The organism is Idiomarina sp. (assembly GCF_048260185.1).
In the GTDB taxonomy this organism is placed as follows: Bacteria; Pseudomonadota; Gammaproteobacteria; order Enterobacterales; family Alteromonadaceae; genus Idiomarina.
In genome coordinates, this window is sequence record NZ_JBLXHB010000005.1 from 172443 (window position 1) to 230113 (window position 57671).

The 57671-nt window shown below is 45.4% G+C and carries 48 protein-coding genes and 1 pseudogene (2 of these 49 cut by a window edge); 46 read left to right on the plus strand and 3 right to left on the minus strand.

What is annotated here, in order from left to right; all coding sequences use genetic code 11:
* The 7 genes and pseudogenes from ACN0RF_RS11960 to ung all read left to right on the plus strand — a co-directional run.
* Positions 1 to 749: the 3' end of a DUF1302 domain-containing protein gene (locus ACN0RF_RS11960; protein WP_417439180.1), read on the plus strand. The gene continues 1096 nt to the left of window position 1, outside the view; 749 of the gene's 1845 nt are visible here — the last part of the coding sequence; its start codon lies off the left edge, out of view; the stop codon is at positions 747 to 749.
* Positions 750 to 824: 75 nt separating this feature from the next.
* The gene (locus tag ACN0RF_RS11965; protein WP_417439181.1) at positions 825 to 2840 is read left to right on the plus strand and encodes a prolyl oligopeptidase family serine peptidase; all 2016 of its coding nucleotides are present in this window, start codon (positions 825 to 827) and stop codon (positions 2838 to 2840) included.
* A gap of 73 nt (positions 2841 to 2913) precedes the next feature.
* A complete protein-coding gene (locus ACN0RF_RS11970) occupies positions 2914 to 3603 on the plus strand; it encodes a cytidylyltransferase domain-containing protein (RefSeq protein WP_417439182.1) in 690 nt (229 codons plus the stop codon).
* On the plus strand, positions 3596 to 4654 hold the full coding sequence (gene neuB / locus ACN0RF_RS11975) for an N-acetylneuraminate synthase (RefSeq protein ID WP_417439183.1): 1059 nt from the start codon (positions 3596 to 3598) through the stop codon (positions 4652 to 4654). The genes ACN0RF_RS11970 and neuB overlap by 8 nt, the downstream gene beginning before the upstream one ends.
* Positions 4654 to 5793 carry a UDP-N-acetylglucosamine 2-epimerase gene (gene neuC / locus ACN0RF_RS11980; RefSeq protein ID WP_287796808.1) on the plus strand — a complete coding sequence of 380 codons (1140 nt, stop codon included), beginning with the start codon at positions 4654 to 4656 and terminating at the stop codon, positions 5791 to 5793. Before neuB ends, neuC begins: the two co-directional genes overlap by 1 nt.
* Complete coding sequence (locus ACN0RF_RS11985; protein ID WP_417439184.1) at positions 5780 to 6841, plus strand: polysialyltransferase family glycosyltransferase; 1062 nt, start codon at positions 5780 to 5782, stop codon at positions 6839 to 6841. The genes neuC and ACN0RF_RS11985 overlap by 14 nt, the downstream gene beginning before the upstream one ends.
* A 176-nt stretch (positions 6842 to 7017) precedes the next feature.
* Positions 7018 to 7671, plus strand: a pseudogene (ung, locus tag ACN0RF_RS11990) (uracil-DNA glycosylase); the annotation flags it as partial.
* Between the two features lie 11 nt (positions 7672 to 7682).
* On the opposite strand, the gene ACN0RF_RS11995 reads toward ung, so the two are convergent.
* The gene (locus ACN0RF_RS11995) at positions 7683 to 8549 is read right to left on the minus strand and encodes a LysR family transcriptional regulator (RefSeq protein WP_417439185.1); all 867 of its coding nucleotides are present in this window, start codon (positions 8547 to 8549) and stop codon (positions 7683 to 7685) included.
* A gap of 112 nt (positions 8550 to 8661) precedes the next feature.
* On the opposite strand from ACN0RF_RS11995, the gene ACN0RF_RS12000 reads away from it, so the two are divergent.
* The 7 genes from ACN0RF_RS12000 to ACN0RF_RS12030 all read left to right on the plus strand — a co-directional run bounded on the left by ACN0RF_RS12000 (position 8662) and on the right by ACN0RF_RS12030 (position 15285).
* Positions 8662 to 9987: an NADH-quinone oxidoreductase subunit L gene (locus ACN0RF_RS12000; RefSeq protein WP_417439186.1), complete on the plus strand. Its 1326-nt coding sequence runs from the start codon at positions 8662 to 8664 to the stop codon at positions 9985 to 9987.
* The gene (locus tag ACN0RF_RS12005) at positions 9984 to 12257 is read left to right on the plus strand and encodes a putative inorganic carbon transporter subunit DabA (protein WP_417439187.1); all 2274 of its coding nucleotides are present in this window, start codon (positions 9984 to 9986) and stop codon (positions 12255 to 12257) included. The genes ACN0RF_RS12000 and ACN0RF_RS12005 overlap by 4 nt, the downstream gene beginning before the upstream one ends.
* Entirely contained in the window at positions 12224 to 12451 is a 228-nt protein-coding gene (locus ACN0RF_RS12010; protein ID WP_417439189.1) for a hypothetical protein, read from the plus strand. The genes ACN0RF_RS12005 and ACN0RF_RS12010 overlap by 34 nt, the downstream gene beginning before the upstream one ends.
* A gap of 308 nt (positions 12452 to 12759) precedes the next feature.
* On the plus strand, positions 12760 to 13020 hold the full coding sequence (locus ACN0RF_RS12015) for a transcriptional regulator (RefSeq protein WP_417439190.1): 261 nt from the start codon (positions 12760 to 12762) through the stop codon (positions 13018 to 13020).
* Complete coding sequence (locus tag ACN0RF_RS12020; protein ID WP_417439191.1) at positions 13013 to 14293, plus strand: HipA domain-containing protein; 1281 nt, start codon at positions 13013 to 13015, stop codon at positions 14291 to 14293. The genes ACN0RF_RS12015 and ACN0RF_RS12020 overlap by 8 nt, the downstream gene beginning before the upstream one ends.
* Before the next feature lie 162 nt (positions 14294 to 14455).
* Positions 14456 to 14827: a hypothetical protein gene (locus ACN0RF_RS12025; protein ID WP_417439192.1), complete on the plus strand. Its 372-nt coding sequence runs from the start codon at positions 14456 to 14458 to the stop codon at positions 14825 to 14827.
* 5 nt (positions 14828 to 14832) lie between these two features.
* Positions 14833 to 15285 carry a helix-turn-helix domain-containing protein gene (locus ACN0RF_RS12030; protein WP_417439193.1) on the plus strand — a complete coding sequence of 151 codons (453 nt, stop codon included), beginning with the start codon at positions 14833 to 14835 and terminating at the stop codon, positions 15283 to 15285.
* Between the two features lie 80 nt (positions 15286 to 15365).
* Here ACN0RF_RS12030 and ACN0RF_RS12035 read toward each other — a convergent pair whose 3' ends face one another.
* The gene (locus ACN0RF_RS12035) at positions 15366 to 16757 is read right to left on the minus strand and encodes an MBL fold metallo-hydrolase (protein WP_417439194.1); all 1392 of its coding nucleotides are present in this window, start codon (positions 16755 to 16757) and stop codon (positions 15366 to 15368) included.
* A gap of 313 nt (positions 16758 to 17070) precedes the next feature.
* Between ACN0RF_RS12035 and ACN0RF_RS12040 the strand changes: the two genes are divergently transcribed.
* The 32 genes from ACN0RF_RS12040 to cysQ all read left to right on the plus strand — a co-directional run bounded on the left by ACN0RF_RS12040 (position 17071) and on the right by cysQ (position 57276).
* Positions 17071 to 18585, plus strand: a complete 1515-nt coding sequence (locus ACN0RF_RS12040) for a Fic family protein (protein ID WP_417439195.1) — start codon at positions 17071 to 17073, stop codon at positions 18583 to 18585.
* Positions 18586 to 18809: 224 nt separating this feature from the next.
* Entirely contained in the window at positions 18810 to 19976 is a 1167-nt protein-coding gene (locus tag ACN0RF_RS12045; RefSeq protein ID WP_417439196.1) for a nucleotide sugar dehydrogenase, read from the plus strand.
* Between the two features lie 47 nt (positions 19977 to 20023).
* The gene (locus ACN0RF_RS12050; RefSeq protein WP_417439197.1) at positions 20024 to 21034 is read left to right on the plus strand and encodes a Wzz/FepE/Etk N-terminal domain-containing protein; all 1011 of its coding nucleotides are present in this window, start codon (positions 20024 to 20026) and stop codon (positions 21032 to 21034) included.
* A gap of 64 nt (positions 21035 to 21098) precedes the next feature.
* The gene (locus tag ACN0RF_RS12055) at positions 21099 to 22895 is read left to right on the plus strand and encodes an ABC transporter ATP-binding protein (protein ID WP_417439198.1); all 1797 of its coding nucleotides are present in this window, start codon (positions 21099 to 21101) and stop codon (positions 22893 to 22895) included.
* Between the two features lie 14 nt (positions 22896 to 22909).
* Positions 22910 to 24040 carry a glycosyltransferase gene (locus tag ACN0RF_RS12060; protein ID WP_417439199.1) on the plus strand — a complete coding sequence of 377 codons (1131 nt, stop codon included), beginning with the start codon at positions 22910 to 22912 and terminating at the stop codon, positions 24038 to 24040.
* Positions 24041 to 24049: 9 nt separating this feature from the next.
* Positions 24050 to 24967: a phytanoyl-CoA dioxygenase family protein gene (locus ACN0RF_RS12065; protein ID WP_417439200.1), complete on the plus strand. Its 918-nt coding sequence runs from the start codon at positions 24050 to 24052 to the stop codon at positions 24965 to 24967.
* A 22-nt stretch (positions 24968 to 24989) separates the two neighbouring features.
* Positions 24990 to 25988, plus strand: coding sequence for a UDP-N-acetylglucosamine 4,6-dehydratase (inverting) (gene pseB, locus ACN0RF_RS12070; RefSeq protein WP_417439201.1), 999 nt, complete (start codon positions 24990 to 24992; stop codon positions 25986 to 25988).
* On the plus strand, positions 25988 to 27145 hold the full coding sequence (gene pseC, locus ACN0RF_RS12075) for a UDP-4-amino-4,6-dideoxy-N-acetyl-beta-L-altrosamine transaminase (RefSeq protein ID WP_417439202.1): 1158 nt from the start codon (positions 25988 to 25990) through the stop codon (positions 27143 to 27145). The genes pseB and pseC overlap by 1 nt, the downstream gene beginning before the upstream one ends.
* Positions 27142 to 28767: an aldo/keto reductase gene (locus ACN0RF_RS12080; protein WP_417439203.1), complete on the plus strand. Its 1626-nt coding sequence runs from the start codon at positions 27142 to 27144 to the stop codon at positions 28765 to 28767. The genes pseC and ACN0RF_RS12080 overlap by 4 nt, the downstream gene beginning before the upstream one ends.
* Positions 28767 to 29567 carry an SDR family NAD(P)-dependent oxidoreductase gene (locus tag ACN0RF_RS12085; protein ID WP_417439204.1) on the plus strand — a complete coding sequence of 267 codons (801 nt, stop codon included), beginning with the start codon at positions 28767 to 28769 and terminating at the stop codon, positions 29565 to 29567. Before ACN0RF_RS12080 ends, ACN0RF_RS12085 begins: the two co-directional genes overlap by 1 nt.
* Positions 29558 to 30661 carry a UDP-2,4-diacetamido-2,4,6-trideoxy-beta-L-altropyranose hydrolase gene (gene pseG, locus ACN0RF_RS12090; RefSeq protein WP_417439205.1) on the plus strand — a complete coding sequence of 368 codons (1104 nt, stop codon included), beginning with the start codon at positions 29558 to 29560 and terminating at the stop codon, positions 30659 to 30661. The genes ACN0RF_RS12085 and pseG overlap by 10 nt, the downstream gene beginning before the upstream one ends.
* Before the next feature lie 6 nt (positions 30662 to 30667).
* Positions 30668 to 31174 (plus strand): UDP-4-amino-4,6-dideoxy-N-acetyl-beta-L-altrosamine N-acetyltransferase, encoded by a 507-nt coding sequence (pseH, locus tag ACN0RF_RS12095; protein WP_417439206.1) that lies wholly within the window; start codon positions 30668 to 30670, stop codon positions 31172 to 31174.
* Positions 31175 to 31177: 3 nt separating this feature from the next.
* Positions 31178 to 32230, plus strand: coding sequence for a pseudaminic acid synthase (gene pseI, locus ACN0RF_RS12100; RefSeq protein WP_417439207.1), 1053 nt, complete (start codon positions 31178 to 31180; stop codon positions 32228 to 32230).
* A complete protein-coding gene (locus ACN0RF_RS12105; protein ID WP_417439208.1) occupies positions 32230 to 33603 on the plus strand; it encodes a hypothetical protein in 1374 nt (457 codons plus the stop codon). The genes pseI and ACN0RF_RS12105 overlap by 1 nt, the downstream gene beginning before the upstream one ends.
* A gap of 39 nt (positions 33604 to 33642) precedes the next feature.
* Positions 33643 to 34905, plus strand: a complete 1263-nt coding sequence (locus ACN0RF_RS12110; protein ID WP_417439209.1) for a nucleotide sugar dehydrogenase — start codon at positions 33643 to 33645, stop codon at positions 34903 to 34905.
* A gap of 34 nt (positions 34906 to 34939) precedes the next feature.
* Positions 34940 to 36037: a glycosyltransferase gene (locus ACN0RF_RS12115; RefSeq protein ID WP_417439210.1), complete on the plus strand. Its 1098-nt coding sequence runs from the start codon at positions 34940 to 34942 to the stop codon at positions 36035 to 36037.
* Between the two features lie 74 nt (positions 36038 to 36111).
* Positions 36112 to 37251, plus strand: coding sequence for a glycosyltransferase (locus tag ACN0RF_RS12120; RefSeq protein ID WP_417439211.1), 1140 nt, complete (start codon positions 36112 to 36114; stop codon positions 37249 to 37251).
* Positions 37248 to 38279 carry an EpsG family protein gene (locus tag ACN0RF_RS12125; protein WP_417439212.1) on the plus strand — a complete coding sequence of 344 codons (1032 nt, stop codon included), beginning with the start codon at positions 37248 to 37250 and terminating at the stop codon, positions 38277 to 38279. Before ACN0RF_RS12120 ends, ACN0RF_RS12125 begins: the two co-directional genes overlap by 4 nt.
* Before the next feature lie 122 nt (positions 38280 to 38401).
* Positions 38402 to 40285 (plus strand): asparagine synthase (glutamine-hydrolyzing), encoded by a 1884-nt coding sequence (gene asnB / locus ACN0RF_RS12130; protein ID WP_417439213.1) that lies wholly within the window; start codon positions 38402 to 38404, stop codon positions 40283 to 40285.
* 60 nt (positions 40286 to 40345) lie between these two features.
* On the plus strand, positions 40346 to 41479 hold the full coding sequence (locus ACN0RF_RS12135; protein WP_417439214.1) for a glycosyltransferase family 4 protein: 1134 nt from the start codon (positions 40346 to 40348) through the stop codon (positions 41477 to 41479).
* On the plus strand, positions 41472 to 42434 hold the full coding sequence (locus tag ACN0RF_RS12140; protein ID WP_417439215.1) for an NAD-dependent epimerase/dehydratase family protein: 963 nt from the start codon (positions 41472 to 41474) through the stop codon (positions 42432 to 42434). Before ACN0RF_RS12135 ends, ACN0RF_RS12140 begins: the two co-directional genes overlap by 8 nt.
* 14 nt (positions 42435 to 42448) lie before the next feature.
* Positions 42449 to 42997, plus strand: a complete 549-nt coding sequence (locus tag ACN0RF_RS12145) for a sugar transferase (protein ID WP_417439216.1) — start codon at positions 42449 to 42451, stop codon at positions 42995 to 42997.
* Positions 42994 to 44049, plus strand: a complete 1056-nt coding sequence (locus ACN0RF_RS12150) for an NAD-dependent epimerase (RefSeq protein WP_417439217.1) — start codon at positions 42994 to 42996, stop codon at positions 44047 to 44049. The genes ACN0RF_RS12145 and ACN0RF_RS12150 overlap by 4 nt, the downstream gene beginning before the upstream one ends.
* Before the next feature lie 122 nt (positions 44050 to 44171).
* Complete coding sequence (locus ACN0RF_RS12155; RefSeq protein WP_417439281.1) at positions 44172 to 46937, plus strand: SLBB domain-containing protein; 2766 nt, start codon at positions 44172 to 44174, stop codon at positions 46935 to 46937.
* Between the two features lie 164 nt (positions 46938 to 47101).
* On the plus strand, positions 47102 to 47398 hold the full coding sequence (locus tag ACN0RF_RS12160; protein ID WP_417439218.1) for a hypothetical protein: 297 nt from the start codon (positions 47102 to 47104) through the stop codon (positions 47396 to 47398).
* Between the two features lie 136 nt (positions 47399 to 47534).
* Entirely contained in the window at positions 47535 to 48254 is a 720-nt protein-coding gene (locus ACN0RF_RS12165; protein ID WP_417439219.1) for a YjbF family lipoprotein, read from the plus strand.
* 8 nt (positions 48255 to 48262) lie between these two features.
* Entirely contained in the window at positions 48263 to 51130 is a 2868-nt protein-coding gene (locus tag ACN0RF_RS12170; RefSeq protein WP_417439220.1) for a YjbH domain-containing protein, read from the plus strand.
* A gap of 43 nt (positions 51131 to 51173) precedes the next feature.
* Positions 51174 to 53078, plus strand: a complete 1905-nt coding sequence (locus tag ACN0RF_RS12175; RefSeq protein ID WP_417439221.1) for a polysaccharide biosynthesis protein — start codon at positions 51174 to 51176, stop codon at positions 53076 to 53078.
* A 161-nt stretch (positions 53079 to 53239) separates the two neighbouring features.
* On the plus strand, positions 53240 to 54709 hold the full coding sequence (gene pgi, locus ACN0RF_RS12180) for a glucose-6-phosphate isomerase (RefSeq protein ID WP_417439222.1): 1470 nt from the start codon (positions 53240 to 53242) through the stop codon (positions 54707 to 54709).
* Positions 54710 to 54959: 250 nt separating this feature from the next.
* On the plus strand, positions 54960 to 55583 hold the full coding sequence (locus tag ACN0RF_RS12185; protein ID WP_417439223.1) for a SatD family protein: 624 nt from the start codon (positions 54960 to 54962) through the stop codon (positions 55581 to 55583).
* 1 nt (position 55584) lies between these two features.
* Positions 55585 to 56388 carry a DUF3307 domain-containing protein gene (locus tag ACN0RF_RS12190; protein ID WP_417439224.1) on the plus strand — a complete coding sequence of 268 codons (804 nt, stop codon included), beginning with the start codon at positions 55585 to 55587 and terminating at the stop codon, positions 56386 to 56388.
* A gap of 153 nt (positions 56389 to 56541) precedes the next feature.
* Positions 56542 to 57276: a 3'(2'),5'-bisphosphate nucleotidase CysQ gene (gene cysQ / locus ACN0RF_RS12195; protein WP_417439225.1), complete on the plus strand. Its 735-nt coding sequence runs from the start codon at positions 56542 to 56544 to the stop codon at positions 57274 to 57276.
* A 150-nt stretch (positions 57277 to 57426) separates the two neighbouring features.
* Here cysQ and ACN0RF_RS12200 read toward each other — a convergent pair whose 3' ends face one another.
* On the minus strand, positions 57427 to 57671 hold the 3' portion of the coding sequence (locus ACN0RF_RS12200) for a DUF5666 domain-containing protein (protein WP_417439226.1). It continues 1486 nt past the right edge of the window; the window shows 245 of its 1731 coding nt (coding positions 1487-1731); the start codon falls outside the window, past its right edge; it ends in the stop codon at positions 57427 to 57429.

A 57671-nucleotide genomic window follows, 5' to 3' on the forward strand; every position in this document is an offset into this window, starting at 1 on the left:
CCGGCTACCCTGTTGATGGGCCTCGTTTAGTACTCGAATACCCTGAAGACACCGAAGTGTATGGTCTTAGCTTCAGCACCAACCTAGGTTTGTGGTCTGTTTCGGGTGAGTACAGCTATCGCGATGGTGTGCCAGTACAAATTAACACAACCGAAATTTTGACTGCAGGTTTGCGTCCAAACGTGCCGAGTACCTTTGCTGACCGAGTAGCTAATACTGAACTAGGTGGTCTGGCAAACGGTTATGACCGTTTAGATGTCAGCCAGACGCAAGTCAGTTTTGTGCGTTTCGTTGACCGTTTATGGGGTTCTGACCGCATGACCTTTGTTGGTGAAGTGGCAATGAACAATGTCCACGATATGCCGGGCCTAAACGAACAGCGTTATGGCCGCTTGCCACTATATGGTAAGTGTCTGACCGCAGAAGATACGGGCGCTGCTGCAGATTCCAACTGCGAAGGTTTTGCAACATCTACCTCATGGGGTTACCGCACGCGCTTCCAGTTTGAATACTCGAACGTTTGGCAGGGTTGGGGTTTAAACCCAACTATTCAGTTTAACCATGACGTAAACGGCTATTCAACCAACAGCAACTTTATTGAAGGCCGTAAATCACTGGGTCTGAACCTGGTAGCTGACTATCTGTCAGCTTATAAAGTCAGCTTAGGTTACACCATGTATTCTGATGAAGAACTCGATCCGCTGGCAGACCGCGATTATGCGTCAGTTAGCTTCTCATACGCGTTCTAATACATTGAATTAATGTGTTAATCACGATAAAACCGTCTCTACTGAGGCGGTTTTTTTATTTCCGGGAGAACAACAATGAAAAAATGGATAATAACAGCGGCGGCGCTGGTGCTTTCGGGCACAGCAGTAGCCCAGGAAAAACTCCAGTTGGAAGACATCTTTACGCTGGAATACGCATCGTCACCGACTATTCACCCCAGCGGCGAATGGACAGTATTTGTCCGTCAGTCTATGGACATAAACAACGACAGTAAAGTGGGGCGGTTATGGGCCAGCCTGCCAGATGGCGACATTCGCCCGTTAACCGGCAGTCAGGGCAGTGAAAGCCAGCCGGTATGGTCACCAAGTGGCGACCGCTTAGCTTACGTGTCCACCGAAACCGGCTCACCACAAGTGCATATTTATTGGGTCGACTCCGGTGACAGCGCGGCGGTTACCCAGTTAACGCAAGCACCGTCAGGCTTAAGCTGGTCACCCGACGGCAGCCAAATTGCGTTTTCCATGTTTACGCCGAAATCGCAGCCGGCACCGGTCAGCTTACCGGGTAAACCCGAAGGCGCGAACTGGACAGCTGCGCCTAAGTATATCGACAAAGGCAACTATCGTTATGACGGTGGTGGTTATGCCAAAGACGGACACCAGCAAATTTATGTTATGCCGGCAACCGGAGGCTCTCCGCGTCAGCTAACCGACGAAGAGTTTAATCACGGTGGACAACTCTCGTGGTCACCGGACAGCAAGCATATTTTCTTTTCGGCAAACCGTCGTGACGACGCTTTTCGCCAGCCGGTTAACAGCGAAATTTATCGTTTAACACTGAATAGTAAAGAAATCACTGCTATTACTGACCGCGACGGCCCAGATGGTTCGCCAAAAGTGTCCCCCGACGGTGAGAAGATTGCTTTTAGCGGTTATGACGACACCAAAATGAGCTTTCAGGCAGCTAATTTGTACGTAATGGACTTAGACGGTTCAGACGTAGAACTGCTGACTGAAGACTTAGACCGTGGCGTTACAGGCTTTGAATGGGACAGCGACAGCCAGGGCGTTTACTTTACTTACGACGACAATGGTATTGGCCAACTGGCGCGCACCTCGCTAAGCGGCGACCATACGCAATTGACCGACCGCGTGGGAGGGCTTTCTTACGCCCGTCCATACGGTGGTGGTGACTTCAGCGTAGCCAAAGGTGATCGTTTAGCGTTTACCATCTCTAATCCAATGCGTCCGGCGGAGCTGGCACTTTGGGACGACGGTGACGTGCAGCAGCTAACTCGTTTAAACGAAGACGCACTGGCGCATAAACAATTAGCCAAAGTAGAAGAAATTCGCTACAAATCGAGCGTTGACGGCATCGACCTGCAGGGCTGGATAGCCTACCCACCGGGTTTCGATAAAGACAAAGACTACCCGCTAATGCTGGAAATTCACGGTGGTCCGCACACTAACTATGGCCCTCGCTTTGCGGCTGAAATTCAGTTGTTTGCAGCAGCTGGCTACGTGGTGCTGTACACCAACCCACGCGGCAGTACCAGCTACGGTTCGGACTTTGCCAATGAAATTCACCATAACTACCCTAGCCACGACTACAACGACTTAATGGACGGTGTAGACGCGGTTATCGACAAAGGCTTTATCGACAAAGACGAGCTGTACGTTACCGGTGGTAGTGGCGGCGGCGTGTTAACCGCCTGGATAGTCGGACACACTGACCGTTTTAAAGCGGCGGTTGTGGCTAAGCCGGTTATCAACTGGTACAGCTTTGTGCTTACTGCCGATATGTACAACTTTTTCTATCAGTACTGGTTCCCGGGTCTGCCTTGGGATAACATGGAACATTACATGAAGTATTCGCCTATCAGCTATGTCGGCAATGTGACTACGCCAACCATGCTGTTAACTGGTGAAAACGACTACCGTACGCCAATGTCAGAAACTGAGCAGTACTATCAGGCACTGAAACTGAAAGGTGTGGACACTGCTATGGTGCGCATTCAGGACTCAGGCCATGGTATTTACGCGCGGCCCAGTAACCTGATGAATAAAGTGGCTTACATTCTGCATTGGTTTGAAAAATACCGGGACGAATAACTCAGGTAGACTAAGTCACGGTAGAACGTGGTAAACTACGCGATATTTTTAAGTCGTCAGGTCAACAAAACGAATGAATGTTGCATTGATAACCGCCCGCGGTGGCTCGAAAGGGCTGCCCGGGAAAAATATCGCGTTACTTAACGGCAAGCCGCTTATTGTCTGGACCATATTGGCGGCACAAAAGGCCGCGTCGGTTGACGCTGTTTACGTGTCGACAGAAGATGCGGCCATTGCTGAGGTCAGCAAGGAGGCGGGAGCCGAGGTTATTCCTCGCCCGGCAGAGCTGGCACAGGACGACACCAGCAGCGAACCGGTTATTGCACACGCCATTAATTACCTAAAAAAGCAGTCACTTAACCTTAACAGCGTAACATTGCTGCAACCGACATCCCCTTTAAGAACTGCACAGCATATTGACGAAGCTTACCGAATTTATGCGGACAGCGACGCCAGCTGTGTTTTAAGTGTCATTGAACCGGCGCACTCCGCTGCAAAAGCTTACCAATTGAATTCAGACGGATCACTATCCGGTCTTTTGAGCCTGGATGCGCCTTATATGCGCCGTCAGGATCTTCCCCGTACCGTTCATCCCAACGGTGCCATTTATATATTTAGTACAGCAGCCTTCGAAGCCGGCGGCGGTATTCCGCGCCAAAATGTCTACCCTTACATTATGAGCGAAGAGGCGTCTGTCGACATTGACAGAGCAAGTGACCTGCAACTTGCCGAACAGATTATGGAGAAAACACAACATGGCTAACACCCCGGAAAAACACCCAGTAATGAAAATTGGCTCGCGCGAAATTGGTTACGACCACGACCCGGTTGTGGTCGCTGAAATAGGCATTAACCACGAAGGCAGCCTGGAAACCGCCTATGAAATGGTCGACGCTGCAGTCTCTGCGGGCGCTGAAATTATTAAGCATCAGACTCACGTAGTTGAAGACGAAATGAGCGCCGACGCGAAGAAAGTCATTCCGGGTAACGCCGATGTGTCTATCTACGAAATTATGGAGCGTTGCGCGCTGAACGAAGAAGACGAAACCAAGCTGAAAGAATACGTCGAAAGCAAAGGCGCTATATTCATCAGTACGCCATTTTCACGCGCAGCCGCTGAGCGTTTAGAGCGTATGGGTGTTGAAGCCTATAAAATTGGCTCTGGCGAATGTAATAACTATCCGTTGCTGGAGCTTGTGGCGTCGTACAAAAAGCCCATTATTCTCAGCACCGGCATGAACGACATTCCGTCTATTGCTAAAGCCGTTGATATTTTCCGTAAGCACGGCGTGCAGTATGCGCTGTTGCATTGCACCAACGTGTACCCAACGCCGGATAACTTAATCCGTTTAGGTGCCATGAACCAGTTGCAGGACGCCTTTGACGACGCAGTTGTCGGTTTGTCTGACCACAGTATTGATAATCTAGCCTGTCTGGGCGCCGTAGCTGTTGGTGCTTCTATTCTGGAGCGTCACTTTACCGACCACAAACAGCGTACCGGCCCGGACATTAACTGCTCTATGGACACCGAAGAATGTCGTTCGTTAATTCAGGAGTCCAAGCGCATGAAAGCCATGCGTGGCGGCCAGAAAGGCGCGGTAGCCGAAGAGCAGGTGACCATCGACTTCGCTTACGCCAGCGTCGTGACTATTAAACCCATTAAAGAAGGCGAAACCTTTAGCCAGGAAAATTTATGGGTTAAGCGTCCGGGAACCGGTCAGTTCCTTGCAGACGACTACGAAAACTTAATGGGTAAAACCGCGGCTCAAGACATTGAAAACGATGTTCAGCTGCGCTCAGAGGATGTTCAGTAATGAAAAAGAAGGTGCTTTTCGTAACCGGTACCCGTGCCGACTTTGGCAAACTGAAAAGTTTAATTGAAGTCACCGATAAAGCGGATGAATTTGAAGTTCAGCTGTTTATTACCGGCATGCACATGATGTCCCGCTACGGCATGACTTCGATAGAAGTCGAGCGCCTGAAAATAGCCTCCAGCTATAAGTACATTAATCAGACTAAAAACGACACCATGGACGTGGTTCTGGCGAAAACCATTACCGGTTTGTCAGACTACATTCACGAGAATAACCCGGACGTTATTGTAGTTCATGGCGACCGGGTAGAAGCCATGGCCGGTGCCATTGTGGGCAGTCTGAACAACATTCTGGTGGCTCATATTGAAGGCGGCGAGGTGTCGGGTACCATTGACGAGCTTATCCGTCATTCCATATCCAAAATGGCGCACACGCACTTCGTCTCCAACAGCGAAGCGCAGGAGCGGCTGGTGCAGCTGGGTGAGGCAAAGTCGTCTATTTTTACCATCGGCTCGCCGGACCTCGACGTGATGAATTCACCGAATTTACCGTCGCTGGACACGGTAAAAGAAAAGTACGACATTGCGTTTAAAGACTACTCGGTGTTTATGTACCATCCGGTGACCACCGAGCTTGAGTCGCTGGAGTCGAATATTAAGTCGACGGTTGATGCCATGCTGGAAAGTGATGAAAATTTTGTGGTGGTGTACCCCAATAACGACCACGGCACCGACACCATTCTGGCGGAATTAAAGCGCTGCGAGAACCATCCGCGTTTTCGCATTTACCCCAGTATTCGGTTCGAGTACTTTCTGGTGCTGCTGAAAAACGCCAATATGATCATTGGTAATTCAAGCGCGGGCGTTCGCGAAGCGCCGTTTTACGGCATACCCACCATTAACCTGGGCAGCAGACAGCAAAGCCGGGCTACAGCTGAATCTATCTTAAATGTAGAAGAACAGACACCGGCCATTTTAGAGGCCATAAAAACCTTTAAAACCAAACGCTTTGAGCCTTCGTCGGAATTTGGTGACGGCAATAGCGCCGAGGGCTTTATCAGTACCCTGCGCTCGGAAGCGTTCTGGGCAATATCCAAGCAAAAAGTTTTTGTAGACTGGGACAAACGTGAAAAAAGTTAATTACTATTTTATTTCATCGCCGCTGCACCTGCTGTTCAGTGTCACCACAGCCCTGAGTCATAAAGACGACATTAACGTTGCGGTTATCGATTACTACCTTGAAAGCAATCGTCTGTTATTTACTCAGGCGCTGGAAAACAGCTCTATTTTTGAAACCGTTATTAGCTTTAGCGATGCGCACGTAAAAAGTAAGCTCAGTAAGCGTAAAGCACGACTAAAAAGGTTGGCCGATCTGGTTGCAGAACTGCCGCCGTCGCGGGTTTATACCGGCTCTGACCGAAGCGTTGAGTTTCAGTACACTATGCACCTGGCGAACCGCGGGAAAAACAGTGCCGAAGGCCATTATCTGGATGAAGGAACCCAAACCTATTTGGGGCACCGGCACATGCACAGCTTCGTGCACAACTACGTCGACCCTTTATTGAAGAAGCTGGCTTATGGCATGTGGTGGAGCAGCCCGCAAATGATAGGTGCGTCTAAGTGGATATCGACCATTCACGCAACTTTCCCAGAGTTGATACACCCTGTTTTGCAGAATAAAAAGGTTGAGCCTATTTCAAAAGCGGCGTTTAAACTGCCCGAGTTCGATGAGTTTAATAAGAACCTGCTGGCGCTTGCGGATATTGACATAGAGCCGTTAAAGAATGTCGATTACGTTATTATATTAACGGGTGATTCTTTCTATAAAGACGTGAATGAACACCTCGACAGAATGGTGGATATTTTCAGTCGCAAAACTGAGAAAAACCGTATTGCGCTAAAAGCTCATCCGCGGTCAAATTACATTGAACATTTTAAAAAGAAACATCCGGAATTGGTGCATATCGACAACCGGGTTGGGTTTGAGTTGCTGCTGCCGCAGTTTCCTGAGTCCTGTACTTATGTTGGGGATGTCAGCTCAACCTTGTTTACCATCCGCTGGTTGAGCAACAAACAGAATGTTATGGCCGTGAAGCTGGAGCAGAAAACACCCGAGCACTTTTCAGCACCTCTGGCCAAATTATTAAGCGAAGTCGACGTAAAACAGTTGAGTTATCAGGAATTGTAGCCTGACAAACAGCATGTAGCCTGACGTTTACGTCAGGAACGATGTTGAATACACCACATGACCTAATTATTTCTGCGGTGTTTTAATCGGGAATATCTCACCTGACATAAATGTCAGGCTACGCCCGTTAGCAACAACGTACGTCGAACCCGGCACGACAAAAACAAAGGAATAAGACTATGCCCTGGAGCACTCTTTTAGCCGAAGAAAAGCAGAAGCCTTATTTTCAGCAGCTGTGGCAGCGGGTAGAGCAGGCGCGGCAGGAAACCGTGGTGTATCCGCCCAAAGAAGACGTCTTCAACGCGCTTAAGCTGACCGACCCGGAAAACATTAAAGTGGTTATTCTGGGGCAGGACCCATACCACGGCCCCGGTCAGGCGCATGGTTTAAGTTTTTCAGTACCCGAAGGCGTTAAGTTTCCGCCGTCTCTGCGCAATATGTTTAAAGCCATAGCCATAGACTACCCGGACACGGTATTGCCGCAGCATGGTGATTTAACCAGTTGGGCCGAGCATGGCGTGTTGTTGCTCAACACCGTGCTCACTGTAGAGCAGGGTAATGCGCACAGTCATGCCAGCTGGGGTTGGGAAACTTTTACCGATACCGTTATCAGCAAGGTGTCAGACGCTACCGATCATGTGGTGTTTTTGCTTTGGGGTTCGCACGCACAAAAGAAAATACCGCTTATTGACGGCAACAAACATTGCATACTGACCGCGCCGCATCCATCGCCGTTGTCAGCACATCGCGGGTTCTTCGACGCCAACCATTTCCGCAAAACCAACGATTATTTGCAGCAACACGGCCGCCAGCCGATACGATGGGTGTAGTTCACGTAACATCAAACAAACCGCTGCAGCAGCTTGGCGACCATGGGGTGTTCGAACGGGCGCTTCAGGGTTATGGCGTAAAAATGCTCGAACACATTGGGCAGAGTTAAATAGCGCTTCAGTTGCCCGCTGGTCAGCTCATCCCGTACCACAACGTCCGGAATAACCGCCAGCGCGCCGGTATCCCTGGCCAACAGTCGCAGCATCGCCATATCGTCGGCCTCGGCCAGCACCCGCGGTTGCCAGTTATACTCCGCACTGAGCATATCGAACGCCGCACGTAACGGCATATTCTCCGGCGGTAACACCCAGTTATTATCGCGCAAAGCCACATCGGTTAATTGTTCTATATCGCGTCCCGGCGGTCCAATAACCGACACCGGCTGCCGCGCCAGTAAACGACTCTGCCACAATTGCTTGTCGCTGCCGCGCACACTGGTATTGGCCAGCGCAATATCAATTTGATGATCCGCCAGTTCATTAAATAACTGATCCGGTGTCATAGAATGCAGCCGGTACTGAACATCATGCTGATGTATCAACTCGTGAATAAAAGCTTCCACAAAGTTACGCGACATGGTCGAGGCATGACCAATACGCACAACCAAATCACTGCCGTCCATACCTTGCTTTAGCTGGTTAACCAGGTTCTCACCCTCGTGAAAAATGCGGTCGGCATACTGGCGCGCAATGTACCCGGCCTGAGTCAGTACTAACTTACGCCCTGTGCGCTCAAACAGCGGCGTACCCAGCCACTCTTCCAGTTGTTTTATCTGCGCCGACAACGCCGACTGCGACACATGAAGCTTCTGCGCGGTTTGGGTTAAATGCCCGTTTTCTGCAACGTGCCAAAAGTAATAAAGGTGTTTATAATTCATCGGGCTTACCAACCGTTCACTTAAAGCGAATGAATTTATAGTTTATATCTATTTTACTTAACATCAAGCCAGCCCCCATAATTGCTCCAAATAAGACACACGAGGCGCATTCATGGCGGAATGGTTGACACTATCGGGCATACGACCGGTTTTACTGGTGCTGGTTGCAGTATTAGCGTGGGTGGTTACGCGCTACGCCTTCAGAAATTTCCGGCTGGACCCGCGCAGCCGCGCATTCGTCACCAAACTGGTTGGCTGCCTTATAGCGGTCTTCATTCTTATTGTCAGCAATAACCTTATTGTCTTTTTCGCCGCCTGGATGGCAATAAGCCTGCAGCTGCACAGCCTGCTTATGTTCTACCCCGAACGCGACCGCGCAGTACTGGCAGCCCATAAAAAATTCATTCTGGCACGCTGCTCCGAAACCTTTTTGGGCACGGCGTTTATTATTATGTACTTAACAACCGGCAGTCTGCAGTTGGACATGGCTTTGCAGCAGTTCGGCACTGCCCCCACGCACCTCTCTCAGCACATTGCCGCGCTGTGCCTGGTTATGGCGGCGCTCATTAAATGCGCCCAGCTACCTTTGCACGGCTGGCTCATTCAGGTGGTTGAAGCACCGACCCCGGTCTCTGCTTTGTTGCATGCCGGCATTATTAACCTTGGCGGCTTTTTGCTGCTGGCAACCGTACCGCTATGGAGTAACAGCGCGCCGGCCGTGTGGCTGTTGTGTCTGGTGTCGGCGGCGTCGTGCTGCTTCGCTGCTCTAATTATGGCCACTCGCATTAGCATAAAAGTGCGCTTAGCCTGGTCTACCAGCGCGCAAATGGGGCTTATGTTGTTGGAAATTGGCCTGGGTTATTACGACTTAGCCTTACTGCACCTGGTGGCGCACTCGGTGTATAAAGCCCATGCGTTTTTGTCGGTAAGCGAGGTGGCAATAATAAAGCAGCCACAGGCTCGTTCACTGTGGCGTATCGGCGTTGTCTTTATAGCGTTTCAGGGCATTATTGCCGCCGCCTGCTGGTGGTTTCTGGGCAACCCCAAATGGCTTCCTTCGGCGTTACTTGCTATGGCGCTCACCACTTTATGGATGAACCTGCATCAGAAGCTGCTACGAATTGCTGTGTCGGCATTAACTGTGGTGGTTTACCTTTTGCTGGGTGCGCTGGCGCATCAGGTTATTGAGCCACAACCACCGTTCGGCAGCGTCTGGCTGGAGCCAGCTGTAACCCTTATGTTCAACGCTTTCGCCTTTACCTACTGGCTGGTGCATCACACACCGTCGCACCGGCTTAGTCAGCGCTGGTTTATTACCTTAAACGCCGGGCTGTATCTAGACGAATGGTTAACGCGGCTGGTGCTGTGGCTATGGCCCAGTCACCCCATTCACTACTACCAGCGCCAGGGTCGCATTCAGCGGGAGAAACATTCATGAGCACAGCGAATCGTTTAGCAACTATTGCCGGGCAGGTGAGCAAAGCCATTGCACCGCAATGGCCGCTGTCTCAGTGGATAGCCGTTAACCCCTTCTGGCATTACCGCCAGCAGCCGGTAACCGGTGTTGCCGCGCACTGGCGTTACAGCGCCGGTACACGTTTGCTTATGAGCCCGGACTTTTACTGGCAACAATGGCAGCAAAACCGAATAGATGCTGGGCTGGTCACCAACAAAATGGTGAACGAGCTGGAGCAGCGCGCCCTGCTAAAAGCGCAGTTGCCGCAATGGCGTAACCTCAGTCAGTTAGTGGACAAATACACGCGGCGTCGCCGCAAAATGCGCTGGAACGACGAAGTGGTGCTGCAAATTAGCCAAACCTGTGGCTTGTTTATGCAGTTCCCAACCCGTTTTCAGCAGGCCGGCAAAGACAGCTCGTTGTATCAGCATTGGTTAACTATTTCGCGTGCCGATCGCGGCATTGAAACCTTAATGGACGAGGCCGAACTCACCGAGTTATTCGCACAATTGCCGGACGACCCGCACAAGCTTATTCAGGTGTGCCATGACAACTTCTTAAGCGACGCGTCAGATTACGCTCTGCGCTGTTACAGCCAGGCGCTTATCAGTGACTTATGGGGCTGGGCTGCAGCATTTGCGTATCAGGACGCCCGTCAGAACAGCCAGTGGGTATTCGAGCTGCTGTGCATTCGGCTGGCCTGGGAATACATTCTGTGGCAACTGGCTGAGCGCACCAATACTAAGGTTTACCAGCAGCTGCAACAGGCCTTAAGCGCACAAATTGAAAATTGTGAAGGGCATGTGGCTCATATTGAGCAGCACAATAACTTACTGTGGCAGTGGCAGGCGGCTTACGAACGCTCGCAGCTAAATACGTTGCAGTTTAAACCCGACACGGCAGAAGAGGGCAACACGCCGGACGTGCAAGCAGTGTTCTGTATCGACGTGCGCTCAGAGCGTTACCGCCGTGCGCTGGAACAGGCTGGAAAAAGCCTGGGCAGCTACGTACAAAGCAAAGGCTTTGCCGGGTTCTTTGGCGTGCCGCTGGCCATTCAGCGTAAAGGCCGCGATGTTCCTCATGTACCGGGGTTACTGCAACCGGCGTACTACATTAAAGCACCAGCGCGTAAGCAATCGGTCGGTTCCTTGTTAAGTAATGTGTTCAATGCGCCGGTGTCCATGTTCAGCGGCGTTGAAGCACTGGGCTTAAGTAAACTGAAATCCTTACTCACCGGAGTGCCCGGACAACTGGCTACGGCTAATAATGCGCACATTGCCGAGGGCAGCATTTGCGAGCACAACGGCGAGGCGTCAATGGCGTCGCTGGTGGATATATGTCAGCAGGCTCTGGCGGGAATGCAGTTTACCCATTTTGCGCAGCATATTGTGCTGGTGGGGCATGGCTCGCATCACAGCAATAACGCTCAGCGAGCCGGTCTTAACTGCGGCGCCTGCGGTGGTCAAACCGGTGCGTTAAGTGCCCGGGTATTAGTGCGGCTGCTGAACGAAAGTGACATTCGCAAGCATTTACGCGAGCGGGGCGTCGCTATTCCTGAAGCAACCCAGTTTCATTCCGCTCTGCACGAAACCGTCACCGACAAAGTTATCTGGTTATCTAATACCGTGCCGGACACTGTCAAACAAGTGTTTAGCGCAGCAACGGAACAGCTAACCCAAGCCAGTGGCGAGTCAGCAAAAGACCGTGAAACACGCTCCGGCCACTGGGCTGAACTACGTCCGGAGTGGGGGCTGGCTGACAATAATGTCTTATTTTTCGGACAGGCTGACCGGCTAACCTCAGCTGAAACTATCGGCAGTAATTTTTTGCACGACTACAACAGTAAAAACGACCCAAATGGCGAGCTGCTGGCTCAGCTCATGAGCGCGCCGGGGCTGGTCGCTAACTGGATAAACTGGCAGTACTACTGCTCAGTAACCGAGCCCAAACAACTGGGTAGCGGCAATAAGCTGCTGCATAACCGGGTAGCCAACGACATTGGTGTTTTTGAAGGCAACGGCGGAGACTTGCGCCAGGGGTTGGCCTGGCAGTCAGTGCATAACGGTAGCGACTTTGTGCACCGGCCTATGCGGCTGCAGGTTATTGTTGAAGCCGATGAAACCACCATTCAGCGGGCGCTGGCAAAGGCTGCCGCTTTTAACGAACTTTTTGAACAACAGTGGATCAATCTGCATCGACTGAACGCGCGAGGTGAACTATGTCCAGTGACAACACCAATAACAGCAAAATGACAGCGACAACCTGCCATACCCTGAAAGCCTTTTATGACTGCGTGCGCTCGCGGCCGTTTAACCAGCCCTTCGCCCTGCGCTACAAAGACGGCAGCATCGACCAGGGGCTAAACTCCGAAGAAGCCGCCAAAGAAAGCCTCCGCGCCCATCACAACCCCTACCTAGAACAACCCGTTGTTGTTGAGTGGGGGTGACGCACCCGCCTTGCCGCCGGACATGCCCACCACGTACCTGACATGCACGCTAGGTACCCTTGACGTGCATGCCATGTAGCCTGACATTTATGTCAGGTGAGATGCCGCTCCTGACATAAATGTCAGGCTACGAAGAGGTCAGGTGAGATGTCGCTCCTGACATAAATGTCAGGCTACATTCACTCGTTCAAATGAATAAACAAAGAACTCCACAATAAATAAAGTATATTCATTAGATCTAATGAATTAAATTGATCTAATCTAAGAAAAGCTCTATATTCACTCTATTGCGTGAATTAGGAGCTACTATGTTGTTAGAGGCGAAAAACACAGAGGTCATTGGAAAAGTAGCGAAAGTTGTGCGGCAACAGCAAAAGCTGGATCAGACAACAGCTGGGTCATTTGCTGGTTGCGGTATTAACTTTGTTAGCCAGTTTGAGAACGGAAAACCAACTGTGCAGTTGGAGAAAGCGCTTAACATGCTCTCAGCGTTGGGTATAAAGGTGTATTTGGATGTCCCCGACAGCTCATGCAATCAAAAGCTACAAGAGCTAACCGGCAATGAGTGAATCCATAGTTGAAGAACGCCGTCTTGTCGTTTATATCAACGATAATATTGTCGGCGAACTGCGCGAGCACAATGGTTTATGGGCATTTGAATACGCCCTCGACTGGCTCAGTAAGCCGAATGCCTTTCCGCTTACTCCGTCGCTCCTCTTACGGCAAGAAGCGCATATCGATACCGGCACCAAACGCCCAGTTCAATGGTTTTTTGACAACCTGTTGCCGGAAGAGAAAGCCCGCGAGGTTTTGGCAAAAGACTATCAACTAGATAAAGAGGACGCATTTGCGCTTCTAGAGGCTATAGGGTCTGAATCAGCAGGTGCTATTACCTTGCTAAAACCCGATGAGAAACTGCCGCCGGGTGAACTGTTTCCTTTGTCGGACAAAGAACTAAGCCAACGAATTCAAAAATTGCCGAAAACACAGCTCAATAATAAAGAACGTAAGCGCATGTCGCTTGCTGGCGCACAGCATAAAATGTTGTTGGTAATAAAAGGAAAAGAGCGGTTTGAGCCAAGCGGGCAGGTGCCATCAACGCATATTTTAAAACCGGAACACTCTGAACCGGGCTCATACTGGTTTACTGTGCGCAATGAACACTTCGTAATGACATTAGCCGAAAAGTGCCAGTTAACGGTTCCACGTGTTGCTATCGATTACATCCCGGAACCGGTCTACATTGTTGAACGCTTTGATCGTACTGGGCAACTACCAAACATTAAGCGGCTTCATGTTCTGGATGGTTGCCAAATTTTGGATATTTCTGCATCGGCTAAATATCGGGCAAGTAACGTCACCGCGCTTAATCGTTTAATTGCAATGACACGAGCTCCCGCGCAAACGGCAATCCGTTTGTTTCGCTGGGCGCTGTTTAATTTCCTTGTTGGTAACGGCGATGCTCACTTAAAAAACCTGACATTTTCATACAGTTTGAACGACTGCCAGCTGATGCCACATTATGACCTTTTATCGACAGCTGTTTACGCAGCTGCCGGTGAGCATATTAATGAGGAGTTGTCTCAGCCATTGGGAAATGCGAGGAACTTTGGGCAAGTCACCCGGGAGAACGTGTTAGTTTTCGCGCAAGAGCTTAGGTTAAGTCAGCGTGTTGCAGAGCGTGAAATTGACAAACTTTGCGTTCAAATTCAACAGCAGGCAGATGAACTTATTGCACAGATAGAAGAGATGCCTGTTTATGAGGGAAAAGCTGGTGAATTGCAATTGTTACGCAATATCCGGTACCGATGCATCGGAGAGTTTGTCGCCCAGATTACCTGACGTCTTCGTAGCCTGACATGAACAATATGTAGCCTGACATTTATGTCAGGTGGGATATCGTTCCTGACATAAATGTCAGGCTACTCAAACTATTTCGCCTCAAATAACGGACATTGCCAAATATCGCAAAATGCGATATTATTTCAAGTGTAAGGATACACATTGCGAATTATTACTAAAAAGCGAATAAAAGATGCCATGCTCGCCTACCCGCAATGGCAGGTAGGCTTAGATTTATGGTGTCAGGTTTTTGACCAGAAGCAGCTTAACGCTAATTCTTATCAAGAGATTAAAAAAGCATGGTTAGATGCTTCTGGTTGGAACACAGATCGTATTGCCGGGAAACGGCTTAAGAACGAGCATGGCGATTATGGTTCAGTGTTTGATTTGTATGTTTTCGATGTTCACGGTACTGATTGCCGGATAGTTGCAAAACTGGGTCATGACATACTATTTATCAGAGGCGTTTTTTCGCACGCGAAATACGATAAATGGTGTAAACAAAACGTACACCAGGGCAAATTAAAGAGGTAGCTGTTATGAATGCTCAACAGGATGATATTTTAGCGCTTGGGCAAGTTGCTTCCGCACTGAGTGCAACAGCAATGAAATTTGCAGGTAGTGCAGACGAGCTTTTTCGTTACACTTCTATGCCAATAGAGTCAGAAGGCGAAGTCCTCGAACGTGCTGAGGTTATGGACTATTTAACGGATCTCGCCACGCACGATAATGACATTGTTTTAGTCTTTGCTAACTCTATAGCTGATCGCATTGAAGAGTTTGAAAAGCAAATGGATATGCCTAAAGTTTCTGTGGCGGAGCGTTTGCGTTTGCTTATGGACTCAAAGGCCGTTAAGCAGAAAGACCTTAAGAACGTGGCTCCACAAAGCGTTATCAGCGAAATTTTAAACGGAAAACGTAACGTTAATTTAAAGCAAGCCAAAGGCTTATCCACATTTTTTAACCTACCCGTAGACTATTTTGTGGACTGATATGCCCACCACGTCACCGGACATGCCTACGACGTAGCCTGACATTTATGTCAGGTGGGATATCGTTCCTGACATAAATGTCAGGCTACGCCCAATCCGTAACGAGCTTTAATTTTAGCTGCCAACGCCAGTCGTGCATCGGCTTCGCCATGAATTAGCCGTATGCGCTTAACCGGCTCTTCGGTGGCATCAATAAAGTCCAGCAGCTCCTGCTGGTCGGCGTGGGCGGAGTAGCCGCCTAAGGTATAAATGCCCGCTTTAATCCAAACCCGCTGGTGGTCAAGCTCAACATAACCGCCACCCGGACCATACTGCTGAATATCCCGCCCAGGCGTACCCGCAGCCTGATACCCGACAAACAGCACATCAGTGCGCGGGTCGGGCAATAAGGCCTTTAAGTAGTTCAGCATCCGCCCGCCGGTGCACATACCGCTGGCAGCTATAACAATGCAAGGGTCACCGCGGCTCTGCAAAAAGTTCACAATACGCTCGTGCTCGCTGTGCTCATCTACCGTTAGTAAGCGGTCAAAATTAAGCGGATGCCGGTCTTCACTTATACGCTCGCGGGCTTCTTCGTCCCATAAATTTTTCATAGCGCGGTATTGTTTTGTGAATTGCGCAGCCAGCGGTGAGTCGAGAATAACCGTCATTTTATGCCACACCGGGTCAGCTACTCCGGTTTCAGCTTCCTGCTCACGCGCGGTGTGAATAATGTCTTCCAGTTCGTACAGCAGCTCCTGAGTGCGGCCAATACTAAAAGCCGGAATTAAAATAACGCCTTTGTTCTCCACACAACGCTCGACTACCGCCTTTAACCGCTGAGACCGGTCAATGCGGGACTCATGGTTTTTGTCGCCGTAGGTGCTTTCCAGCAACAGAAAGTCAGCACGCTCTAATGGCGTAGGGTCGGGCAATAGCGGAGTGTTTTTACAGCCCAGGTCACCAGAGAACACCACACGGTAGTGGGTACTCACATTCTCAATTTCAACATAGGCCGAACCCAGAATATGCCCGGCTTGACGAAAACGTTGCTTAAAGCGCTCAGAGGCAAACTCAGTAGGCAGTTCAATCCATTTATCGTAAGCCGTAGGCCGCAGTTGGCGATGCAAACGCGCAATAACCGCATCAATAATCTGGGCGTTTCGGGTTAACCCAATTTTCAGGGCGTCTTCAATAACCAGCGGCAGCAACAGTGCGGTAGCTTTGGTGCAGTATATGGGACCGACAAAGCCCGCAATAAGCAACCAGGGCAAACGGCCTACGTGGTCAATGTGGCAGTGAGTCACTACCAGCGCCTGTACCTTGCTTATATCAAAGTCTATTTCCTGGGCGTTAGAATTCGCGCCGGAACCCGAGGTTTCCGCCCCCTGAAACAGCCCGCAGTCAATTAAAAGTGAGTGGTCACTGTCTAAAAATAGCTCGTGGCAAGAGCCCGTAACCCCTTCAAAAGCGCCGTGGTGTATTACGTCCATGTGTTGGTTCCTTGTGTGTCGCTTTGTAGCCTGACGTTTACGTCAGGAACGATATTTCACCTGACATAAATGTCAGATTACACAAACAGACGGAAATTCGCTACCGGACAAATGGGTGATATTGGAGGCCTGCGCTCTCGATTAACGTTGCTGGACTATTTCAAATACTCAAGTGTTTTCAGTCGATAGTGCGCTAAAACCTATAAAGCGCTATACTCCTAAACCTATAAGTGGTAAAACATTAAAACCTAAGAAAGGTAACGCGTTAAACCCTAAGCTTCATAAAGCTTTTGAGTCATTATTAGGAACTCACATGAACGATGTATCACAAAAACTGGCAAGCTCTCTTGAGCAGTTAAAGCAGCTTCAGGAGTCAGGCGTTGTTGCTATACAGTCAAAGCATCTTAGTCGAACACATCGTGAACGATTGTTAAAGCACGGGTTTATTAAGGAAGTTATGCGAGGCTGGTACATACCCTCTATGCCCGATGAAAAGCCTGGTGACAGTACCTCTTGGTATACATCGTTTTGGGATTTCTGTAGCGCCTATTTGTCAGAGCGGTTCGACAACGCTTGGTGCTTATCACCAGAGCAGTCAATTAACCTTCATATTGGTGATAAAACGGTACCTCAGCAGTTGCTCGTGCGCTCTCCCAAGGGAAATAACAAGCCAACCTCTTTCTTACATGACACGTCTATTTTTGATGTCAGACTGAATATGCCTAACGCTGAACAAATTGAGAGTTTGAACGGCTTAAATGTTTACAGTTTGCCTGCTGCATTAGTGAATTGTTCGGCTAATCAGTTTTTGAATGCACCCATTCAAATGCGAACTGCCTTATCAATGGTGACCGATGCCTCAGACGTGTTATCTGTTTTGTTGGCCGGAAGTCATAGCGTGATTGGCGGCCGACTTGTCGGGGCTTTTAGAAATATTGGTCGGGATGTTATAGCCGATAATATTCTAAAAGGTATGCAAGCTGCAGACCTAAAAGTGCAGGAAGAAGACCCTTTTGAAGAAAAAGCTTTGGTCAATTTCGGTCGCCGTGACTTGTCACCTTACGCTAATAGATTAAGGCTTATGTGGGCACAAATGCGTGAAAGCGTAATAAAGCACTTTCCTGAACAACCAAAGCACCCCCTCGATATTGACACCTATATGGCCGAGTTAGAGGAAAAATACGTGACTGACGCTTACCACTCGCTATCTATTGAGGGTTATCGGGTTACAAGGGAACTGATTGAGCTTGTCCGATTAGGAAACTGGCAAGCTGACGGTTCAGATGAAAGCAAAAAGCACTTGGATGCTATGGCTGCAAAAGGTTACTGGAACGCGTTTCAGGAAGTGAAAAAAGCCGTTAGGGAAGTATTAGAAGGCAAGAACCCGGGTGAGTTATTAGAACAAGTGCATAGCGATTGGTATTTGGCTTTATTTAGTCCGAGTGTGGTGGCCGGTATTATTAAACAGGCGGATCTGGCCGGCTACCGGACAGGCCCTGTCTATATTCGTCAGTCGAAGTACACACCACCAAGCCGCGAAGCTGTACGTGACATGATGCCAACGCTTTTTGATTTGCTAATAGAAGAAGACAACGCTGCCGTTCGGGCCGTTTTAGGTCACTTTATTTTTGTCTATATTCACCCTTATTTCGACGGTAACGGCAGAATGGGTCGCTTTATTATGAATTTAATGATGGCGTCAGGTGGCTACCCGTGGACGGTGGTTCCCGTAGAGAGGCGCAACGAATATATGCAGGCACTGGAAGCGGCCAGCGTTAAACAAGATATAAAGCCGTTTACCCAGTTTCTGGCGTCGCTCCTGACGTAAACGTCAGGCTACGCTGCCCCACACCAACGGAACCAACCGCTCAAAATATCGTCGAAAAGGGTGTGAAAAGCCTTTGTAGGGCAAGGGCTGCATGCGGTATCATACCCGCTTGATCTAAATTTAGTAACGCGCAAAATACAAAAAAATAACAGCACCATCGGTCTATGGGAGCCGCACCCTATGGGCGGTAGCGTGCCCAACCGTTGTAATCAGGGTTAAAACGAATGAAAATTGCAGTAGCAGGTACAGGATACGTAGGTTTATCAAATGCGGTTCTCTTTGCACAACATAATCAGGTTACCGCAGTCGACATAGACCAAGAAAAAGTAGAAAAAATAAATAAAAAACAATCACCTATAGTCGATAAAGAAATTCAGTTTTTTTTACAGGAAAAGCCCCTGAACCTCAGCGCCACCACCGACGCGCACGCGGCATACAAAAACGCCGACTTTGTGGTTATTGCCACCCCCACCGACTACGACCCGCAAACCAATTACTTCAACACAAAAACCGTTGAAAGCGTTATAAGCCAGGTAATAGAAGCCAACCCAAACGCCGTTATGGTTATTAAGTCGACCATTCCGGTGGGGTATACGCAGTCGCTAAAAGAAAAGTTCGGTACCAATAACATTCTGTTTTCGCCAGAGTTCCTGCGCGAAGGCAAAGCCTTGTACGACAACCTGCACCCGTCGCGCATTATTGTCGGCGAACGTTCAGAGCGCGCTGAAACTTTCGCAAACCTGTTAAAGCAGGGCGCCGAAAAGCAAAATATAGACACCCTGTTTACCGACAGCACCGAAGCCGAAGCCATTAAGCTGTTTGCTAATACCTATTTAGCCATGCGTGTAGCCTACTTTAACGAGCTGGACACCTACGCAGAAGTGCACGGTTTAGACACCAAACAAATTATTGAAGGCGTGTGCTTAGACCCGCGCATAGGCTCGCATTACAACAACCCCAGCTTTGGTTACGGCGGCTATTGCCTGCCAAAAGACACCAAGCAGCTTCTCGCCAACTACGACGACGTACCACAAACCATGATCAAATCCATTGTGGACGCCAACCGTACCCGTAAAGACTTTATTGCCGACCAAATTATTGCCAAACAACCCAAAGTGGTTGGCGTGTACCGTCTGGTTATGAAGTCGGGCTCAGACAACTTTCGGGCGTCGGCCATACAGGGCATTATGAAGCGCATTAAAGCTAAAGGCATAGAAGTGGTAGTGTACGAACCAGAGTTAAAAGAGGAGCGCTTCTATAACTCGCGGGTTATTAATAACCTAACAGAATTTAAAGCCGTGTCGGAAATTATACTCAGCAACCGGCTGGCCGATGATTTAAAAGACGTGCAAGAAAGAGTGTATACGCGCGACCTATTTAATAACGATTAGCCATAACAACGACTAACTTTTAGTAAAGAACCCAATAAGACAAAGCCATGACACAAGAAAACCAGCAAAACCCAAATAACCAGCCGCCAGCGCCATACGGGCCAGGGCAATACCCACCCAATTATTATAATGCTCCATACCAGCAAGACGACGAAATAGACCTGCGCGAGCTATTTGGAATTCTTTGGGACGGCAAATGGATTATTATCGCCATTACCTTTGTGTTCGCGGTTGCATCGGTTATTTATTCATTAAGCTTGCCCGATATTTATAAAGCTGAAGCTACCTTGGCGCCGACTGAAGAATCTCAAGCTCAAGGCCTGGGTGGTGAGCTCGGAGGCCTAGCTAATTTAGCCGGTATTAGCATGGGTTCCGGAAAGGTCGATAAAGTGACTATGGCCATGGAAATATTACAATCTCGTCAGTTCATAAGTAATTTTGTTGAAAGACACAATATTCTACCTGAAGTCATGGCGGTTAAAGAATGGCATGAATCGAGTGGGAATCTGGTTTTTAATGAAGAAGTTTATAACGCGGAAACCAAAGAGTGGGTGAGAGAGGTGGAGCCTCCTAAGCAACCAGAGCCTACTAGTTGGGAGTATGTAAATGTTTTCAAAAGCGGCCTATTAGTAGAGAAGGACGAGGAAACGCCAGGCTTAGTGAATCTATCCGTTAGTCATTTATCACCTGTTATCGCTCACCGCTGGGCAGAGTGGTTAATTCAAGACATTAATGACCATATGCGTCAGCGTGACATTAAAGAAGCACAAAGCAGTATGGAATATCTGCAAAATGAGTTAGGGGAAACCAACTTAAGTAGCATGCAGCAGGTATTCTACCAACTTATTGAAAAACAAATACAAACCATTATGCTGGCCAACGTACGACCAGAGTATGTTTTTCAAGTTCTTGACCCTGCGGTAATTCCTGAGCAGAAAGATGCGCCATCTCGTGCCTTAATTTGTATTGTAGGCACTTTCTTAGGCGGTTTTTTATCGCTATTAGTTGTATTTATTCGTCATTTAACTCGCTCAAGCCAAAATAAAGCTGACGCGTAAAGTAGCCTGACGCTATTGCGTCAGGTGCTATCTTCCCCTTAATGAAAAGCAGTTATTCAACACCATGTTCAAACGCCTAAAAACTCTCTTTAAATTACTAACCTCTGAGCAACGAAAACGTCTAATCGGCTTACAGTTTTTAGTGGTGTTAATGGCCTTTGCCGAAGTTGCCGGTGTTGTAGCAATCGGACCTTTTATGGCATTGGTGGGTGACATCAGTTTGCTGCAAGGCGATGGCAAATTAGCGCAGCTATATACGTTAAGTGGCTTTGAAAACCCTCGAGACTTTTTATTCTGGTTAGGTATTGCTGTATTAATAGCACTGTCTGGTGCAGCGGCGGTGTCTATGTACACAACATGGAGGCTTTCTCTATACGCAGCACAGGTAGGGGCTGAAATTTCCACTCGCTTGTACAAACACTATATGCAACAACCCTGGCTTTTTCATGCAGGCGGTAGTAGCAGTCAATTAACTAACCGTATAGCTCAGGAAGCGGGGCGGGTAACAAACGTAGTGATTCAACCATTAATGCAAATGAACGCAAAAGGTGTTTTGGCTTTAGTAATGGCAGCAGCTATTTTCATCTTCAATCCATTAGTTGCCTTAGTTGGGCTTATAATGTTTGGTTTCGCCTATGTTATTTTATACAAAACGGTACGCAGGCGTTTAAGTCAAAATGGACGAGCCATATCGGAGTCTAACCAGCAGCGTTTCAAATTAATGAATGAGGGGTTTGGAGGCATAAAAGATACTTTACTGCTAGGTCGGCAGGCTGAGTTCAACCAGCGTTTTGAATATTCCAGCCACAAGCTGGGTCGGGCACAAGGGATTACTCGAGGGCTTTCACAAGTACCACGTTATGCAATGGAATTGATAGCTTTTGGTGCGGTGATATTTTTAGTGCTTTATTTATTATCTGCCTATGACGGTAACCTTGGGAGTATTCTGCCAGTTCTATCAGTGTATGCTTTGGCAGGGTTTAAGCTACTGCCAGCTTTTCAGCAAATGTATACCAGTCTCGCACAAGTAAAGGGAAATATTGCATCGTTTGATAGTATTGAAAAAGATTTAATTGCAAGTCAAAACATTGAAGATATAGAGCCAGCGCTTAAGGCCGGTAAATTATCCCCTAAAACTCTAATAAAACTAGATAATGTTACTTTTAGTTATCCGAATAAAGATGAGAAAGCGCTAGAAGGACTCACCATCGATATACCCGTAAATCAAGTTATTGGCTTGGTGGGCGCTTCGGGATCAGGTAAATCTACAGCTATAGATGTTCTTCTGGGGTTAATTACCCCTCAACGTGGTTCACTAGTGGTGGATGGCTGTGAAGTTAAAAGCGAGAATAAAAGGGCTTGGCAAAACAATGTTGGCTTTGTGCCTCAAGCCATATTTCTGGCAGATTCCAACATTAGGGAAAATATAGCATTTGGAATTCCGTGCGAGGAAATTGATGAAGACCGGGTAACTCGAGCTGCTCAAATGGCTCATTTAGATGAACTACTTGAACGCTTACCTGAAGGTCTGAACACACGAGTCGGTGAACGAGGTATTCAACTGTCTGGTGGTCAACGACAAAGAATTGGAATTGCTCGAGCCTTATACGATGATGCAGAAGTTTTAGTTTTAGATGAAGCAACAAGCGCACTCGATGGTATTACTGAAAAATTAGTCATGGATGCAATCCATGATTTTTCGGGTAAAAAGACCATTATTATGATTGCACATCGTTTAGCTACAGTTAAAAAATGTGATCGAATTTACTTGCTTAGCAATGGCAAAGTTAAAGATAGCGGAACGTTTAATTCGCTGGTTGAAAATAATCGAGAGTTTAGAGAAATGGCGAATCACGCTTAAGGGAATTTTAGAATATGGCGCATATTTTCAAAGAAAAAACAGAGAGCCAGAAAGGCATAGTCGTATTTACTCATAAAGAGCTTAATTATTTTGAAGGTAATTTACCGTCGTGGAAAGAGCTTATAAAAAAACCAAAATCTTATGTTAAAAAATTTTTTAAAAAAATCACTGAAAGTCGAAAAATTAAAAAAAATCTCTTAAATATTAAAAAAAATTATTATATTGGAGTTCATTGGGGATTCCATTCTGTGAATATAGAAACTCCGGAATGGGTCGACTTCCATATGTCGGCTCCTGGTACATGTACTTTTAATGACGCTCCTTTTGTAATACCGCTATCCTCAGCTAATTTTACTCCTAGAATAATGAGGGACGAGAAAAAGGAAAAATATTGGGATGTTATTTGTGTTGCAAAAAATGATAATAAAAAGAGATATCCTGAGCTGTTAAGATCAATAAGAAAAGTTTACGATTTAGGCTACAAATTTAAGATTATTTTTGTTGTCGCATCTAATAAAAATGAGCCAAGTGCATTGTATTATGGAAAACTTTTAAAAGATTATAATGAAATGTTTTCTGCAGAAGAACGAGAAATTTTCACCATAATTAAAACTCATCCTGATACTGGCTTTCAGGGATTTTCTTACACTTTTTTATCTCATTTATACAATGAATCTAAAGTGTTTACTATTTTTTCTCAGAAGGAAGGTGAGTGTAGGGTAATAAAAGAAGCTCAGCTTTGCGGTTTGCCTGTAGTCGTCAAAAGTGATATGCAAGGTGGTGGGCGAGATTTTTTGAATAAAAATAATTCAGTTATGTTTGATGAATATCAAGAAGCTCACAACGCCATTATTGAAGCTGTCGAAAATTACAAGGATTATACCGTTGACTCGGAAAAAATTGAAAGTGATCTCGGTGAAGAATCTAGTATCAGAAAGTTAAATGAGTATTTCTCTCAATTGTATAGTAAAGAAGGTAAAGAGTTCGATGGGGAACTTATTAATACTGACAACTTAAATCGTAGGCTCCCAGCTCACTTCTTTGATGAAGGCATAAGTTGGGCAAAAGATCCTGAATTTAGATTTAGTACTACAGATATAACTAATAAACGTATGTTTTATGAGTTTAAAAAAACTCTTAATTAGGAGTCGGTAATGGAATTTTCGTTTTTGGGATTGAAAATTACAATTAATAGGAAGAGTAAAGAATCGGCTTTAGGCTTAGATGGTATCAAGGTAATTAATGATGATTCTTTGCGATATATAAGAAACTTATCCTCTAAAGAATTAGCCCGTAGAAGTAGTTTAGTTAGTTTTCCTAGCTTGGAAGAAAATGAAAAAATAAAATGTAAGCTAGATAGTTCTGGGATAGTTATTATTGAGAATTTCCTGTCTAGTGAACAAATTAGTATAGTCAATAATACGGTAACCTCTCTTTTGGGAGGAATCGAAAAGTTTATTAACTCTAATGTGAAAGTTCTGGAAGAAGGTAATGTCTTATATCAGATGAGCAATGAAAAGTTAAAGAGTTATTCAGAATTAGCTAATTATGAAAAGACAGTAGTTTCTGTGCGCGAAGGACAAGATAAGGGAATGGTCGATGTTTTTAACGCAGATTATGCCTTTAAAGAATTAAGAAATGAACTTCGAGCCTGCTACGAAGATTCAAGTATATTAAGTATAATTTATTCAGGAATGACAGAATTAAATTTTAAAAACCTAAATTTCTACATTAATAATGAAGTATCTTCCACTAGAGGTTTCCACGTAGACTCTTTCACTAAACAACTAAAAGCCTTTATCTACTTAACTGATTGCCTTAGTTTAGATGATGGTCCATATACCTATGTCGAAGGTAGCCACAGATACACACCTTATCGGTCGGCTAATAAAGCTATTTCTGCAAATTTGCCAAATAAGACCGAGTGCCCCCTTATTGATCATCAGAAAATTATCCCTGTTCTTGGCAAAGCTGGATCTTTAGTGATATCTGATCAAAGCGGTTTCCATAGAGGTTTCCCGCAATCCGAAGGTCACAACCGAGTTGTATCGGTTATGAACGTTACGTCGTAATAACTTAAAAGTAAGATTAAACATGTTTAATGATAAGACAATTTTAGTAACAGGTGGTACAGGCTCATTTGGTCATAAATTCATTCCTATGACCTTGGAAAAATACAATCCGAAAAAGATCATCATTTTCTCTAGAGATGAAATGAAACAGTGGGAGATGGCGAAACTTTTCCCTAATGATGATCGTTTACGGTTTTTTATTGGCGACGTGCGAGATAAAGATCGTTTATATCGTGCTTTGGATGGTGTGGATTACGTAGTGCATGCCGCAGCCACTAAAATTGTTCCTACCGCTGAGTATAATCCGTTTGAGTGCGTCAAAACGAATATTCATGGTGCAATGAATGTTATTGACGCCGCAATAGATAAAGGTGTGAAGGGTGTCGTTGCACTGTCTACAGATAAAGCCAGTAGCCCCATAAACTTATACGGTGCAACAAAGCTGGCCTCTGATAAATTATTTGTTGCGGGTAATTCTTATGCAGGCGGACATCAAACAAAATTTTCTGTTGTGCGGTATGGCAATGTAATGGGGTCCCGCGGTTCTGTTATTCCATTTTTCATGTCTATTCGTGAAAAAGGTGTTTTGCCTATTACAGATGATCGTATGACGCGTTTTATGATCTCTCTTGAAGAGGGTGTAGAACTGGTTTGGCATGCGTTTGAGGATATGGTCGGTGGCGAAATTTATGTTAAGAAAATTCCTTCAATGAAGGTTACTGACGTTGCTAGCGTAGTTGCCCCTGAAGCGAAGCAAGAAGTAGTTGGTATTCGCCCCGGCGAGAAGCTTCATGAACAGATGATTGGTTTTGAAGACGCACCTTATACCTATGAATATCCTGAGCACTTTAAAATTCTGCCAGCTATAAATAACTGGGATAAAGACTCTGACCGTATTAAAGATGGAAAAAGAGTTCCTGAAGGTTTCGTTTATTCAAGCGACAATAATGAAGAATGGATGACAGAGGAGCAGCTAAAAAGCTGGCTTGACAGTAATTACGAACAAATCGGTAAAATCTAATGATACCGTACGGAAAGCAAGACATTCAGCAAAAAGATATTGATGCGGTTATTGAGGTCTTAACATCAGATTTCCTAACACAGGGCCCTAAGGTTCCTGCGTTTGAATCGGCTGTTGCTGAAAAAGTCGGTGCTAAACATGCTTTAGCTGTTAACAGTGCCACATCAGCATTGCACATTGCTTGCTTAGCATTGGGTTTAGGCAAAGGTGATTGGCTTTGGACCACACCGGTAACCTTTGTTGCCTCGGCGAACTGCGGTTTGTACTGCGGAGCTCAAGTAGACTTTGTCGATGTTGACCCGAAAACCTACAATATTAGCGTTAACGCGCTTAAAGATAAGCTTGAAAAGGCTAGTTCTGAGAAGCGGCTACCGAAAGTACTTGTCGTTGTGCATTTGTGTGGTCAACCCTGTCAGATGCAAGAAATAAAGTTACTTGCTGACGAATACGGCGTAAAAGTCATAGAAGATGCTTCGCACGCCATTGGTGGTAAGTATCAACATGATTATATTGGTAATTGTAAATACAGTGATATTACTATTTTCAGCTTTCATCCGGTAAAAATTATTACCACTGCCGAAGGTGGCATGGCGCTGACCAATAGTAATGAGCTGGCCAACAAAATGAATTTATTTAGAAGCCACGGCATTACGCGCGATCCGGATTCAATGACACAAGAGCCAGATGGTTCCTGGTACTATCAGCAAGTAGAGCTGGGTTTTAACTACCGCATGACTGAGCTTCAAGCTGCTCTCGGGTTGAGTCAGCTAGATCGTTTGGATGAGTACGTTGCCCGCAGGCATGAACTGGCAAAACGCTATGACTCGCTTCTAAGTACATTACCTTTAACTCTGCCTTGGCAGCATCCGGATAGTTACTCAGGTTTGCACCTTTACGTTATTCGTTTAAATCTGAGTCAAGTTTCGGCTACACATCGCGAAGTTTTTGAATCTCTCCGGGAACAGGGTATTGGAGTGAATCTGCATTACATACCAATACATACACAACCTTATTACCAACAGTTTGGTTTTAAGGCAGAAGATTTCCCGGAAGCTATGTCATATTACGGCGAAGCGATTAGCTTACCGTTATTTCCTACAATGAGCGAATCGGAGCAAGATAAAGTCGTCAAAGTTTTAACTAAGGTTGTTTCTTGAGTTACGTCGCTGTTTTACAAGCCAGGACAAACTCATCAAGGCTCCCTGGAAAAGTTCTGCTACCTATAAAAGGAATTCCTTTAGTTGTTCTTGCTGCAAGAAGGGCGGCAAATAAAGGTATTGATGTAGTTGTTGCTACCTCGAAAGAAGAGAGTGATGACGCGTTAGTTCGAGTATTGCAAGAATACGGTATACCTTTTTATCGAGGCAGCCTCAATAACACCCTTGAAAGGATTGTCGGAGCTCTCTCGGGTTTTGATGATGAAACTAGAGTCTTTCGCTTGACAGCAGATAATGTTGTTCCTGATGGGCAGTTACTTGAAGAGATAGCAAAAGACTTTGAAGATAGAAAGCTAGACTATATTTGCTGTAATGGAGTGGAGTCCGGTTTGCCGTATGGTTTGAGTGCAGAACTGACTTACCTCAAGCACTTGAGAGAAGCAGCCATATCGACACAGAATAAAGATGATCAAGAACATGTAACGCCATTTATAAGAAGACGTTATGGAACAACTATCTTTAATAAATATAAGCAAAAGAATCTAGGTCATTACAGATGTACGGTCGACTGTTTGGATGACTATCTCGCACTAGAAAATTTATTTTTAGAAGTAAGAAAACCTATTGAAGTAACTTTTACTGAATTGTTGTCGGCGATTGAAAAAAAACGTTTTCAACCAAGAAATCGTAACCCAGCATCTAAGCTTATTGTAGGCACGGCGCAATTTGGTTTGAATTATGGAATAGCCAATACAGTAGGCCAACCTACCCCGGATCTTGTCGAAGCTATTCTAAAGACAGCAATTACTAATGGGATAGAAGGAATAGATACAGCAAGAGCTTATGGCAATAGTGAAAAAGTTATTGGATACGCTTTAAAATCTGGCTGGATGGGACGTGTCCCAATTATTACTAAGCTGTCTCCTTTAGATGACTGCCCTAAAGATGCCGACGAAACGGTGATTAATGCTTTTGTCGACTGCAGTATCTATCAGTCAATGAATGATTTAGGTAGCCGCAAGTTAGATGTGGTGATGCTGCATAGAACTCAACAACTGAATTTAATGAAAGGAAAAGTGCTTGAGCGGCTTCTTCAGCATAAAGATGCAGGCCGAGTAAATAGCATTGGAGCGTCAGTTCAAACTCCAGAAGAACTTGAAATTGCACTTAATAATAAGCACGTTAGCTACATTCAAATGCCATATAATTTATTGGATTGGCGATGGGATGAAATGATTCCCTTAATCCATAAAAAACAAAAAGAAAGAGGGTTAAAGGTTCATGTAAGGAGTGCACTTCTCCAAGGTTTGCTTACTAGCTACAACACCGAGCATTGGGCTAAAGCTCATGTTGATGCGCCTCAACACATAATTGAATGGCTTCAACAGTTACTTGCTCAAACCCAGACGCATGATCTTTCTAATCTATGTTTGAATTTCGTGAGATCTCAAAATTGGGTCAATGGGGTTGTCGTGGGTATGGAGTCTCTTGAGCAGCTCAATCAGAATATAAAGACATTTTGTGAAGATGAAATACGAGTTGAAACGTTAGAATTTATACAAAGAACAAGGCCTGTTCTGAAAGAAGAAACATTAAATCCTGCACTCTGGGAAAAAGCATAATGAGCATAGGAGCTAGTATTTTTTCACTCGAGAATAAAACGGCTTTACTTACGGGAGCAACTGGCTATTTAGGGCGTGAGATGGCTTTTGGTTTAGCCGAAGCAGGTGCTCATGTTTTAGTTAATTCGCGCTCAAAAATGCGATGCGATGTATTAGTCCAAGAGCTTAGAGATAAAGGCTATTCAGCCGAGCCTGTAATATTTGATGTAACATCCGACGAACAAGTGAAGCTGTTTGCAGATAGCTTCAAAAATAGAGCTTTGCACGTAATGATTAATAATGCCTACGTGGGCGGAGCGGGTAGCGTAAAATATGCATCTACAACTGAGTACAGAGACAGTTATGATGTTGCCGTAGTCGCAGCTCATCGTTTGCTTCAGACTTTACTACCTAATTTGAGGTTAGGCGTAAAAGACAATGGAGAAGCCTCAATAATTAATATAGCGTCCATGTATGCTTTGGTAAGCCCTGATCAACGAATCTATGATTCTGAGCAGGCGGTGAACCCGCCTTTCTACGGAGCCGCTAAGGCAGCGCTGATGCAATGGACAAAATATTCGGCGTGTGAGTTTGGTAAAGAAGGTATTCGCGTAAACTCTATTGCACCTGGTCCTTTTCCTGCGGAAATTGTTCAAAGTAAAAATCCTTCATTTATTAAGAAGTTAGAGGAAAAAGTACCAATGGGACGTATAGGCGAAGCTAAAGAGCTTAAAGGACCGCTATTGTTTCTTGCATCTTCGGCATCTTCCTACGTAAATGGGGTCAATTTGACCGTTGATGGAGGATGGACTTGCTGGTAAAAACAATTGTGTTCCGTGTCGATGCTTCAATAGAAATGGGGGCTGGACATGTAATGCGCTGTTTAACCTTAGCTGATGAGCTTAGCCAAAATGGACATAAGTGTACTTTCATATCTCGCCGACAGCCTGGAAGTTTAATTAACTTAGTTAAAGAACGTGGTTATTCCGTACATGAACTTCCAGAGTGTGAAGAATCCGAAGGTAATCATCTGACTCATGGTCATTGGTTAAAAGGTGGTCAAGAGAAAGATGTGCAAGAAAGCCTGAATGTTTTGGAAAAGCTAGCTCCTGACCCTGATTGGTTGGTAATTGATCACTATGGTATTGATAAATTTTGGGAACAAAGAGCTAGAAACCAAGTAAAGAATATTTTGGTGATAGATGATTTAGCTGACCGTGAGCACGATTGCGATTTCTTGATCGACCAGAATTTAGGGCAAACAGATGATATCTACTACGCACTCGTGCCGGAAGAGTGTCAGATTTTAACGGGGTGTCATTACGCCTTATTGCGCCCAGAGTTCGCTGACTGCCGTGAACTTAGCCTTGAGTACCGCAAAGGTAAAACTCAAATCGACAGAGTGTTGATTAGTATGGGCGGAGTCGATAAAGATAATTATACTGAAAAAGTATTAACCGCCCTTGCGTCAAGCGGGTTGAGCGATAGGACGGAAGTGACGGTTGTATTAGGAAAGCAGGCCCCCTGGCTTACTGAAGTGAAAGCGCAGGCGATAAACAGTCGCCTGAATGTGAGGGTTCTCAGTAATGTATCCAACATGGCAGAGCTGATGAGTCAGTCAGACTTAGCCATCGGCGCGGCCGGGAGTACGTCCTGGGAGCGTTGTTGTTTGGGCCTGCCGACACTGATGTGTGTGCTGGCGGAAAACCAACAGGGAATAGCGGAGGCGCTGGAAACTCACGAAGCTGCAATGGTGTTATCTCAGTCGGATATTTCAACGTCTCTTGGCGAGAAAGTAGCGATATTGTATGAACAGCCGGAGCGTTTATCGCTCATGTCAGACTGTGCCAGCCATCTGGTTGACGGCCGGGGAGCTCAGCGAGTGGCTCAGAGCATATTTAAAGGAGTGGAGTAACCGAGCATGGAAAACCGTATTCGCCCTATGGAAGAATCGGACTTAGCGCAGGTTCTCAACTGGAGAAATCACCCAGACATCCGGTGCTTTATGTATTCAACGCATGAAATCAGCCTCGAGGAGCACGCTCAGTGGTATCAGTCGGTCAAACAATCCTCAAAACACACAGTACTGATTTACGAAAAAAATCAAACGCCCACCGGGTTTGTCAGTCTGACCCGAAAAACCTGTGATGAAGTGGCGCACTGGGGATTCTATCTGGCTCCTCAGGCGGAAAAGGGCACAGGATATCAGTTGGGTAAAACCGCACTGACTTACGCCTTTAATGAACTGAATTTACACAAAGTGTGCGGTGAAGCCTTAGGCTTTAACAACCCCTCTATACGCTTCCATAAAAAGCTGGGGTTTAAAGAGGAAGGGTTTCATAAAGAGCAGCATTTTGATGGTAATACTTATCACGATGTGTTGAGTTTCGGGCTGCTCCGGGCGCAATGGAATAATCGAAAGGATTAAAATATGAGTCATAAGATGGTCATCAACGGGCGTGAGATATCGCCTGAGCAGACGCCTTACATTATCGCGGAGCTCTCTGCCAATCATAACGGCGATATTAAAACGGCATTTAAAATTATATCGGAAGCGAAAAAGGCGGGCGCGGATGCGCTCAAACTGCAGACTTACCGACCGGATACCATTACGTTAGATTCCGATTCTGATGACTTTAAGATTAAAGGCGGGCTCTGGGACGGGCGCACCTTGTATGAGCTTTATGAAGAAGCGCATACGCCGTGGGAGTGGCATAAACCACTATTTGAGCATGCCCGTAAAGAAGGGATAACTATGTTCAGTTCGCCCTTTGATAATACGGCCGTTGATTTATTGGAAGACTTAAACGCTCCGGCCTATAAAATTGCCTCGTTTGAAGCAGTAGATTTAGCGTTAATTGAGTATGTGGCCAGTACCGGCAAGCCGATGATCATTTCCACCGGCATGGCAGACGCAGAAGAGATACAGGAAGCCATAGACGCAGCCCGCGGCGCGGGTTGTAAAGAGTTGGCTATTTTGCATTGCGTTAGCGGCTATCCCGCACCGGCTGAAGATTACAATTTAAGAACTCTGGCCGACATGCAGTCGCGCTTTAATGTACTGACTGGGTTATCCGACCACACTTTGGACAATACTACTGCAATAGTGAGTGCGGCTATGGGAGCCTCTATTATTGAAAAGCATTTTACTTTAGATCGAAGCGGTGGTGGTCCGGACGATACTTTCTCACTAGAGCCTAGAGAGCTCGCTGCGTTGTGTCGTGATACGAAAACAGCTAAAAAAGCATTAGGGAAAGTAGATTATGGACGCAAATCGAGTGAGTTAGGCAACGTGAAATTCCGTCGGTCCCTATATTTTGTTAGAGATTTAAAGGCTGGGGACGTAATTACGGAAGACTGTATACGAAGTGTTCGGCCAGGCTATGGTTTACCGCCCAAGTTTATGAAAAATATCGTTGGGGCTAAAGTGAACGTAAATATTTCGGCGAATACAGCTGTAAAAGAAGACTTTTTGGATATTTAATGGGATGGCTAAGAAGAACAAAAGCGGTTTTATTATTAGAGCCAGAAACTTGGCTAGCATATATATATGGACAGCAGTTTGATAAGCTTAGACATCTTCAAGATGCAGAACCAAGACATAAAGGCTGGTACTTTCGGGTAGCTATTTGGCTTTATTTTTTGTTAAAAAACGTAAAGTTAAAACACGATTCTAGTCAAATAGAATCTGACTATCTTGTTTTTTCGGGAACAATGAACCAAAAAAAATCATTAGAGTCGACTTTATGTGAGTTAAAGCGAAGAAAAACTAATGTATATGCCATTGCACCGAGAAAAATACTTACGAAAAATAAAATAGAAGATGATCAGTATAATGCGATTTATTACAGTTTTTTAGATGTATTAAAATCAGTTTTTCTATGCGTTTTACGGTTAAAGAAGTTAAGAAATCAGTTAAAGGATAGAAGCGAATTACTTACTAGAAATAGATTAGACTCATTTTTAGAAGTCTATAATTCATTAGTTTACTTTGACCGCTTACTGATTAGAGTTAAACCGAAAGTAGTTATAGTTTCTAATGATCATAATGCGTTTAACAAAGCCTTAATCGCTTTAGCGCGAAATATGGGTATTAAAACCGTATATATGCAACATGCATCAGTAAGTGATTTGTTTCCTGCATTGAATGTAGATTATGCTTTTCTCGATGGAGAATCCGCGCTGGAGACTTATCGTAAATGTGAAAAAAATAATTGTACAAGTAATCCATTAATTAAAAACAGGAAAGTATTTTTAACTGGCCAAAAAAAGAGGCTAAATACAACTTTTTCAAAAATTCAATCTGATAAAGTTGTTGGACTTGCCCTTAATGCCCTTGATTCTTTAATTGAAACTGAAAAGCTAGTTCGGACTTTAAGTGAAAATGAAATAAGGGTAAGGCTTCGCTGGCATCCTGGATTGTCTTCTAAAGTTATAAAAGAACTTAAGAAAACTTTAGAACGCTATTCTATTGAGTTTAGTGATCCTAAAATAGAGTCGCTGAGTGACTTTTTCTCACATATAAGGTGTTTGATAGCAGGTAATAGTAGTATTCACCTAGAAGCAGCTTTGTCGCACGTTGTGCCTATTCAATATGAAATGGGTAAATCAGATTTCGAAGATTACTATGGTTATGTTAGAAATCGTGTATCTTTTGGAGCTAGGTCAATCGAAGGCCTACTAAGTATAGTAGAGCGTGTAGAGTCTAATGAGTTGAGACTAGATAAAACGTCTATACAATTCTACAGCTCTACATTTGGAACTGAATGGGAAGGGCGAGAAGGCGAATTGGTTTGTCAGATTTTGATGTCAATTGGCAAGAATCCTTGTACGCCTATTTCTTGTATTAATTTATAGAAAGTATGATTTATTCATTATTGAAAGAAAAGGCGATTAATGAAAGATAAGATTTGCATTATTGGAATGGGTTATGTCGGACTACCGCTAGCTGTGGCTTTTTCTGAGAAGTATTCAGTAATAGGTTTTGATATAAATTGTGCGCGTATTAAAGAACTTCAATCTGGTATTGACAGTACATTGGAAGTTCCATCAGAGGCCCTTGAAGCTTCAAGAGCAAAGCTGACTTTCTCAGACAACCCTGAGGATATTAGAGATTCAACTATATACATTGTGACAGTTCCCACTCCTATTGATAAAGGTAATAAACCCGATTTAACACCTTTAGAAAAGTCATCTGAAACAGTGGGGAAAGCATTAAAACCTAATGATATTGTAATTTATGAATCGACTGTATACCCAGGGGTTACCGAAGAAATTTGCGTTCCTATTTTAGAGAGTTCATCTGGTTTGATTTACAATCAGGATTTTTTCTGCGGATACTCACCTGAGAGAATTAATCCAGGAGATAAAGAACACACTGTAAAGAATATCTTGAAAGTAACATCCGGTTCGACACCCGAAATTGCTAAAAAAGTTGATAGTCTATACTCCTCTATAATTGAAGCAGGAACTCATTTAGTTTCAAGCATAAAGGTAGCCGAAGCATCTAAAGTTATCGAGAACACTCAACGGGATGTCAACATTGCACTAATTAATGAATTGGCAATGATCTTTAATGAAATGAAAATTGATACTAAAGAGGTTATCGAAGCCGCTGCAACTAAATGGAATTTTATAAAGCTGATGCCCGGGTTAGTCGGAGGTCATTGCATTGGAGTCGACCCTTACTATCTAACTTACAAAGCCGAGGAGTTGGGTTATAAACCCAATCTGATACTAGCTTCAAGACAGATTAATAACGGTATGGGAAAGTATGTAGCTGATGCCACAATTAAAGAGCTGATAGATAAAGAAAAGTTAGTGAAAAATTCTAAAGTACTGATACTCGGTTATTCATTTAAAGAAAACTGCCCAGATACAAGAAATACTAGAGTCATAGATATTATTACTAATCTTAATAAATTTGGTGTGAACTGCGTAGTATATGATCCTTGGGTAAAAAAATGGGAAGATATGCTAGATTTTGAAACTTTAGAGATTAAGCCAACTAAAGAAAATCAATACGATGCTATTATACTTGCAGTAAATCACAATGAATTTGAAAGTTTTTCAAGAGAGTATCTCGAAAGTTTAGTTAAAGACGAGTTTATACTTCTAGATGTTAAGTCAGCTAGCGCTAGTTATACTTGGAAACTTTAGTTTCCTATATTACTTGTATAGGGAGTAGCTTAAGGTGCCAAGTCACAAAAAAGTTGCAAGAAGAAATGTTGCGCTCGCGTCGACTTCCTTTTCGGGAGGTGGTGCAGAGAAAGTTATGGTTATATTAGCAAATAATTTTGTTAATAAAGGTGTGAAAGTCGACTTCGTTGTTGCAAAAGATTCAGGTCCTTATAAAGAAAGTCTTTCAAAGCATGTAAATAAAATAGTATTGTCTGGTAATACTAGTATAGCGTTAGTTAATCGATTAATAGGTTTTTTTCGGTTGATAAAGTATTTTAGATATAATAATCCTGTATCGTTTATGTCAACATTAAGAGAGTTTAATGTATTTTGCTCAATAGCTCACCTCTTATCTCGAAGTAAAAGTAAAATAATTGTTAGAGAGGCAGAAACGCTAGATCCTTTAGTAAACACAAAGGAACTCAAATCGAAAATCCTATTATTCTTAATGAAATTTCTTTACAGAAAAAGCGATTGCGTTGTGGCTAATAGTGATGCCACGAAAAAAGATTTAGAAGAACATCTCTCTCTTGATAATAAGAAGGTTAAGCGGATTTATAACCCGTTGATCCTTCCCGAGCACAAAAGCCCAGAAAAAGAAAACTTTATATTAGGATGTGGGCGTCTGCATGAGTCAAAGAATTTCTCAGATTTAATTTTGGCGTTCTCTAATGTTAAGAAAAGGCATCCAGATTTTAAGCTTGTCATATTAGGTGAGGGATCAGAACGGGAAAATCTTAACTCTTTGATTAATGAGCTAGGGCTCTCTGAGTCGGTTACCTTAGCGGGTTTTGTTGATAATCCATATAGCTACTTTTTAAGGGCAAAATTATTTGTTCATACTTCAAAGTGGGAAGGTTTTGGTTATGTGTTAGCGGAAGCTATGGCATGTGGAACTTCTGTTGTGGCTTATGATAGCAAAGGTGCGATAAGTGAGGTTCTAGGACAAGGAAAGTATGGTCGACTCGTTGAGAATGGTAATGTAAAAGCGTTGTCCGACTCTATTTGTGAATGCATAGTATCGCCATATTCTAGTGATACGCTGAAGGTCGGTACGGAAAGGTTTAACGTTGACTTAATTTGCGATTCATATCTGGATATTATGGGTTAATATCCAATTTTTAACTTTGATGTAAATTATTCTCGTCGTGATTTGCAGTCTATTCGCATTTTTTAGGAAGCGAAGTGAAAAAACATGTAGTACATATTATTACTGGGTTGGAGAATGGCGGTGCAGAAGGTGTGCTATTTCGACTCTGCATACATGATGCGAAGTGTCGTCATAGTGTCATTTCTCTAACATCGGAAGGCAAATTTGGCTTGCTTTTACGCCAGGAAGGAATACAGGTAATAAGCCTTGGTATGAGAGGTAATATTGGCCTATTAAGGAAGTTACTTCAACTTCGTAAAGCTCTCAAAGAGCTGTCTCCCGATGTAGTTCAAACATGGATGTATCATGCCGACTTGATAGGTGGGCTTACTGCAAAGCTTTCTCGTATCAAAAATATCAATTGGAATATTCGTCACTCCAATTTGTCTCGAAGCCATAATTCGCTTTCGACTATTTTAGTGGCGAAACTTTGTGCTTGGCTTAGTCGCTCTATACCAAACTCTATAGTTTGTTGTGCCGAACAGGCTAGACGAACTCACGAGGAACTAGGTTATGACTCTAGCAAAACAGTTGTAATACCAAATGGCTATGATTTTAGTGAAACAAATAGAACCACACCGAAAAATATAAAAAAAGAATTATCTTTGAATAAAGCCACTCCACTTGTTGGAATGGTTGCTCGCTACAACCCACAAAAAAACCATGCCATACTCCTACGTGCGTTCAGTTTAATTGAACATGATGATGTTCATCTAGCTTTGATTGGTCCGAGTATTACTAAAGAGAACAATGAGTTAATTACTCTAATACGGTCTTTAAATATTAGTGAGAGAGTTCATTTACTTGGTGAGCGCACAGATATACCGAGTTTGATGGGTGGACTCGATCTTCATGTGCTATCGAGTTCTTCTGGCGAAGGATTCCCTAACGTAGTTGCTGAGGCAATGGCAAGTGGAACGCCTTGTGTAGTCACTGATGTAGGGGATGCAGCTGTGATAGTTGATAATCTCGGTTGGGTAGTAGAACCTAGTAATGAACATGCTTTGAGTGAGTCCATTCAAAAAGCACTCTCTGAAAAAAGAGATAAGCCTACTTTGTGGGAGCAACGCAAGATCGACTGTTCTCAATCTGTTAGACAACGGTTTTCCGTAGAAAAAATGATTTCTGCATACCATAAAGTATGGGAAAAGGCTAAAGATAGTATTTATAAATGACAATTTATTACGTAACTTTTCTTTTCCTTTTTATAGTTGGATTTATTTATGAAAGACTTCAACTAAAAAAGGGAGCCGAGATCTTCATTATCGCCTCTATTTTGCTAGTAATGCTAGTTATTTTTGGCTTTCGTCATGAGGTTGGAGTCGATTGGTTTAATTATATTCGAGTATACGAGCGACACGTTGGTGACGCTTGGTCTTTTAGTACGCCTGAAATAGCCTACAAGTATTTAAACGTATTTTCAGACATGCTCGGCACGGGGATAGTCGGTGTTATTTTTGTAAGCACGCTACTTCTCCTTTTATTTAGTTTTGCAGCTCCGTATAGATTAGGAATAAATCCATTTTACTATATGGCATTGGTCGCGCCTTACCACCTTGTCGTGTCCGGAATGAATCTGACACGGCAGTCAATTGCTATTTCTATTTTTATTTTTGCTGTTACTTATCTGTTGCAGAAAAGAAAATTACTTTATGCATTTTGGATTTTCGCAGCGTCAATGTTTCATTTTTCTGCGATACTAATGTTAGGTTTTCTTTTTATTGACTTCAAAAAACGTTATTTAATTCCTCCTCTTCTGTTTATAGTTATTCCGTTATTAGCTGTCGCTCTTAAGTTTTATGATCAATATCTTGACACGGAAATGCAAAACGCTGGTTTGATTTTACGAGTTGGCTTTTTATTCCCGGCGGCTTTACTAATTCTCGCTCATAAGAAAAAATGGATTAAGATGGATTTAATCCGTTTCAGACTCTGCCTGGTGACAGTGCTTATGGCTCCTGGATTGTTAGTAGCTTCTTTGCTTTCAACAACAATGGCAGATCGCTTTTCTTATTACTTTATTGTTTTGGCGGCATTGCTCATTATGGAGCAGGTGATTAAATCAAAAAGACGTTCTTTTGACCTCATGACGTATGCGTCTCCGCTACTATGTGTTACTGCGATGGTGGCTTTTTTGATTTGGCACATGGGGAGCGGATATATTCCTCAATATGAGTTCCAGCATTTATTTAGCCAGAAATAAACTTTTTATGAGTAAGAGCGACTGGCTATGCGCAAGTGTTGCAATTATTAGTTCAATGTAAGTAACGAAAGATTTTGACTATCTCGATAATATCAACGTATTAATATAGGGACTGACGGTAAATGTGCGGTTTTTCTGGTTTTTTTTCGAACCAAAATTCGAGAACTGATGCTCCTTTGATATTGCAAAGGCAAGCATCCACAATAGAGCATCGCGGGCCTGATGACTCTGGAATCTGGTTTGATGAACAGTCAGGTATAGGCTTTGCGCACAGACGCTTGTCTATTCTGGAATTATCTTCAGCAGGCCATCAGCCGATGATTTCGAATGATAATCGCTACGTAATTGCCTTTAATGGTGAAATTTATAATCATTTAGAGCTTCGTGGTCAGCTTAATAGTCGAAATCCGGAAATTGTTTGGAATGGTCATTCGGATACAGAAACCCTGCTTAATTGTTTTGCTTATTGGGGAGTAGAAGAGACATTAAAAGCTAGTGTAGGGATGTTTGCTTTTTCGCTTTGGGATAAGAAAGAACAGCAGCTGACACTTGCGCGTGACCGCTTAGGAGAAAAACCACTATATTGGGGATGGTGCGGTGATACCTTATTGTTCGGTTCTGAACTAAAAGCATTAAAGGCTCATCCTGATTTCGACTCTGAAATAAATCGTGATGCTTTGGCGCTTTTATTGCGCCATAACTACATACCCGCACCTCATACAATTTATCAAAAAATTGAGAAACTCCCTGCTGGTCATTTTGTTCAAATTAAAAAAAATGATCGCCAGCTTGACGTTAGCCCAAAGCCATACTGGCATTTAAAGTCGGTGATCGAAAATTGTATCGCTAATCCGTTTTTAGGTAATGATGCTGATGCAGTCAACTTATTGGAAGAGAGGATTAGTCAAGCTGTTGAAGGTCAAATGCTTGCTGATGTTCCGCTAGGTGCCTTTTTAAGTGGCGGAGTCGATAGCAGTACGATAGTTGCCTTGATGCAAAGACAGTCGACTCAACAGGTGCGTACGTTTGCTATTGGGTTTGAGGACGCAGGCTATAACGAAGCAGGATACGCGAAGGAAGTAGCTAAACATTTAAATACTGAGCATACAGAGTTGTATGTAAGTGCAGATGATGTTCTTTCCCTGGTGCCTAAATTACCGGAAATCTATTGTGAGCCTCTTGCAGACAGTTCTCAGTTGCCAACTTTTTTAGTAAGCCGCATGGCGAGACAACACGTAACGGTTGCATTGAGTGGTGATGGTGGCGATGAGTTGTTTGGAGGGTATAACTATTACCAATTTGGCCCGCATATTTGGAATAGACTGAAACTATTACCCTTACCCTTGCGGCAGATAGCTGAACGCACTCTAAGGGGACTTCCGTTATCTGACAAACTTTCAAAGCTTTTGAGGGTTTTCCCAGCTAAAGATCAATATAACTTTTATCAAATCCTTATGAGTCACTGGAATGATTCAGAACTCGTTGTAAAAGACTCGAGAAAATTGCCGACATTTATTGATGACCCAGCTCAATGGCCTGAAACAGATTCCTTTGAGGAATGGATGATGGCAACTGGTACGGGGCAGTACATGACGGATGATATTCTAGTGAAAGTCGATCGCGCTGCAATGGCGAACAGTTTAGAAACACGTGTGCCACTATTAGATCATCGGGTTGTCGAACTGGCTTGGCAGTTGCCATTGCATATGAAAATTCGAAAGGGGGTCGGTAAATGGGCGCTACGAGAGGTTTTGTATCGTCATGTGCCTAAAGCAATGATCGAACGACCTAAAAAAGGATTTTCAGTTCCTCTAGGAGAATGGTTGCGTGGCCCGTTACGGGAATGGGCTGAAAATTTAATTAGTGCCCACCGTTTAGAATCAGAAGGTTACTTTCACCCAGAGCCCATTCGCAAAATATGGCAATCACATTTAACAGGAAAGCACGATCATTCTTTAAAATTGTGGAGCGTACTTATGTTTCAGGCTTGGTTAGAAAAGCAGTAATAATTTTATATTCCTGATGTACCGCTAGTGCACATTAAACATTAGAACTCGAGGTTGTTTTTGAAAAAAATTCTTTTCGTGGTTAACACTCCAGAGTTTTTCCTCTCGCATCGGGCGCCTCTAGCCGAGGCCGCGGAGCGAAACGGATATTCAGTGCATGTTGCTACCTGTGCAGGTATAGCAGCAGAAGAGATAACGCGACGAGGTTTCATTCATCACGAAGTGCCATTCAGCCGAAGCGGGCAAAACCCCTTTGTTGAACTAAAAGCGGTATGTAAGCTGCTGATGCTATTTAGAAAAGTTAAGCCAGACTTAATTCACCTAGTTACTATAAAGCCAATGCTATATGGTGGTCTAGCCAATCGTTTTAGTATTAGTGTACCTCTTGTTGGTGCAGTTTCTGGGCTTGGTACGGTATTCACATCGTCTTCGTTGTTAGGTAGGTTGCGTCGTTTTGTAATTAAAAGACTTTATTCATTTGCTCTTGGTTGCCGCTTGGTGAAAGTTATTTTTCAGAACCCAGATGACAAGGCGACCTTATTGAATAGCGGCGTCATTAGCGAAAGAAATACGGTTCTGATACGTGGCTCGGGCGTTGATCTAAATGAGTATGAGGCGGTACCGGAACCTGATGGTGACAAAACCCAAGTTGTTATGGCGGCTCGCTTGCTCTTGGAGAAAGGTGTTTGCGAGTTTTACAAAGCCGCTGAGTTATTAGTTTCGCGTAATGTGCCGGTAGAATTGAAACTTATTGGTACGCCGGACCCCGGTAACCCGAAGAGCTTGTCTGAGTCAGAGTTTGAGTCCTGGAGGGAAAAGCCTTTCATAAATGTTCTAGGCTTTCGCAAAGATATTGCCACACAGTATGCCAACGCAAATATAGTCTGTCTGCCCTCATACTATGGAGAAGGCTTACCAAAGTCTTTAATAGAAGCAGCCGCATGTGGTCGAGCTATTATTACTACTGACTCTCCGGGCTGCAACTACGCTATTGAAAATGGTGTTACGGGACTGTTAGTTCCACCAAAAGACCATATTGCATTAGCCGATGCTATTGAAGAATTGGTGGTCAACGAAGGTAAACGAAAACAGATGGGCAAAGCTGGCAGGGCCTTCGCTGAAAAACACTTTGATATTGACGTTGTAGTGAAACAGCATTTGGCTATATACGAAGAGTTACTTAGTTATGAGTGAACCAAGCAAGCTGCTTATTACTGGTGCCAGCGGGTTTATTGGCAATGAGTTATTTAAACAGCTAAGTAATAATGGGTTCCAGGTAAATGGCACTGCGCGACAGTTTCATGGAGACTCTATTGTCGCTATGCCATTAGATACAAAGGACTGGTCACCAGTTTTAGATGGTGTAGAGACAGTTATTCATTGCGCGGCTTTAGCGCATGTACCGCAGTCAGACAATGGGGAGTTTGTCTCTCAGGTTCGTGAATATAATGTTGTGGCTACGCAAAGGCTGGCTAAACAAGTGAAAGAGAAGGGTGTAAAGCGCTTTATATTTTTGAGTTCAGTAAAAGCCTTAGGCGAGTCAACAATTCCCGGGAGCTCCTATAAAAACACAAGTGAATATTCACCTGAAGACTTATACGGTGAGTCAAAACGCGATGCTGAACTGGCCTTGAAAAAGGAGCTTTCAGGCTCTGAGACTGAGTTTGTTATTATTCGCCCGCCACTGGTCTATGGTCCGAGTGTAAAGGGTAACTTTAAAGCTTTAATGGGGTTAGCTAAGAAAAATATTCCTTTACCTTTTGGCGCAGTAAAAAATAAAAGAAGCCTGGTTTCGTTAGAAAACCTGGTTAGCTTAATTATTACTTGTGTTAAGCACTCGCAACCTCTTAATGAAACATTTTTAGTCAGCGACGACTACGACGTTTCAACCAAAGAGCTGTTTGAAACCTTAACCCGAGCTTATGGTAAAAAGCCTAAACTGTGGCCATGCCCGGTGGGACTAATGCGTTTTGGTGCAAAAATACTGGGTAAAAAAGCCATTGCCGACAGGCTGTTTGGTAATTTACAACTTGATATAACCCACACTAAAAAAACGTTAAATTGGGAGCCGCCAGTTAGCTTTCAACAGGCAATACAAACCTGTGTTAATCATGAGCTGCACAACTCTAATAAACCCGACAACCAATAGTGATAACCTATTCAATGATTCGTGTTCTTGATTTTCTATTTTCTCTTTTTGGCCTGATAGTTGGCTTCCCCATACTTGTTTTACTTACCCTTATTGGGTTGTTTGATACGGGTTCTCCTATATTCCGGCAAGAGCGAGTCGGCAAAAACAAAAAGCCTTTTGTTCTGGTTAAGTTCAGAACAATGAAAAAAGACACTGCCTCTGTAGCCAGCCATTTAGCCAGTAGCGCGTCTATTACAAAATTTGGTCATTTTTTACGTCGCACCAAGCTGGATGAACTTCCGCAGCTTTGGAATGTTCTAAAAGGTGAAATGAGTTTAGTTGGCCCACGGCCAGGGCTTTTTAATCAGGAAGAGCTAACCCAGGCGCGAGAAGCAAAAGGCGTGTTTAACGTTCGCCCCGGCATAACCGGTTTAGCGCAAGTAAACGAAATAGACATGTCGACACCGCAGTTACTGGCAGAAACCGACGCAAAAATGATTAACACACTTAATATAAAAAGCTACTTTCAGTATATTTTAATGACGGTTACCGGCAAAGGTTCTGGAGACAGAGTGAAATGAAGGTTTTAGTAACAGGCACGGCGGGTTTTATTGGTTTTTACACGGCCTTAAAGCTGCTAAAACAAGGCCATACCGTAGTTGGGCTAGACAGTATTAATGACTACTACGATGTAAACCTAAAATATGGTCGTTTACAAGAAAGCGGCATACAGCAAAGCAATATTGAATACGGTGTAACGGTTCAGTCCGGTTTATACCCTGACTATTCTTTTGTGCAGTTAAAACTTGAAGACAAGCCCGCATTAGACGCCTTGTTTGAACAAGAGCAGTTTGACGCCGTATGTAACCTAGCCGCTCAGGCCGGGGTGCGTTATTCACTGGAAAACCCTAACGCTTATATAGATTCCAACATTGTCGGTTTTATGAATGTGTTGGAGGCTTGCCGCCATAACGGCGTTAAAAACTTAAGTTATGCGTCTAGCTCGTCGGTTTACGGTCTGAACGAACAAATGCCGTTTTCAACTTCGCATAGTGTGAACCACCCGGTGAGCTTGTATGCTGCCACTAAAAAGTCCAACGAACTTATGGCGCATACCTACGCGCACCTGTACGACATACAATGTACTGGTTTACGCTTTTTTACCGTTTATGGCCCCTGGGGCAGACCCGACATGGCGCCTTTTATTTTTACCAAAGCCGCATTAAAAGGCGACACCATTAAAGTCTTTAATAACGGTAAAATGAAGCGTGACTTCACCTATATTGACGACATTGCCGAAGGTGTAGTGCGGGTTATTAAGAACCCATGTAAAGCCAGCAGTGAGTGGAGCGGTAAACAACCGGATCCGTCCAGCTCCTCGGCACCATATAAAATTTATAATATAGGCAATAGCCAACCTATTGAGCTTATGACTTTTATAGAGGCTGTTGAAAATGCGGCGGGTGTTGAAATACCCAAAGACTTTCAGCCCATTCAACCCGGCGACGTTGTCGCCACTTATGCCGATGTGTCTGAGTTAGAAAGCGACATGGGCTACAGGCCGTCAACGCCAGTTACTGAAGGCATGAAGCGCACTGTTGACTGGTATCGCAGCTTTTATGGTTTGGCTTAAGCTGTTACTTTTCTCTGTTAACAAATTGCTGTATCTTACTTGTCACTTTTACCTGTTGCTGCACTCACGTTTTAATACTGGGTTTTAATACAAAAATAATTGAGGGTTATACCTTGCTGACTATGAATAAAAATGCATTAAACGCCATGCAATTTTCTGTTTCTACGGTTCTTTTTGCTGCTGTTTTTGCTTTGGTAACAAGCTTGTTTTCAGTTAATGCGGCGGCGCAAGCCATGCCCAGCCAGGAACAGCTTGAGCAATTACAAAGCTTACCGCGTGCACAGCAAGAGGCGCTGGCGCGTCAGTATGGTATTGACCCTTCAGCAATTGACCAGTTTAATGCTGCCCAGCGCGACGGCGACTCCAGTGCCAAGCAGGAAGTGGATGTTGTTAGCGAGCGTTCAGGTAATGGTGGGCAGAGCGGGCAAGCGAGCTCGTCCTTTATGTCGGAAGATTTACAAAAAGAGTTTAACCGGGGGCGTTCAGAGTTAAAGCCTTTTGGTTATGATATTTTTTCTGGTGAACCCGACACTTTTGCCCCGGTGGCGCACGCACCTATTCCGGCTAACTATTTAATTAGCGTGGGCGATGTTATTCACGTTGAAATGTTTGGTAAGCAGGACGAGAGCTTTAAGTTAACCGTAAACCGCGATGGCAGCATTGTATTGCCCGACGTAGGCGAAATGAAAGTGGCCGGCATGACCTACTCCTTAATGCAGGAGATGATCCACCACGAAGTGCAGGAACGCTTAATTGGTTATAAAGCGGCAGTCACTATGGGTGAGCTGCGTTCTATTCAGGTGTTTATTGTGGGCGAAGCCTACAAACCGGGTGCTTACACGGTAAGCTCGCTGGCGACTATAAGCCAGGCGTTGTATGTAGCGGGTGGCGTTTCAGATATTGCTTCGTTACGTTCGGTGCGTTTAATGCGTGGCGGTAAAGTCGCGTCCGAATTTGACTTATACGACTTGCTGTTACAAGGCGACGCCTCTGCTGACAAAATTCTAAAAAGTGGCGATGTTATTTTTATTCCGGCACGCGGCGACATGGTTGCGGTAAAAGGTGAGGTAAAACGCCCGGCGCTATACGAATTAAAAGGCGATGAAACCTTAGAGGACGCCCTGGAATTTGCCGGTGGCGCTACCGACTCAGCCTATTTAAGCTCTGCCGAGCTGCGCAGAATTGTAAAAGGTAAACGCCTGGTTAGCACCGTAGACTTAACTACGGAGCAAGACTTAAACCGTGAGCTTAATGGCGGTGACGCTTTAACCATTCGTCAGGTGTCGCAGGAGCTGGACAATAGCTTAATGGTTGTTGGCGCGGTTACCCGGCCGGGGTATTACGAATGGCAAAATGGTATGCGCATTAACAATATATTGCGCGATGTTCGCCACGACCTGTTGGAGCAGGCGGACTTAGGCTACGGCCTGGTAGTGCGCGAGCAAGGCCCGCGCCGAGACGTGAAAATTCTGCAGTTTGATGTGGCCGACGCCATTAATGGTGTGGAAGGTGAAAACCTGCGCTTAAATGAGCGTGATCAGCTTGTAGTTTTCAGCCGCTTTGAAACCAAAGCCGAAGAGCGCGATAACTTGTCGCGTTATACCTTGTCGGAACAAGAACGCGAATATCAGCAGCGTCAACGTCAGTTAGATGCCTACCGCGACGCCTACTTAAATGACGTAGTTAATACAAAACTAGCCGGCTCCTCAGAAAGCCCGGACGCTGAGAACGAAGACAAAATTGTGCCTTTGCGCGAGTTGTTTACCGAAAAGCAGGAAGAAGAGCCTACGGTGAAGAAAGAGCTGGCTATGTATTCACGCCAGAACTTACTTGAACCTATTATGCAGCGCATACAGCGTCAGCGTACGGCAACCGGCACCGCGCCCTTTGTATCCGTTGCCGGCGAGGTTATGCACCCGGGTATTTACCCTTTAGTTGAAAATGCCACGGCGGAGAAATTGCTGGCCGCAGCCGGTGGCCTGAAAAATGGTGCTTACACGGAACAGGCAGAAATTACCCGTTGGGCCATTGGTAAAGACACCGCCAACACCGACTATTTAAAAGTAAACTTAGCCGAGGTTATTAACGGTGAAGTGAATGTACCTTTGCAGGGGCGTGACCGTTTAAACGTACTGAGTATTCCGGAATGGCAGAATACCTATGAAGTGACCCTGCGGGGCGAAGTTCGCTTTCCAGGTACCTACGCTATTAAACGCGGCGAAACGCTGACAGACGTTATTAAGCGCGCAGGCGGTTTTACCGACCATGCCTTTTTGGAAGGGGCGGTGTTTACCCGCGAAGAGCTGCAGGAGCAGGAACAAAAACGCAAAGAGATGCTGGCACAGGAGCTGCAGCGCGAAATTGCCAGTAATATGATTACCGGCACCGGCGACGCTAACCAGTCTTACGACCAAATGCGTACCTTGCTGGCCGACTTAATGTCGACACCGGCGGTTGGTCGTTTAATTATGGATTTACCCAAAGTGCTGTCAATGAACGGCAGTCGCGACGTGCAGCTAAAAGACGGGGACACACTGCATGTGCCTTCGCGTAGCGACTCTATTAGCATTATGGGCGAAGTGCAAATGGCCACCTCTTACCGGTTTGACTCTGAGCTAACCGTTGATGACTACATTAGCCGTAGCGGAGGAACAAAAGAAAAGGCCGATACCGACCGGATATATATAGTAAAAGCCAACGGCGCAATAGAACCTTATAAAGGTGGTAGCAGTTGGTTTGGGTTTGGCGGCGGTACCGATTTAGGTCCGGGTGACGCTATTGTGGTACCGCTGGATACTACCTATACTGAGAGCCTGGAGCTGTGGTCAGAGATTACTAATATTATTTACAACTCGGCTGTAGCCGTAGCTGCTATCAGTAGTATTTAATACTACTTCGTAAAGAAGAGTTAAAAGCACAATTGCTTGAAAAAAATAGAAAAATCTAGTTTGCAATTTGTTGCGTAGCAACATACTATGGAAGTTGCTGTTAATTAAAATAGTTTTAGTGACAGCGATACATGTATCTATATCTCTGGAGTGAGGTTAACATTATGAAAACATTAGCATTATCAGTAGTTGCTGCGTTAGGCTTAGCTGCCGCACCAGCAATGGCACAAGACGGCGCTGCAGGCGCAAACGCTTCTGAAAGCGGCTACGGCGGCTTATCAACTGAAGCTTGGGTATTTGCAGGTGTTGCAGCAGCAGCAACTGTAGCAGTTGTTTCTGACAGCTCTTCAAACTCAGCTATCGACCCAACTGACCCGACTGATCCGACAGACCCGGATCCAATCGTTACAGTTACTGGTACAGGTACTAACACCTATACTATTACTATTCCAGCTCAGTAAGCTTTACTGAGTTAAGAATACGTGACCAGTAGCCTGAGTTAAGTGTGGAGAAGCGCTTCTTTGCGTCTTGCTTAGGTTACTGTGATAAAATACCGCCAAAGGGCGGTATTTTTTTGTCCAGTTATTGAGGAATATCATGTCTCGTTTGTTGCTGATACCCATTGTTTTATTGCTGTTAAGCGCTTGCACGGCGGTAACAGATGAAGTGCGCGCCACTATAGAATACGCTTTTGAAGGCGGCGAAGACGCCGATCTTTCCCAGGAAAAAATAGACTCTTTTCCCTACACCTCACTTTACGCGCAATGGTCCGACAGCCCCAGAAGCTTAATAGTACTGGGTTTCGTGAACAAACCCGATGACTGGCATTTTATTACCGCTGAAAAAGAGACCCTGGTACTGCGCAATGGCCGGGTGATACGAACCCAGGCACTGAATAAAAACCTGCTGGCGGTATCTAATTTAAAAGGCGACCCACTACGCTGCATAGTAACCAGCCCGGCAAACTGCCCCACCCATTGGCAGCGCCAATACGACATTGAAATGGCTAATAAAGTGGTCAGCCGAGAAGCTTCCTCTGAGTTTTCTGTGCAGGACAAACAAGTATTAAACTTACCCATTGGCCCGGTTAATACCACCTACGTGGTTGAGAAAGGTGAATTCCCCCTTACTGGCGACGAATTTGTGAATGAGTTTTGGCTGGAAGACGACGGGCACGTTGTAAAAAGTCGGCAGACGTTATTTCCGGGCGGCGATAAATTAACTCTGACTCAGGTTACCTGGATAGGCCGCGATTATTCTGCAAGCCGCAATGCGCGCAAAGAGCAACAAGAACAACAAGGGCAAGAAGCGCAATGAGAAAACCAATGAAACTTATGCTCCGGAACACGCTACTTATTAGTGCTTTGTTTTCACTGAACGCCGTTGCTCAACAAGCTACGTATGAATTTGAAGGCCCGGTGCGGTTGCAGCAAGTGCTGAATGACGCCGAAAGCGAAGGCCTGTTAGCCGACGCTTACTGGCCCTTAGTGAGGTTGGTTAAAACCGACGATAAGGCCGAAATAGAGCAACAACGTAACCAGATACTGGCGCAACTGACTGAGCTGGAGCAGTATTGGCAGTCGCGCAGAGAAACCGAAAAAGCGCAAAGTGCCGCCTTACTAAAAAGCCAGGTAAAAAGCTGGCAACTGGGTAAGCAGTTATGGGGCCAAATTAGTATTGAAAATGCCCGTACGGAATTAGCCAGCAACCCCTTACTGCCTGCGGGAGAATATAAGCTTTATGTGCCTGAACGTCCGGACTCTATACATGTTTATGGCGTGGTTAACGCGCCCGGAGATTACCGCTATGCCAGTGGTAAAACCGTAGCCGACTGGCTGAACAGTATAGATGACAGCGAAGGGCTGGGGGCCGCCTATAATAAAAGTAAAGCCGTACGCATTAGACAAAACCAGCAGATGCTAGCGGGCTGGGCTTATTATAAACAAAGTGACGCCGAGCTTCTGCCCGGCGACATTCTCTGGTTAGGCTTTGAACCTAACCAGTTGCCGCCTAAATTTGAAAGTTTAAATGCGGATATTCGTGACTTACTCACGCACTTTGTAGCTAATGAAGCTGAACGTAATAGCTTAAACCTGCCAGTCCATGATGTTAAAAATACCCAGGCCACTTCAAGCTGGCACTGGTCACGCAGAGACTTGTCGCCCAGTTATGGTGACTACGGCTCGGTAGGCTTGCTGCAAACGCCTACCGCCCGTATGGCCGATGAAGGGGCTTTGGCTATTACCTACAGCGACATGGACGAGTACCGCCGTTATACCGTGAACTTACAGTTGCTGCCCTGGTTGGAAACTACCGCCTTTTATACCGAGTTTCCTAATCGTAGGTATAGTGATGTCCCTGACTTCAGTGGTGACAACGTTTTTGCGGATAAAGGTTTCGATATTAAAGCCCGTTTATGGGAAGAGAGTTATTGGGTACCGGAAGTGAGTGTGGGCTTTCGTGACTTTGTCGGCACTGGGCTTTTTGACGCTGAGTATATTGTGGCCAATAAACGCTTTGGCCCTGTGGATGTGAGCTTAGGTTTGGGCTTTGGCCGCCTGGGTACACGTGATGATTTAACTAACCCCTTTTGCGAGCTGTCTGACGAGTACTGTGATCGTGAAACGGGTTATGGATCTGGCGGCGGCCAGCTGGAATATGACCGCTGGTTTACCGGTCCGGCAGCCTTTTTTGGCGGCGTGGAGTATCATACGCCATGGGAACCATTAAGTTTAAAAGTTGAGTACGAAGGTAATGATTACTCTGACGAACGAGCCGGAGTGCCTATTAAAGTGGACAGCCGCTGGAACTTTGGTGCCAATTATCAGGTAACCGACTATTTTGACGTGCAACTGAGTTATGAGCGTGGCAACACCTTTATGTTTAACTTTAGCCTGCGGACTAACTTCGGCACGCTGAACCAAATTAAGGTAACGCCGGATAAAACCGTCCCCACACCGGAAAAACGTAAAGAGTCGTTAGACGATGTGAACTGGTCAGCCATGAATCTGGCTATGCGCGAGCAGGGCGCTTTTAGTGCGGCGCGTTTTGCCGCAGAAGACGACGAAGTGACCTTATTTGCTTATCACTTGCGGTATCGCGACAGCAGCGAGGCTTATGATCGTGCGGCGCGTATTATGGCGGCCGAGTTACCAGACAGTGTCAAAACCTACAACCTGGTGGATATGACGCTGTTTGATCCGAACGTGAATACCCGGGTGAATGCCGACAAATTTAAAGACCGCGTGCTGAATAAGGACCCGGGTAAAGCAGTGGATGAAACCGACGATTTATTTGAGCGCATGGACTCACCGGACATGCCTGCGCAAGGCGATGACAGCTGGATGCTGAACCCGAGAAACCAGTTTAGCAACCGTTTTGGTCTGAAGCCGTTTCTTGACCAGAGTTTTGGTAATCCGGAAACCTTCTATACTTACCAATTGGGTGTTTATGCCTTTGGCCGCCGGTGGCTAACCGATAATGTAGAGTTATTTGGCGAACTGGGCTTTAACATCGCCACCAACTACGACGACTTCTTGTTCTTAGACGGTGGGGAAGACGCACTGCCTGATGTACGTACGAATATTCGCCGTTATGTGCAAAATGACATTTGGCTGGACTCTGCACAGGTGACTTACCACAAACGTTTAGGCCAGGACTGGTTTGCTATGGCCTATGCCGGTTACCTTGAACGCATGTTTGGTGGTGTCGGTGCCGAAGTACTTTACCGACCGGTAGACAGCCGTTGGGCCTTTGGGCTTCGTGCTAACCGGGTAAGGCAGCGTGACTTTAACGGTGGAAGCGGCTTCTTAGACTATGAAGTGACCACCGGCTTTGCCAGTGTGTATTACCAAATGCCGTGGTTGTCTGATTCGTTATTGCAATTAGACTTTGGTCAGTTTCTGGCGGGCGACAAAGGTGTTAACGTAACCATGCAAAAACGTTTCGATAGCGGCGTTATAGCAGGGGCTTATGCAGCCTTTACCGATGTTTCGTCAGAGGAATATGGCGAAGGCAGCTTTACCAAAGGCTTCTTCATTAGTATTCCGTTTGACTTAATGAGCATAAGACCGACACGGGAACGGGTTGGCTTTAGCTGGGTGCCGTTGTCTCGTAATGGTGGTCAGCAGTTACAACGCCGTACCCGTTTATACGACTATACTGATGACAGAGCGCCGTTTTACAGCCGTTAACTGAGTAAAAGGACACAAAGCTTTGAATCTTTTTAAGGTACTAATGCAGTTACCGCGCAACGTTAAGCGCGGTATTGGTCTGGGCGTCGATATTGTTTCGATAGCCATTGCCATGGTGTTTTCGTACTTATTAAGTTTTGAAGCGGTAATGCCGTTGCGGGTGTCGCAGTGGTTATTGCTGGGCGCTATTGTACTGTGCGTAACCCTGCTGGTGTTTATTCGCATGGGTTTGTACCGCGCAGTAGTGCGTTACGTTGGTTTTAAGGTACTGAGCCTGGTATTTTTTACCGTGTTATTAAGCGGTGCGTTACTGGTGCTGGGTGCTTTATGGATGGGCATTGCTCTGCCGGTAACCGCTGTTGTTAACTATGTGCTGGTGGCCTTTTTATTAACTGGTGGCAGCCGCTTAATTGTGCGCGAGGGTTACCAGCGCGCTATGAGCCGCCAGAAAGACCGGGTGATGATTTACGGTGCGGGCTCGGCCGGGCGGCAGCTGGCGCAGGCGCTGGCTAATGGTGATGAGTTTCACCCGGTGATGTTTATTGACGACGACACGGGTTTGCAGAATACCTCGGTACTGGGGCTAAAAGTTACCGGACCCGAGGGTATTGCTAATGCGGTACGCGAATTGGATGTTCAGCGCATTTTACTGGCTTTGCCCAGCACGCTGCGATCGCGTCGCCGGCAAATTCTGGATAGCCTGGAGCAGTTGCCGGTAAAAGTACAAACCGTGCCGGGTATGTCTGACATGGTTAATGGCGATATGTCGATTGACCAGCTGCAGGATGTGCGCGTAGAAGACTTGTTAGGGCGCGACCCTGTGACTCCGGCGCCGCAGTTAATGGAAAAGCACATTACCGGACAAACCGTACTGGTTACCGGGGCGGGTGGCTCTATTGGTTCTGAACTGTGCCGCCAAATACTGCAACAACGGCCTAAAGTACTGGTGCTGTATGAGCTGTCGGAGTTTGCTTTGTACGCCATAGAGCGCGAGTTAACCCAAATTTGTCAGCACCAGGGCATTGGCGCTGAAATTATTCCGGTAATAGGCACGGTACAGCGGCGCAACCGCATTGAAACCGTGCTGAAGACCTTTGCGGTGGATACCGTATACCACGCCGCCGCCTATAAGCATGTGCCTTTAGTTGAATACAATATGGTTGAGGGCGTGCGCAACAATGTGTTTGGCACCTGGCATACAGCGGAAGCGGCTATTTCAGCGGGTGTTAAGCAGTTTGTGTTAATTTCTACCGACAAAGCCGTGCGGCCCACCAATGTTATGGGCACCACCAAGCGCTTGTCGGAGCTGGTGCTGCAGGGGCTGGCGCAACGGCAGCGCGGAACGCGTTTTTCAATGGTGCGTTTTGGCAATGTATTGGGCTCTTCCGGTTCGGTTGTACCTTTGTTTAAAGAGCAGATTGAACACGGCGGGCCGGTAACCGTAACACACCCCGATATTACCCGCTTTTTTATGACCATACCCGAGGCAGCACAGTTAGTGATTCAGGCCGGCACCATGGGGCATTCCGGCTCAGTGTTTGTGCTGGACATGGGCGACTCGGTTAAAATTGTCGATTTAGCCCGCAAGATGATCCGCCTGTCGGGGCTGGAAGAGAAAACCGAGAAGAACCCGCACGGTGACATTGCTATAGAGTTTAGTGGCTTGCGGCCGGGCGAGAAGTTATACGAAGAACTGTTAATTGGTGACAACGTAGAAGCCAGTGACCACCCGCGTATACTGCGCGCTAATGAGCAATCGCTAAGCTGGGACGAAATGGAGAAATTGCTGGGTCTGTTAGACGACGCCTGCCAGCGTTTCGCCATTGACGAACTACGCCAGTTATTGCTGGACGCCCCAACCGGCTACGCCCCGCTGGACGACCATATTTGTGATGTCATTTGGAATAAACACCGTACGTGTAGTGATAATGAATCGGATGTCGCCTGACATGCCTTCGTAGCCTGACATTTATGTCAGGTCAGATATTGAATACGACGGCCATGTAGCCTGACATTTATGTCAGGTCAGATATTGTTCCTGACGTAAACGTCAGGCTACGAAGGCATGTCAGGCGATGCCCCAGACGAAAAATGAAAACGGATAATCGGATGATAAAAAACGGACCTTATTTAGCTTTAGATACCAGCTACCAGAAGCTTTCAGTGGACGAACTGCTCGAAACTACCGGCAAACGCTTACCCGAACACTTTAATGAATACCGCGAGCAATTGTGCCGCGGTGATTACCGCAATGTAAGCGAAGATCGCCCGGTAACTCATGTACTCAGCCGCTCGGTGCACGCGGTGGCCAAACAAAGCAACCGTAAAACCCGCTTTGTGGACACCGTGCAAAAGCTGCGTTCTGGTCGTTGGCTGGGCAGTACCGGCAAACCCATTACCGACGTAGTGAACATTGGCGTGGGCGGTTCCGATTTAGGGCCGCAGATGGGCGCTTTTGCCTTGCGAGAATTTGCTGATGACGCGGCTGTACATAATTTGCAGGTGCACTTTGTGTCCTCAATGGATGGCGGCCAGCTGTACGCGGTGCTGCCTATTGTTGACCCGGAAACTACCTTGTTTATTGTGTCGTCTAAGTCGTTTGGCACGGTAGATACCTTTGCCAATGTCGATACCGTACGCAAATGGATAGAGCCCGATTTAACCCAGGAGCAATGGCTGGCAAACCATGTGATAGGTGTGTCCGCCAACGTACAGGGGATGGCTGACTACGGTATACCGCCAGCACAGCAATTTACGTTTGGCGAAGGTGTAGGTGGACGTTTTTCGTTGTGGTCGGCGTTAGGTTTGAGCATAGCTTTAACCACTGGCATTAGACCCTTTGAGCGTATGCTGGAAGGCGCTAAGTCTATGGATGAGCACTTTTTAGAAGCGCCGTTGGAAGAGAACCTACCGGTATTGTTGGCGCTTTATGGTGTGTATAACCGTGAGCAGCTGGGCATTAATAACTTAGCTATTTTGCCCTACGACGGCCGTTTGCGTATGTTGCCGAACTATTTGCAGCAGCTGGATATGGAAAGTAACGGTAAGCAGTACACTGCTGACAACAAAGCCATTGATTACCCCACAGGCCCTATTATTTGGGGCGGTTTTGGACCTAATGGGCAACACGCGTTTTTCCAGCATTTGCACCAGGGGTATGATCAATTTGCCGCGGACTTTGTGACTGTACTTAAGCGTGAGGCGCCGGGCTTTTCCGAAGCCACCCGCAGCGGTCTGGCAGAGCAGCAACGTTTAGCAGTAGCCAACTGCCTGGCACACCGCAGGTTAATGTGGGAAGGCAGCGAGAATGCCGATTCACCCAGTGACCATTACCCGGGCGGACACCCTTCCAATTTACTAATAATGGGCGAACTGACCCCCGAGAGCTTTGGCGCCTTAATAGCTACCTACGAGCACAAAGTGTTCACCCAGGGCGTTATTTGGAGCCTGAACAGCTTCGACCAGCCGGGTGTGGAAAAGGGCAAGAAAATTGCCATGGACGTATTGCGCGTACTGGACGGCGAAAGCGACGAGTCCTTTGATAAGAGTACGGATGCTATAATTAAGCGTATGCGATGATTGGGTTATGTAGCCTGACGTTTACGTCAGGTTCTGCATCTCACCTGACATAAATGTCAGGTTACGTGGGGCGATTCGATATCTCACCTGACATGAATGCCAGGCTACGTGGGGCGATTCGATATCCCACCTGACATAAATGTCAGGCTACGCAAGCTTTGTAACCGTATTCAGTTACAATTGAAAGTGTAACTATATTGAGTTACATTTGATAGCCATGACTCTACGGGCAAACAACATGGAAAACTCTATGATCGGTGTCATAACTGGCGATATCGTTAATTCGCGGCAAATTCCTGTTGAGGAATACGATAGTATGCTTTATCGGCTGCACCAGACGCTTGAGTCCTTCAGTGAGCGTTATCAGATGCATTTTGATGTATTTCGTGGCGACGAGTTTCAATTACTGTTAAAGCGGCCTGAAAAAGTTATCTATTTAGCGACAGTTATTCGTTTATCGCTTAAATCGGGTTCCACCAACACTGATGTCCGACAGAGTCTATCTGTGGGTGACAGTAATGAACTGCGAGATGACGTGAAGAGTTCTACCGGGGAGGCTTTCGTTTTATCAGGGCAGAACTTAAATAAAATGAAATCTGAGTTATTAATCTTTGACTCTACAAACGAACTCCTCAAACATCACCTCGGGTCGACCATTGAATTACTGGATGCACATTTAAGTTCGCTAACAAAAACAGAAGCTTACATATTGATGAGTTACCTAGGTGACCCCGATGTTTCGCATGCTGAACTAGCGAAAGAGATAGGTAAAAGTAGACCTAATACCACAAAGATGCTGAATTCAGCTCATTACAATAGCGTTTTGAAGTACTTGTACTATGCCGAGAACCTGATAATAGAGGCTCGGGGATAAAATGAATGACTATTTAATTTTGATGCTGTTACTGCTGGCGCACATAGTCGGTGATTTTTATTGTCAGCCGGATTATTTGGTTGGTAAAAAGTTATCAACAAGCGGCCGAAAGCGACTGTATGCTAACGCGATTCATGCTTTTATTCATGGTGGCTTGGTCGTGCTTCTGCTGCTGATACCGAAAATGTCTTGGTATGATTTATTGGTGACGACAGCTGTTATAGGCGTGACCCATTTTATTATCGATTCACTTAAGTCAGTAGCTGTTATCAAATGGGTTGATACTTGGGAAGAAAACGAACAGCCGGAGGAGGGTAGTAAACCAAGGAAAAGGAACCGTGCTTTTTATTGGTTTGTATTAGATCAACTGGCTCATTTGAGCGTTATAATTCTAATTTGGCTTGGGTTATTCCAACCTTTTTCCTCTATTGTCGAATATTTGTCAGTTGAATACCTTGTTGTTTTCATTTCGTATCTTCTTGTTTTGAAGCCGACCTCTGTATTAGTCAGTCTTATTTTAAAATTGTGCGAGACACGAGAGAAAAAAGATAGAACTCTGAATGAGGCTGGTGCGGTCATTGGCTATATAGAGCGTTTGGTTATCCTTACTCTGATATTAGTCGGGCAATATACCGCAATTGGTTTTGTGATAGCTGCTAAGTCGGTATTGCGCTTCGGCGAGAATAAAGGGAAGGACACGAAGCTAAATGAATATGTACTTCTGGGAACCTTAGCAAGTTTTGCTATAGTTTTATTTGTCGGCATTGCCACCACTGAAGTATTAGAAATACTTAAATGTAACTAATTGAGGTTACATTTTAGATTGTAACCGAATAAGGTTACTTGGAACCAACCGCTTGGTTATGTAGCCTGACGTTTACGTCAGGTTCGATATCCCACCTGACATAAATGTCAGGCTACGCAAGCCTTGTAACTGAATAGAACAACGGAATGACTCATGCTTAAAGAAGTAAAAGACATAGCCCGCGACGCTGGCGCTGCCATTATGGACATTTACCGAAGCAATGACTTTGATGTGCAGAAAAAGGCCGACGACAGCCCGCTGACAAAAGCGGATTTAGCGGCGCACAACATTATTTGTAACGGTTTGCGTGCGCTGGATATTCAGTACCCTGTTATTTCTGAAGAGTCGTCGGATATTAGCTGGGCGCAGCGCAAGCACTGGTGTCGCTACTGGCTGGTTGACCCGCTGGATGGCACCAAAGAGTTCATTAAGCGCAATGACGAGTTTACTGTAAACATTGCCCTGATAGAAAAGGGCGTGCCCATTTTAGGTGTGGTGTATGCTCCGGCGTTAGGCGCCATGTATACCGGCGAGCGTGACCGAGGTGCGTTTTTAAATGACAAAGCGATTTCGGTTGCTATGCAGGAACCTGAAACCTTGCGCGTGGTAGGCTCGCGCTCACACCTCTCACAGGAAACGACCGACTGGTTAGATGCTCTAGGCAAACCCTACGAGATGCTGGCGGTAGGCAGTTCACTGAAGTTTTGCCTGGTAGCCGAAGGCAAAGCCAACATTTACCCGCGCTTAGGCCCCACAAGCGAGTGGGACACCGCCGCCGCCCACGCCGTATTAAGCGCTGCGGGCGGTGATGTCAAAACCCTTAACGGCGAACCACTGCTTTATAACCAAAAAGAAGATTACCGCAACCCCCACTTCATAGCCCGGTGATTGGTGTTGTAGCCTGACGTTTACGTCAGGAGCGATGCCTTACCTGACATGAATGTCAGGCTACGTGGTGGCAAAGCCGATACCTCACCTCATCTCACCTGACATAAATGTCAGGCTACGTCGCAAGCCAGGCTACGTATTCAAGCCAGGTTATTCGTTGTCGTTGGTTTCAAGTTCGACGTCAGTAACCTGAATATAGCTTTGGTCGACCCATAAGCCTTCTATTTCAATAACGGCACCCACTTCAATGACGTTGAAGAAGCTTTGTAGGTTAACTGCTTCGTCGTTTAGTTCGAAGCTAGTATTTTCTGTAAAGCGCAGTTCGTTGCCATTAACAACCAGGCTGTCACCGTCAATGGACTCAATTGCGCCTTCAAACTCGGCTTTGCCGGTAT

Excerpts from the sequence above, each read along its gene's own strand:
- ACN0RF_RS11965 (WP_417439181.1), top strand. The coding sequence starts at position 825 with ATGAAAAAATGGATAATAACAGCGGCGGCGCTGGTGCTTTCGGGCACA.
- ACN0RF_RS11970 (WP_417439182.1), top strand. The coding sequence starts at position 2,914 with ATGAATGTTGCATTGATAACCGCCCGCGGTGGCTCGAAAGGGCTGCCC.
- neuB (WP_417439183.1), top strand. The coding sequence starts at position 3,596 with ATGGCTAACACCCCGGAAAAACACCCAGTAATGAAAATTGGCTCGCGC.
- neuC (WP_287796808.1), top strand. The coding sequence starts at position 4,654 with ATGAAAAAGAAGGTGCTTTTCGTAACCGGTACCCGTGCCGACTTTGGC.
- ACN0RF_RS11995 (WP_417439185.1), bottom strand. The coding sequence starts at position 8,549 with ATGAATTATAAACACCTTTATTACTTTTGGCACGTTGCAGAAAACGGG.
- ACN0RF_RS12000 (WP_417439186.1), top strand. The coding sequence starts at position 8,662 with ATGGCGGAATGGTTGACACTATCGGGCATACGACCGGTTTTACTGGTG.
- ACN0RF_RS12005 (WP_417439187.1), top strand. The coding sequence starts at position 9,984 with ATGAGCACAGCGAATCGTTTAGCAACTATTGCCGGGCAGGTGAGCAAA.
- ACN0RF_RS12010 (WP_417439189.1), top strand. The coding sequence starts at position 12,224 with ATGTCCAGTGACAACACCAATAACAGCAAAATGACAGCGACAACCTGC.
- ACN0RF_RS12015 (WP_417439190.1), top strand. The coding sequence starts at position 12,760 with ATGTTGTTAGAGGCGAAAAACACAGAGGTCATTGGAAAAGTAGCGAAA.
- ACN0RF_RS12020 (WP_417439191.1), top strand. The coding sequence starts at position 13,013 with ATGAGTGAATCCATAGTTGAAGAACGCCGTCTTGTCGTTTATATCAAC.
- ACN0RF_RS12030 (WP_417439193.1), top strand. The coding sequence starts at position 14,833 with ATGAATGCTCAACAGGATGATATTTTAGCGCTTGGGCAAGTTGCTTCC.
- ACN0RF_RS12035 (WP_417439194.1), bottom strand. The coding sequence starts at position 16,757 with ATGGACGTAATACACCACGGCGCTTTTGAAGGGGTTACGGGCTCTTGC.
- ACN0RF_RS12040 (WP_417439195.1), top strand. The coding sequence starts at position 17,071 with ATGAACGATGTATCACAAAAACTGGCAAGCTCTCTTGAGCAGTTAAAG.
- ACN0RF_RS12045 (WP_417439196.1), top strand. The coding sequence starts at position 18,810 with ATGAAAATTGCAGTAGCAGGTACAGGATACGTAGGTTTATCAAATGCG.
- ACN0RF_RS12050 (WP_417439197.1), top strand. The coding sequence starts at position 20,024 with ATGACACAAGAAAACCAGCAAAACCCAAATAACCAGCCGCCAGCGCCA.
- ACN0RF_RS12055 (WP_417439198.1), top strand. The coding sequence starts at position 21,099 with ATGTTCAAACGCCTAAAAACTCTCTTTAAATTACTAACCTCTGAGCAA.
- ACN0RF_RS12060 (WP_417439199.1), top strand. The coding sequence starts at position 22,910 with ATGGCGCATATTTTCAAAGAAAAAACAGAGAGCCAGAAAGGCATAGTC.
- ACN0RF_RS12065 (WP_417439200.1), top strand. The coding sequence starts at position 24,050 with ATGGAATTTTCGTTTTTGGGATTGAAAATTACAATTAATAGGAAGAGT.
- pseB (WP_417439201.1), top strand. The coding sequence starts at position 24,990 with ATGTTTAATGATAAGACAATTTTAGTAACAGGTGGTACAGGCTCATTT.
- pseC (WP_417439202.1), top strand. The coding sequence starts at position 25,988 with ATGATACCGTACGGAAAGCAAGACATTCAGCAAAAAGATATTGATGCG.
- ACN0RF_RS12085 (WP_417439204.1), top strand. The coding sequence starts at position 28,767 with ATGAGCATAGGAGCTAGTATTTTTTCACTCGAGAATAAAACGGCTTTA.
- pseH (WP_417439206.1), top strand. The coding sequence starts at position 30,668 with ATGGAAAACCGTATTCGCCCTATGGAAGAATCGGACTTAGCGCAGGTT.
- pseI (WP_417439207.1), top strand. The coding sequence starts at position 31,178 with ATGAGTCATAAGATGGTCATCAACGGGCGTGAGATATCGCCTGAGCAG.
- ACN0RF_RS12105 (WP_417439208.1), top strand. The coding sequence starts at position 32,230 with ATGGGATGGCTAAGAAGAACAAAAGCGGTTTTATTATTAGAGCCAGAA.
- ACN0RF_RS12110 (WP_417439209.1), top strand. The coding sequence starts at position 33,643 with ATGAAAGATAAGATTTGCATTATTGGAATGGGTTATGTCGGACTACCG.
- ACN0RF_RS12125 (WP_417439212.1), top strand. The coding sequence starts at position 37,248 with ATGACAATTTATTACGTAACTTTTCTTTTCCTTTTTATAGTTGGATTT.
- asnB (WP_417439213.1), top strand. The coding sequence starts at position 38,402 with ATGTGCGGTTTTTCTGGTTTTTTTTCGAACCAAAATTCGAGAACTGAT.
- ACN0RF_RS12140 (WP_417439215.1), top strand. The coding sequence starts at position 41,472 with ATGAGTGAACCAAGCAAGCTGCTTATTACTGGTGCCAGCGGGTTTATT.
- ACN0RF_RS12145 (WP_417439216.1), top strand. The coding sequence starts at position 42,449 with ATGATTCGTGTTCTTGATTTTCTATTTTCTCTTTTTGGCCTGATAGTT.
- ACN0RF_RS12150 (WP_417439217.1), top strand. The coding sequence starts at position 42,994 with ATGAAGGTTTTAGTAACAGGCACGGCGGGTTTTATTGGTTTTTACACG.
- ACN0RF_RS12155 (WP_417439281.1), top strand. The coding sequence starts at position 44,172 with ATGAATAAAAATGCATTAAACGCCATGCAATTTTCTGTTTCTACGGTT.
- ACN0RF_RS12160 (WP_417439218.1), top strand. The coding sequence starts at position 47,102 with ATGAAAACATTAGCATTATCAGTAGTTGCTGCGTTAGGCTTAGCTGCC.
- ACN0RF_RS12165 (WP_417439219.1), top strand. The coding sequence starts at position 47,535 with ATGTCTCGTTTGTTGCTGATACCCATTGTTTTATTGCTGTTAAGCGCT.
- ACN0RF_RS12170 (WP_417439220.1), top strand. The coding sequence starts at position 48,263 with ATGAAACTTATGCTCCGGAACACGCTACTTATTAGTGCTTTGTTTTCA.
- ACN0RF_RS12175 (WP_417439221.1), top strand. The coding sequence starts at position 51,174 with ATGCAGTTACCGCGCAACGTTAAGCGCGGTATTGGTCTGGGCGTCGAT.
- pgi (WP_417439222.1), top strand. The coding sequence starts at position 53,240 with ATGATAAAAAACGGACCTTATTTAGCTTTAGATACCAGCTACCAGAAG.
- ACN0RF_RS12185 (WP_417439223.1), top strand. The coding sequence starts at position 54,960 with ATGATCGGTGTCATAACTGGCGATATCGTTAATTCGCGGCAAATTCCT.
- ACN0RF_RS12190 (WP_417439224.1), top strand. The coding sequence starts at position 55,585 with ATGAATGACTATTTAATTTTGATGCTGTTACTGCTGGCGCACATAGTC.
- cysQ (WP_417439225.1), top strand. The coding sequence starts at position 56,542 with ATGCTTAAAGAAGTAAAAGACATAGCCCGCGACGCTGGCGCTGCCATT.